The 57,671-nt window shown below is 41.1% G+C and carries 54 protein-coding genes, 1 tRNA gene and 2 pseudogenes (2 of these 57 running past the window's edge); 35 read left to right on the top strand and 22 right to left on the bottom strand.

The genetic code is table 11. The features are described from left to right. The 12 genes from I8751_RS23295 to mgtE form a co-directional block, all read left to right on the top strand. Positions 1 to 378: the 3' end of a glycosyltransferase gene (locus I8751_RS23295; RefSeq protein WP_214441461.1), read on the top strand. 906 nt of this gene lie to the left of the window's left edge; only the last 378 of its 1,284 coding nucleotides appear in the window; its start codon lies off the left edge, out of view; it ends in the stop codon at positions 376 to 378. A 162-nt stretch (positions 379 to 540) separates the two neighbouring features. Then, positions 541 to 1,611, top strand: coding sequence for a glycosyltransferase family 2 protein (locus I8751_RS23290; protein ID WP_214441460.1), 1,071 nt, complete (start codon positions 541 to 543; stop codon positions 1,609 to 1,611). Positions 1,612 to 1,737: 126 nt separating this feature from the next. Beyond that, the gene (locus I8751_RS23285) at positions 1,738 to 3,282 is read left to right on the top strand and encodes a hypothetical protein (RefSeq protein ID WP_225894344.1); all 1,545 of its coding nucleotides are present in this window, start codon (positions 1,738 to 1,740) and stop codon (positions 3,280 to 3,282) included. A 58-nt stretch (positions 3,283 to 3,340) separates the two neighbouring features. Next, complete coding sequence (locus I8751_RS23280) at positions 3,341 to 4,186, top strand: ABC transporter permease (RefSeq protein ID WP_214441459.1); 846 nt, start codon at positions 3,341 to 3,343, stop codon at positions 4,184 to 4,186. 2 nt (positions 4,187 to 4,188) lie between these two features. Continuing rightward, the gene (locus I8751_RS23275) at positions 4,189 to 5,466 is read left to right on the top strand and encodes an ABC transporter ATP-binding protein (RefSeq protein WP_214441494.1); all 1,278 of its coding nucleotides are present in this window, start codon (positions 4,189 to 4,191) and stop codon (positions 5,464 to 5,466) included. 42 nt (positions 5,467 to 5,508) lie between these two features. Then, entirely contained in the window at positions 5,509 to 6,408 is a 900-nt protein-coding gene (locus I8751_RS23270) for a glycosyltransferase family 2 protein (RefSeq protein WP_214441458.1), read from the top strand. Positions 6,409 to 6,531: 123 nt separating this feature from the next. Then, on the top strand, positions 6,532 to 7,524 hold the full coding sequence (locus tag I8751_RS23265) for a glycosyltransferase family 2 protein (protein ID WP_214441457.1): 993 nt from the start codon (positions 6,532 to 6,534) through the stop codon (positions 7,522 to 7,524). A gap of 172 nt (positions 7,525 to 7,696) precedes the next feature. Then, entirely contained in the window at positions 7,697 to 8,470 is a 774-nt protein-coding gene (locus tag I8751_RS23260) for a TVP38/TMEM64 family protein (protein ID WP_214441456.1), read from the top strand. A 53-nt stretch (positions 8,471 to 8,523) separates the two neighbouring features. Further along, positions 8,524 to 10,071, top strand: a complete 1,548-nt coding sequence (locus I8751_RS23255) for a mercuric reductase (RefSeq protein WP_214441455.1) — start codon at positions 8,524 to 8,526, stop codon at positions 10,069 to 10,071. A 39-nt stretch (positions 10,072 to 10,110) separates the two neighbouring features. Continuing rightward, complete coding sequence (locus I8751_RS23250; RefSeq protein WP_214441454.1) at positions 10,111 to 10,377, top strand: ribbon-helix-helix domain-containing protein; 267 nt, start codon at positions 10,111 to 10,113, stop codon at positions 10,375 to 10,377. Beyond that, on the top strand, positions 10,374 to 10,679 hold the full coding sequence (locus I8751_RS23245) for a type II toxin-antitoxin system RelE/ParE family toxin (RefSeq protein WP_214441453.1): 306 nt from the start codon (positions 10,374 to 10,376) through the stop codon (positions 10,677 to 10,679). Before I8751_RS23250 ends, I8751_RS23245 begins: the two co-directional genes overlap by 4 nt. Before the next feature lie 193 nt (positions 10,680 to 10,872). Next, on the top strand, positions 10,873 to 12,273 hold the full coding sequence (gene mgtE / locus I8751_RS23240; RefSeq protein WP_214441452.1) for a magnesium transporter: 1,401 nt from the start codon (positions 10,873 to 10,875) through the stop codon (positions 12,271 to 12,273). A gap of 75 nt (positions 12,274 to 12,348) precedes the next feature. Here mgtE and I8751_RS23235 read toward each other — a convergent pair whose 3' ends face one another. Together I8751_RS23235 and I8751_RS23230 are read right to left on the bottom strand one after the other, a co-directional pair. After that, positions 12,349 to 12,606, bottom strand: coding sequence for a hypothetical protein (locus tag I8751_RS23235; protein WP_214441451.1), 258 nt, complete (start codon positions 12,604 to 12,606; stop codon positions 12,349 to 12,351). Positions 12,607 to 12,770: 164 nt separating this feature from the next. Next, positions 12,771 to 13,634 carry an SDR family oxidoreductase gene (locus I8751_RS23230; protein WP_214441450.1) on the bottom strand — a complete coding sequence of 288 codons (864 nt, stop codon included), beginning with the start codon at positions 13,632 to 13,634 and terminating at the stop codon, positions 12,771 to 12,773. A 591-nt stretch (positions 13,635 to 14,225) separates the two neighbouring features. On the opposite strand from I8751_RS23230, the gene I8751_RS23225 reads away from it, so the two are divergent. After that, entirely contained in the window at positions 14,226 to 14,903 is a 678-nt protein-coding gene (locus I8751_RS23225; RefSeq protein ID WP_214441449.1) for a class I SAM-dependent methyltransferase, read from the top strand. Here the strand turns inward: I8751_RS23225 and trhO are convergent. Next, the gene (gene trhO, locus I8751_RS23220; protein WP_214441493.1) at positions 14,851 to 15,786 is read right to left on the bottom strand and encodes an oxygen-dependent tRNA uridine(34) hydroxylase TrhO; all 936 of its coding nucleotides are present in this window, start codon (positions 15,784 to 15,786) and stop codon (positions 14,851 to 14,853) included. The two genes, I8751_RS23225 and trhO, sit on opposite strands and share 53 nt — an antisense overlap. A gap of 72 nt (positions 15,787 to 15,858) precedes the next feature. Here trhO and I8751_RS23215 point away from each other — a divergent pair. After that, positions 15,859 to 15,931 (top strand) — tRNA-Ala (locus tag I8751_RS23215). Here I8751_RS23215 and I8751_RS23210 read toward each other — a convergent pair. Beyond that, positions 15,922 to 16,569, bottom strand: a complete 648-nt coding sequence (locus I8751_RS23210; protein WP_214441448.1) for a DUF938 domain-containing protein — start codon at positions 16,567 to 16,569, stop codon at positions 15,922 to 15,924. The genes I8751_RS23215 and I8751_RS23210 overlap by 10 nt on opposite strands. A 193-nt stretch (positions 16,570 to 16,762) precedes the next feature. On the opposite strand from I8751_RS23210, the gene I8751_RS23205 reads away from it, so the two are divergent. The 3 genes from I8751_RS23205 (at position 16,763) to I8751_RS23195 (ending at position 19,873) form a co-directional block, all read left to right on the top strand. Beyond that, positions 16,763 to 18,178: a 1-acyl-sn-glycerol-3-phosphate acyltransferase gene (locus I8751_RS23205; RefSeq protein WP_214441447.1), complete on the top strand. Its 1,416-nt coding sequence runs from the start codon at positions 16,763 to 16,765 to the stop codon at positions 18,176 to 18,178. After that, positions 18,175 to 19,083 carry an Rpn family recombination-promoting nuclease/putative transposase gene (locus I8751_RS23200; protein ID WP_214441446.1) on the top strand — a complete coding sequence of 303 codons (909 nt, stop codon included), beginning with the start codon at positions 18,175 to 18,177 and terminating at the stop codon, positions 19,081 to 19,083. Before I8751_RS23205 ends, I8751_RS23200 begins: the two co-directional genes overlap by 4 nt. 91 nt (positions 19,084 to 19,174) lie before the next feature. Continuing rightward, on the top strand, positions 19,175 to 19,873 hold the full coding sequence (locus I8751_RS23195; protein WP_214441445.1) for a Crp/Fnr family transcriptional regulator: 699 nt from the start codon (positions 19,175 to 19,177) through the stop codon (positions 19,871 to 19,873). A gap of 19 nt (positions 19,874 to 19,892) precedes the next feature. Here the strand turns inward: I8751_RS23195 and I8751_RS23190 are convergent, their stop codons facing one another. The 7 genes from I8751_RS23190 to I8751_RS23160 all read right to left on the bottom strand — a co-directional run bounded on the left by I8751_RS23190 (position 19,893) and on the right by I8751_RS23160 (position 24,645). Further along, entirely contained in the window at positions 19,893 to 20,213 is a 321-nt protein-coding gene (locus I8751_RS23190; RefSeq protein WP_214441444.1) for a hypothetical protein, read from the bottom strand. Positions 20,214 to 20,333: 120 nt separating this feature from the next. Continuing rightward, the gene (locus I8751_RS23185) at positions 20,334 to 20,825 is read right to left on the bottom strand and encodes a hypothetical protein (protein WP_214441443.1); all 492 of its coding nucleotides are present in this window, start codon (positions 20,823 to 20,825) and stop codon (positions 20,334 to 20,336) included. A 29-nt stretch (positions 20,826 to 20,854) separates the two neighbouring features. Then, a complete protein-coding gene (locus I8751_RS23180; RefSeq protein ID WP_214441442.1) occupies positions 20,855 to 21,199 on the bottom strand; it encodes a cupin domain-containing protein in 345 nt (114 codons plus the stop codon). Positions 21,200 to 21,324: 125 nt separating this feature from the next. Next, positions 21,325 to 22,098 carry an SAM-dependent methyltransferase gene (locus I8751_RS23175; RefSeq protein WP_214441441.1) on the bottom strand — a complete coding sequence of 258 codons (774 nt, stop codon included), beginning with the start codon at positions 22,096 to 22,098 and terminating at the stop codon, positions 21,325 to 21,327. Between the two features lie 90 nt (positions 22,099 to 22,188). Beyond that, positions 22,189 to 22,797: a 3-isopropylmalate dehydratase small subunit gene (gene leuD, locus I8751_RS23170; protein WP_214441440.1), complete on the bottom strand. Its 609-nt coding sequence runs from the start codon at positions 22,795 to 22,797 to the stop codon at positions 22,189 to 22,191. 192 nt (positions 22,798 to 22,989) lie between these two features. Then, on the bottom strand, positions 22,990 to 24,393 hold the full coding sequence (gene leuC, locus I8751_RS23165; RefSeq protein ID WP_214441439.1) for a 3-isopropylmalate dehydratase large subunit: 1,404 nt from the start codon (positions 24,391 to 24,393) through the stop codon (positions 22,990 to 22,992). A 75-nt stretch (positions 24,394 to 24,468) separates the two neighbouring features. Beyond that, positions 24,469 to 24,645 (bottom strand): hypothetical protein, encoded by a 177-nt coding sequence (locus tag I8751_RS23160; RefSeq protein WP_404800450.1) that lies wholly within the window; start codon positions 24,643 to 24,645, stop codon positions 24,469 to 24,471. 10 nt (positions 24,646 to 24,655) lie between these two features. Between I8751_RS23160 and I8751_RS23155 the strand changes: the two are divergent. The 9 genes and pseudogenes from I8751_RS23155 (at position 24,656) to I8751_RS23115 (ending at position 34,264) form a co-directional block, all read left to right on the top strand. Then, a pseudogene (locus tag I8751_RS23155) lies at positions 24,656 to 26,872 on the top strand (type I restriction-modification system subunit M). 38 nt (positions 26,873 to 26,910) lie between these two features. Further along, positions 26,911 to 27,198 (top strand): UPF0175 family protein, encoded by a 288-nt coding sequence (locus I8751_RS23150; protein WP_214441438.1) that lies wholly within the window; start codon positions 26,911 to 26,913, stop codon positions 27,196 to 27,198. A 152-nt stretch (positions 27,199 to 27,350) separates the two neighbouring features. Then, positions 27,351 to 27,599 carry a UPF0175 family protein gene (locus I8751_RS23145; protein WP_214441437.1) on the top strand — a complete coding sequence of 83 codons (249 nt, stop codon included), beginning with the start codon at positions 27,351 to 27,353 and terminating at the stop codon, positions 27,597 to 27,599. After that, the gene (locus I8751_RS23140; RefSeq protein WP_318780359.1) at positions 27,596 to 28,096 is read left to right on the top strand and encodes a DUF3368 domain-containing protein; all 501 of its coding nucleotides are present in this window, start codon (positions 27,596 to 27,598) and stop codon (positions 28,094 to 28,096) included. Before I8751_RS23145 ends, I8751_RS23140 begins: the two co-directional genes overlap by 4 nt. Continuing rightward, positions 28,096 to 29,328, top strand: a complete 1,233-nt coding sequence (locus I8751_RS23135) for a restriction endonuclease subunit S (RefSeq protein WP_214441436.1) — start codon at positions 28,096 to 28,098, stop codon at positions 29,326 to 29,328. Before I8751_RS23140 ends, I8751_RS23135 begins: the two co-directional genes overlap by 1 nt. A 14-nt stretch (positions 29,329 to 29,342) precedes the next feature. Beyond that, complete coding sequence (locus tag I8751_RS29830; protein WP_225894341.1) at positions 29,343 to 29,561, top strand: type II toxin-antitoxin system Phd/YefM family antitoxin; 219 nt, start codon at positions 29,343 to 29,345, stop codon at positions 29,559 to 29,561. A gap of 215 nt (positions 29,562 to 29,776) precedes the next feature. Beyond that, positions 29,777 to 30,688, top strand: coding sequence for a DUF4351 domain-containing protein (locus I8751_RS23125; RefSeq protein ID WP_214441435.1), 912 nt, complete (start codon positions 29,777 to 29,779; stop codon positions 30,686 to 30,688). 86 nt (positions 30,689 to 30,774) lie between these two features. Continuing rightward, a pseudogene (locus tag I8751_RS30295) lies at positions 30,775 to 30,990 on the top strand (DUF4351 domain-containing protein). 250 nt (positions 30,991 to 31,240) lie between these two features. Further along, positions 31,241 to 34,264, top strand: coding sequence for a type I restriction endonuclease subunit R (locus I8751_RS23115; RefSeq protein WP_214441434.1), 3,024 nt, complete (start codon positions 31,241 to 31,243; stop codon positions 34,262 to 34,264). 241 nt (positions 34,265 to 34,505) lie between these two features. Here the strand turns inward: I8751_RS23115 and I8751_RS23110 are convergent, their stop codons facing one another. Then, on the bottom strand, positions 34,506 to 35,345 hold the full coding sequence (locus tag I8751_RS23110) for a prephenate/arogenate dehydrogenase (RefSeq protein ID WP_214441433.1): 840 nt from the start codon (positions 35,343 to 35,345) through the stop codon (positions 34,506 to 34,508). Between the two features lie 81 nt (positions 35,346 to 35,426). Here I8751_RS23110 and I8751_RS23105 point away from each other — a divergent pair, with 81 nt between their 5' ends. The 3 genes from I8751_RS23105 to I8751_RS23095 all read left to right on the top strand — a co-directional run bounded on the left by I8751_RS23105 (position 35,427) and on the right by I8751_RS23095 (position 38,595). Next, a complete protein-coding gene (locus I8751_RS23105; protein ID WP_214441432.1) occupies positions 35,427 to 36,992 on the top strand; it encodes a pentapeptide repeat-containing protein in 1,566 nt (521 codons plus the stop codon). 84 nt (positions 36,993 to 37,076) lie between these two features. Continuing rightward, positions 37,077 to 37,667 carry a DUF1517 domain-containing protein gene (locus I8751_RS23100; protein ID WP_214441431.1) on the top strand — a complete coding sequence of 197 codons (591 nt, stop codon included), beginning with the start codon at positions 37,077 to 37,079 and terminating at the stop codon, positions 37,665 to 37,667. 70 nt (positions 37,668 to 37,737) lie between these two features. Beyond that, complete coding sequence (locus I8751_RS23095) at positions 37,738 to 38,595, top strand: hypothetical protein (RefSeq protein WP_214441430.1); 858 nt, start codon at positions 37,738 to 37,740, stop codon at positions 38,593 to 38,595. A gap of 66 nt (positions 38,596 to 38,661) precedes the next feature. Here the strand turns inward: I8751_RS23095 and I8751_RS23090 are convergent, their stop codons facing one another. Together I8751_RS23090 and I8751_RS23085 are read right to left on the bottom strand one after the other, a co-directional pair. After that, complete coding sequence (locus tag I8751_RS23090; protein ID WP_214441429.1) at positions 38,662 to 39,933, bottom strand: glycosyltransferase; 1,272 nt, start codon at positions 39,931 to 39,933, stop codon at positions 38,662 to 38,664. Positions 39,934 to 39,954: 21 nt separating this feature from the next. Continuing rightward, positions 39,955 to 40,443: a hypothetical protein gene (locus I8751_RS23085; RefSeq protein ID WP_214441428.1), complete on the bottom strand. Its 489-nt coding sequence runs from the start codon at positions 40,441 to 40,443 to the stop codon at positions 39,955 to 39,957. A 379-nt stretch (positions 40,444 to 40,822) separates the two neighbouring features. On the opposite strand from I8751_RS23085, the gene fdhD reads away from it, so the two are divergent. From fdhD to ylqF, 3 genes are all read left to right on the top strand, one after another. Then, on the top strand, positions 40,823 to 41,656 hold the full coding sequence (gene fdhD, locus I8751_RS23080) for a formate dehydrogenase accessory sulfurtransferase FdhD (protein WP_214441427.1): 834 nt from the start codon (positions 40,823 to 40,825) through the stop codon (positions 41,654 to 41,656). A gap of 99 nt (positions 41,657 to 41,755) precedes the next feature. Next, entirely contained in the window at positions 41,756 to 42,139 is a 384-nt protein-coding gene (locus I8751_RS23075; RefSeq protein ID WP_225894339.1) for a VOC family protein, read from the top strand. A gap of 6 nt (positions 42,140 to 42,145) precedes the next feature. Then, positions 42,146 to 43,030 carry a ribosome biogenesis GTPase YlqF gene (gene ylqF / locus I8751_RS23070; RefSeq protein ID WP_214441426.1) on the top strand — a complete coding sequence of 295 codons (885 nt, stop codon included), beginning with the start codon at positions 42,146 to 42,148 and terminating at the stop codon, positions 43,028 to 43,030. Between the two features lie 166 nt (positions 43,031 to 43,196). Here the strand turns inward: ylqF and I8751_RS23065 are convergent, their stop codons facing one another. Both I8751_RS23065 and I8751_RS23060 read right to left on the bottom strand, forming a co-directional pair. Continuing rightward, positions 43,197 to 43,619 carry a hypothetical protein gene (locus I8751_RS23065; protein WP_214441425.1) on the bottom strand — a complete coding sequence of 141 codons (423 nt, stop codon included), beginning with the start codon at positions 43,617 to 43,619 and terminating at the stop codon, positions 43,197 to 43,199. Between the two features lie 67 nt (positions 43,620 to 43,686). Further along, the gene (locus I8751_RS23060; protein WP_214441424.1) at positions 43,687 to 43,905 is read right to left on the bottom strand and encodes a hypothetical protein; all 219 of its coding nucleotides are present in this window, start codon (positions 43,903 to 43,905) and stop codon (positions 43,687 to 43,689) included. Between the two features lie 253 nt (positions 43,906 to 44,158). On the opposite strand from I8751_RS23060, the gene metH reads away from it, so the two are divergent. Then, positions 44,159 to 47,698 (top strand): methionine synthase, encoded by a 3,540-nt coding sequence (gene metH / locus I8751_RS23055; protein WP_214441423.1) that lies wholly within the window; start codon positions 44,159 to 44,161, stop codon positions 47,696 to 47,698. 74 nt (positions 47,699 to 47,772) lie between these two features. On the opposite strand, the gene I8751_RS23050 is transcribed toward metH, so the two are convergent. From I8751_RS23050 to I8751_RS23030, 5 genes are all read right to left on the bottom strand, one after another. Beyond that, positions 47,773 to 48,570 carry a CAP domain-containing protein gene (locus I8751_RS23050; protein ID WP_214441422.1) on the bottom strand — a complete coding sequence of 266 codons (798 nt, stop codon included), beginning with the start codon at positions 48,568 to 48,570 and terminating at the stop codon, positions 47,773 to 47,775. Between the two features lie 970 nt (positions 48,571 to 49,540). Further along, positions 49,541 to 50,407: a class D beta-lactamase gene (gene blaOXA / locus I8751_RS23045; protein ID WP_214441421.1), complete on the bottom strand. Its 867-nt coding sequence runs from the start codon at positions 50,405 to 50,407 to the stop codon at positions 49,541 to 49,543. Positions 50,408 to 50,553: 146 nt separating this feature from the next. Then, positions 50,554 to 51,519 (bottom strand): alpha/beta fold hydrolase, encoded by a 966-nt coding sequence (locus tag I8751_RS23040; protein WP_214441420.1) that lies wholly within the window; start codon positions 51,517 to 51,519, stop codon positions 50,554 to 50,556. 242 nt (positions 51,520 to 51,761) lie between these two features. Next, complete coding sequence (locus I8751_RS23035) at positions 51,762 to 52,595, bottom strand: DUF3598 family protein (RefSeq protein WP_214441419.1); 834 nt, start codon at positions 52,593 to 52,595, stop codon at positions 51,762 to 51,764. A gap of 100 nt (positions 52,596 to 52,695) precedes the next feature. Beyond that, the gene (locus I8751_RS23030) at positions 52,696 to 53,598 is read right to left on the bottom strand and encodes a cell division protein FtsX (RefSeq protein ID WP_214441418.1); all 903 of its coding nucleotides are present in this window, start codon (positions 53,596 to 53,598) and stop codon (positions 52,696 to 52,698) included. Positions 53,599 to 53,841: 243 nt separating this feature from the next. Between I8751_RS23030 and def the strand changes: the two genes are divergently transcribed. Continuing rightward, a complete protein-coding gene (gene def, locus I8751_RS23025) occupies positions 53,842 to 54,405 on the top strand; it encodes a peptide deformylase (protein WP_214441417.1) in 564 nt (187 codons plus the stop codon). A gap of 10 nt (positions 54,406 to 54,415) precedes the next feature. Beyond that, positions 54,416 to 54,619 (top strand): hypothetical protein, encoded by a 204-nt coding sequence (locus tag I8751_RS23020; RefSeq protein ID WP_214441416.1) that lies wholly within the window; start codon positions 54,416 to 54,418, stop codon positions 54,617 to 54,619. 63 nt (positions 54,620 to 54,682) lie between these two features. On the opposite strand, the gene I8751_RS23015 is transcribed toward I8751_RS23020, so the two are convergent. Further along, positions 54,683 to 57,671, bottom strand: the 3' portion of a protein-coding gene (locus I8751_RS23015) for a WD40 domain-containing protein (RefSeq protein ID WP_225894338.1). 647 nt of this gene lie beyond the right edge of the window; only the last 2,989 of its 3,636 coding nucleotides appear in the window; its start codon lies off the right edge, out of view; it ends in the stop codon at positions 54,683 to 54,685.

Raw genomic sequence — 57,671 nt, 5'->3', positions numbered from 1 at the left:
ATTTTTATGGCACCCAGCGTCACGGCTATAAGCGGAAACCAAGATGCCCCAGTTAATACTTTAAAAGAAGCAATGGTTATGGGTTTACCAGTTATAGCTACTATTCATGGTGGTATCCCTGAACTTGTTAAGGATGGCATATCTGGTTTTTTAGTTCCGGAGCGAGATAGCGATGCTATAGCTGAAAAATTAGTTTATCTCATAGAACATCCAGAAATTTGGCCATTAATGGGTCAAGCAGGTCGAGCTTATGTAGAATCCAACTATGATATTAACAAGCTAAACGATGAATTAGTGCAAATTTATCGCCGAGTCATGATGAATGATTTATATCAGCAAGAAGCAACAATAGCTCCAATAGAAAGTATGACATTATAAAATAAACCTTACAAATCAATTTGGAGTATGTAAATGAAAATGTAATGTTAACTTTTAGGTATCGATTAAGAAGTGAAAAATATAAAATTTCAGTCTTCATTCTTTAGTCTATTCACGCACAATTGCATCCACAGAAATTATAACAAGGAGATTGATTGAGATATGAACTCATCAGCGATCGCAGCCCCAGAAGTAACAATTATCGTCTCCCCACGGGAGCGCTTCAGTTACACTCGTGAATCCTTAGAAAGTATTTATGAGCATACCAAGTATCCTTTTAAATTAATATACATGGATGGAGGCTCTCCACGTCACATCAGGGATTATTTAATAGAGCAAGCAGAGCAAAAGCAATTTCAACTGATTCGTACTGATTACTACCTTTCTCCAAACCGCGCTAGAAACATTGGTCTGGGTCAGGTTAAAAGCAAATATGTTGTTTTTATTGATAACGACGTGGTAGTGACTCCTAACTGGCTCAAGCCTTTAGTAGAGTGCGCGGAAGAAACAGGAGCAACTATAGTTAGCCCCCTCGTTTGTCAGGGTACACCGCTACATGAAGAAGTGCATTGTGCAGGTGGAGAATCTGGGGTTTTATTGGAAACTAAAGGCGAAACCACAAGACGGCGGATAATCGAAAAAATTTATAAACAGGGTCGGAAAGTAGCAGATGTACGTCCTCAACTGCAACGGCAAAAAACTGGGCTAGCTGAATTTCACTGCATGATAGTACGTACAGAAATATTTCAGCAAATTGGTCTATTAGATGAAGGACTGCTGAACACAAAAGAACACGTCGATTTATGCATTCGAGTGGCTGAAGTTGGTGGTACTGTCTACCTTGAACCCGAATCCTTGATGACTTATGTGCCAGGAAAGCAACTTGAGTTGACAGACATGCATTATTACATGTTGCGTTGGAGCGATGCCTGGGAACTAGCAAGCCTCAAGCGGTTGCGTGAAAAGTGGAACCTCACAGAAGATGAGTACTTCAAAAATAAGTACAAACGTTTGGGATGGCGGCGACAACTGACAATTGTCACTCCTCTTACCCGTAAACTGCCTATGGGCAAGTTTGGCTCGCGGGTAACTGGAAAAGTTTTAATTTTCATAGATAAGGTGGTAAACCGTTTTGTAACTGCTCGCTATGCTCAAAAATACTTACCAAGCATCCAAAACCAAGATTCACCACAGCTAGCGAAATCTGCAATTACAGCATCATCACGTAGTTGATGATATGCTAACCCACGAAAAATAATAGTTTACCTTTGCTACGACTTTTATTAAAAGTTGTAGCAAAGGTAAAATTTACTTCCATAAACAACAACTCCTTGAATAAGCCAAGAAGACAAATTTTTCATGAGCGTGATCAACAGTGAAAGTTGGGCAAAGGATGAAAAATTTCAGCCTGCTCAAGACTCTAAATTTAGGATACGGCCTCATCGTCGACAGTTCGTCGTTGGGTCAAAACCCTTTCGCGCCTATGATGATTGGCAGTCTCATCAACTTGATGCGTCAACGTGGGTTTCCTACTGTGCTGATCTCCGCGCTGCTTGGACGAGTGACGCTGATGGCATCCAGTGGATGCTTTTGGGACTCGCTGTAGAGACCCTTGAATCTCAAGCAGACCCCATGATAGAAATTGCACGTACGGCAAGCGCTGACGTACCAAATCTTTATGCTAGCTGGGCAGGCCGCTGGGTGTTAGTTGGTTGTAGTGAGATACACATGGACGCTACTGGGCTTCTAGGTTGCTTTTACGGCATAACATCTGAGAAACAAACCTGGGTATCAAGCAGTTCAGTTTTACTTGCTCAAATACTTTCGCCCAATGCTTCGCCTGTAGTGTTTCCTGAGGTATTACGCTATACTGTTGGGATATCGTGGTTTCCACCACCTTATTCCAGATTTGTGGGAGTCTATCGTCTTTTACCAAGCCAAGTTATTGAACTCAAAGAAGGCAGTATCCGATCGCGAGCGATAATACCGCCTATTGATCCTTCCCTTGGCTATGACAAAACTGTAGAGCTTCTCAATAACAGTTTGGTTACAGCACTGAAGCGTCTCCCCATAGGGAAAGGCAAATTGTGGGTAGGATTATCAGCGGGTATAGACTCGCGACTCGTGTTTGCTTTAGCCCACTGTGCTGGCATCGATATCATACCCTTTACCCGTCTTAGTGCTAGAATGCCGATTGCTGATCGTTTGCTACCACCCAAACTGGCACAAGAACTGGGGTATAACCACATCTTTTTGCAAGGACATAAGAGTAATTCCGACGACCGCAAGCGTCTCGTAGCCGAACATACAGGAGGTCATGTATCTATAGGTGATGCTGAACCCTTTATGCAAAGTGTACGGGATTCCCTGGAAGGAATTTCTGTTGGCGGTTGGTGCTTTGAAGTTGGTAAAGCATTTTGGCGTAATGAATTACCTGATACTCTAGATGATTTAGGAATTTGCGCTCAACAAATTGCCCAACTACTGAGAGAGCCATTGAATTCAATAATGATGGTAAGGATGGGTGATTGGCTGGAATGGGTTAAAAAAAATCCCCAGGAAAACTTGGATTGGCGGGATCAGTTTTTTATTGAGCAACGTTTAGCAGGCTGGCAAAGTTCCAAAGAACAGTTGTATGACCTTACTAAAACCGAGAGAATTCCTATCATCAATGCTGCTCGTAATTATGCACTGATGTTTGGTCTAGAAGAGTCTTGTCGTGTTGATTCCCTCCATCAAGTTGATCTGATTTCTAGAGCCGTCCCAGAGTTGGGTAAGTATCCCTACAACCCGCCTAATCATTATTTTGGTACTCTGGTTGCAATTAAGGCGATCGCAATCAAGTTTTTCAAAAATCCATTGTCTTTTTACAAAAAAGTTGTAAATAAGCTGCAACGGAAATGATCGTAAGCTTGGTTAAAAAAGATGAACAATTTCTTTTAAAGCAAAACGAGGATTTAAAATGCCGCCTGAGGTAGTTTATACACCTGAAAGTATGCTTAGGCATCCTAAGCAATTGTTCCGGCAAATGTGGCGAGACTTGCTAGCTTCTCGCGAACTTGCTTGGCGACTGATGGTAAGGGATATCAGCGCCCAGTATCGCCAATCTTTTTTAGGAATAGCCTGGGCTTTTTTACCACCCATGATTATGGCTGCTGGTTTTACCCTTGCCAATGAAGCCAAGGTGATTAACGTTGGTGCAACAGATTTGCCTTATCCGGCTTATGTCATGTTCAGCACAGCATTGTGGCAAACATTTGTAGAAGCTTTAAATGGCCCAGTGCAAGCCGTAACAGTGGCAAAACCCATGTTAGCCAGAGTTAACTTCCCACGAGAGGCACTAATTTTAGCAAAAGTGGGCGAAGTGTTTTTTAACTTCGCTGTCAAGCTAATTTTAATAGTGGCATTGTTTATCTGGTTTCGTATTCCCATCACTTGGACAGTGATTTTAACTCCAGTACCGTTAATTAATTTAGTTTTGTTAGGAACTTTTCTTGGTGTTTTATTAGCTCCGCTGGGGGTATTGTATCAAGATATATCTAAAGGATTAACTCTGATTACAGGTTTTTGGTTATTCTTGACTCCTGTGGTTTATCCAGTTCCCAGAAATGGAATCTTTGGCTTTTTAGTACAAATGAATCCTGTTACTCCTCTACTAGTAACAGTACGAGATTTAGCTACAACAGGAGTGGTATCAGAGCCTAATAGTTTCTGGATAGTAAGTGTTATTACTTTAGTAGGGTTATTATTAACCTGGATTGCATTTCGTCTTGCTATGCCTTTTGTGGTTGAGAGAGTTAGTTCTTAATGATGACTAAATTGATAGATCAAAAAATTTCTGTTCAGCCTAAAGATACTGAAGTGCTTGTTTCAGTCGATAACGTTTCTAAAAAATTTTGTAGAGACCTAAAGAGTTCTTTATTCTATGGTGTCCAAGACATTGCCACAGAGTTAGTAGGAAGTAATAGAAAAAGTGATACTTTGCGTCCAAAGGAGTTTTGGGCACTTAAAGATGTTAGTTTCCAATTGCGGCGTGGAGAAGCTATAGGGTTAGTAGGGTCAAACGGTGCTGGTAAAAGTACCTTACTACGTATCATTAGTGGCTTAATTAAACCTGACACTGGCTCTGTAAAAGTTAAGGGTAAGCTAGCTCCATTAATTGCCCTAGGAGCAGGGTTTAATCCCATCTTGACAGGGCGAGAAAATATATACGCAAATATGTCAATTTTGGGTCTACCCACCAAGGAGATAAAAAAAAGATTTCAAGATGTAATAGATTTTTCTGGAATTGGAGATGCGATTGATGCACCAGTACAAACTTATAGCTCTGGGATGGCAGCTAGACTGGGATTTGCTTGTGCAGTGTATATAGAACCAGATGTTTTACTAATTGATGAAGTATTGGCTGTAGGCGATATAAAATTCAAAATGAAGTGTCATAAGAAGTTGGCTCAACTTCGAGAGAATGGCACGGCTTTTGTATTGGTTTCTCATAATGCTCATAGCATCCTCAATGTATGTAAATCCTCAATTTATTTATCAAAAGGTCAATTAATTACTTATGGTGAAACCGAATCAGTAATTCGGAAATATGAAGAAGACCTTTGTCTAAGTGGCACAGAAAGCGCTTTAGGAAAAATGGTCTTGCCCGAAAAGTCTGAAGCCGAAAGTATGGGTTTAGACATTACTTCTGTATTTTTTAGAGATGAGCAAGGAAATTCCCTAGAAGCACTACTTTCAGGCGAACCTGCTTCTTTATGCGTCGAATGCAAAGCTTATAAAAAAATTGATCAAGCTAATTTAGGTGTTTTAATAACAGCTTTATCAGGGGAAAATGATCGAGTTTTGTATCTAACTACTGCTAGTGATAATGAAGAACTAACAGTATTACCCGGTAAATCCGAAATTCAAATGTATATGCCGTACTGTTCTTTAATACCTGGTGTATATAGCGCCAGAATTTACGTCCGTAGGGGTGTACAGTCGTTTGATATCATTGAATCTTTTAGATTTACTGTCAAAACAAATAAGACTGTAAGTAGGTGTTTATTCTATCAGCCACGTATATGGAAAGTTATTAGTAACTGATTATTTGGTACTTTATAACCTCGATAAACAAAGGTTTTGAAGATGAGCAAACCTCTACTCAGCATTATTATTCCCACCCACAACCGACCTCATCTAGTAACTTACGCTGTCAAAAGTGCCCTCGACCAAACTATGGATGATTTGGAAGTCATAGTTGTTGACGACGCTTCAATAGAGCCGATAGATTTACCAAGTCATCCCCGACTAAGGACGATTCGTCTATTAGAGTCTCATGGTGGTGCAGGAACTCGTAATGTCGGACTTGAAGCAGCCCTCGGTCGATGGGTGACATTCCTTGATGATGACGACCGACTTCTTCCCCAGATGGCGGCAGTGTCGCTAGAGGCGCTATCTCAGACAACGCTACCAGCACCAGTGGCAGTAATATCAGGTTTGGAAAAAGTCAACTCCCAAGGTCAAGTCCTGGATACGCGTATACCTCCACCGGAGCGTCTGCGTGGCGCTCACTTTTCTTTAGAAGAACTGGAACCAGGCAAATCTTACAGCACTAAACAAACCCTGGTCGTAGAACGTGAAGTGCTTAACAAAATTGGTGGGTGGGATAACTCATTTCGCTCTCGCGTCCACTCCGAACTCTTTTTAAGACTCAACCTGGTCTGTTCGATTATCGGTCTACCCATTGTTACTTACCAACTCTACAGTCACGATGGAGAAAGAGTTTCACGCAATCCAATACTTCGTCAAGAGAGCTTTTTACACCTTGTGCGTAAGCATGAGTCACTTTTCAAAGCGCATCCAAAAATGTTCGCGCAGTTCGTCTACGACCACGCTTCCATCTCTTACGAAATTGGTCAAAAACGTGCAGCTTTCTTCAATTTATGCTGGGCAATGCAAATAGATCCATTGCGTATATTTCCCCGCATCACTTCTAGGTTTTATCGGTCAGGATTGAAAAAGTTATCAGGTGCATACAAGATATAAGCGCTTTGTTTGTCAATTTTAGTTGCTGTACAAATTAAGTTTATAATTTGCCAGTAAATCTAACTTTCATACAGGCGTTAATGTACAGCTCTTGTTTATATCCTATTTAGGATTCCTGAATATATGCTTAAGCTAGTTTCAATAATTATACCCTGTTTTAATGCAGAAAAATGGTTAGCACAAGCAATTGATAGTTGCTTGAAACAGACTTATTCCAATATCGAAATAATTGTAATTGATGATGGTTCTACAGACAATTCTTTAGAAATTATCAAGAGTTACGGCAATCAAGTTATCTGGCAAAGCTTACTTCATAAAGGAGGAAATTTTGCCAGAAATAGAGGCTTAGATTTATCAAAAGGAGAGTATATCCAGTATTTGGATGCAGATGATTATATCTTACCAGAAAAAATAGAGCGACAAGTCCATTTTTTAGAAGCAACAGGTGCAGATGTTGTTTATGGTGACTGGAGACATCAGCGTCATTTACCTGACGGTTCAAGTTTCTTGGATAAGATAGAAATTTCTGAGATGCAATCAGATATATTAGCTTCTCTACTAGCAAATTGGTGGGTTGCGCTTGCTGCTTTACTTTATAAAAGAACCGCAGTAGAAAATAGTAATGGATGGGATGAAACCTTATCTGCGGCACAAGATAGGGATTTTCTTTTGTCAGTAGTAATGAACAATAACAAGGTTGTATACCAATCTGGCTGTTATGCAATCTATAGAAGATATGGTTCTGTAACAGTTTCAACATCATCTAAAAGCCGTTGGTTAAAAAGTCATTATTTAGTATTAGAGAAGGTAGAAAGGCAACTACTGCAAAATAATCAACTTTCAATGCAGTATCGCCATGCTTTAGCTAAATCATATTTTGAACTTGCAAGGGAGTCTTTATCTATTGACTATTCACAATATGTCAGCTTTTTAGAAGAGACTTTAGCTTTGTTTCCAGATTTTAAAGCCAATAGTAAAAGACCAGTATATAAAATTGTCCAAGATCTTTTAGGTTTTCGACAAACTGAAAGAATCGCCTGTCAAATATTACTGATGAAGCAATTTATCTATTCAAATTGGATTCATTCAAGAGGGCAACTTAGTATTACATCTTAATATAGTTATTCATAGGCTATAAAATCACCTAGTAACTAATATTTGCTGCTATTTTGCTCCATTCAGTTAGAATAGGCGATCGCTGGCTCGAATTCCCCATCTATCAGCAACTTCAAAGAGATGTTAGGATGCGAACAATTAAATTTTCTAATTGATATCATCCTTGCAAGTCATGAAAAAGCAACTCGCTATATATCAATTTAACACCACAAATTTGTGGAGTTTTTTGAAACCGGGTGTATTAATATTACTAATATTGAGTATACCTTTGTTGCTGTACACAGATCCTGCATGGGCACAAGAATCTGTAAACACCAGTGCTTTTAATCCCCAAATGCTTTTACGGAACGCTTTGCAGCGAATTGATAGCCTGGGTACGGCTGGAGCTTTAGCCTTTATTGGTCTTTACATTATTGCTACCGTCGCTTTTTTACCAGGCTCAATTCTGACTTTGGGTGCTGGTGTTGTTTTTGGTGTAGTTTTGGGTTCTGTTTACGTCTTTATTGGTGCAACTCTAGGAGCTACTGCTGCTTTTCTTGTAGGACGTTATTTAGCTAGGGGTTGGGTTGCTAATAAAATTGCAAGTAATACAAAATTTGCTGCGATTGACCAAGCAGTTGGTAAGGAAGGATTAAAAATTGTTTTATTAACGCGACTTTCCCCAATATTTCCTTTCAATTTATTAAATTACGCCTTTGGCATCACGGGAGTTTCACTCAAAGACTACTTTATCGGCTCTGTAGGAATGATTCCTGGAACTATAATGTACGTCTATATTGGTTCACTGGCTGGTAATCTGGCCATGATTGGTACTGAAGCTCAACCAAGTAACCCCACTGTGCAATGGACAATTCGGATTGTAGGTTTAATTGCAACGATCGCAGTTACAGTTTATGTAACCCGTATTGCTCGGAAAGCTTTGGAAGATGAAGTAATTAAAAACTAAGTACCTAATCAGCTAACTGTGGTAATTTCAATTCTCCCAAGAGGTATAGTCGGATGTCCAATTTAGAATCAGAGCGAGTCATAGTGCGCCCAGTAGATGAATATAATCAAAAACTGGTTTCTTATGTTCATCCGCCCAATTGGGTGAATCCCCAACCTGCTGATTGTTACGACTTGGTGGTAATTGGTGCTGGGACGGCAGGATTAGTAGTAGCTGCGGGTGCAGCGGGACTGGACTTAGGCTTAAAAATAGCTTTGATTGAAAAGCATCTCATGGGTGGGGATTGCTTAAATGTTGGTTGTGTACCATCTAAAACTATCATTCGCTCTGCTCGTGTTGTTGGTGAAATCGAGGATGCCAAAAATTTGGGAATTAATATTACCCAACAAATTGATGTTGATTTTCCCGCAGTAATGGCGCGGATGCGGCGAGTCAGAGCTGGTATTAGCCATCATGACTCCGCTGAACGCTTTCAATCCCTGGGAGTAGATGTATTTTTAGGTAGCGGTCGGTTTGCTAGTCAAAATACTGTAGAAGTTGACGGCAAAATCCTCAAGTTTAAAAAAGCAGTAGTTGCTACGGGAGCCAGAGCCGCCCGGCTTTCAATTCCAGGAATCGAAGAGGCCGGATATCTGACCAACGAAACAGTATTTTCCCTCATCCAACGACCGGAACGACTCGCGGTAATTGGTGGCGGCCCTATTGGTTGCGAATTGGCTCAAGCTTTCCGGCGGTTGGGTTGTGAGGTGGTACTTTTCCATAACGGTTCTCATCTCCTGAATAAAGAAGATGCTGATGCTGCTGAAATTGTCCAAAATGTCTTGGTTCGTGAAGGAATACGCTTGGTACTAAATTGCCGCCTGGAAGAGGTAGCAACTGTCACCGAGGGTAAGCGACTTTACTTTTGCGTGAATGGTCATCGAGATTCTGTCACCGTAGATGAGATTTTAGTGGGTGCGGGACGTGCGCCAAATGTGCAAGGGCTAAATTTAGAAGCAGTAGGAGTAGAGTACGACCAGCGCCAAGGTGTGAAGGTGAACGATTACCTGCAAACCACGAATCCCAAAATTTATGCTGCTGGTGATATCTGCATGAATTGGAAGTTTACTCATGCAGCCGATGCAGCGGCGCGAATTGTGATTAAGAATACACTGTTTTCTCCTTTTGGTTTGGGACGCTCTCAATTAAGTAGTTTAGTGATGCCTTGGGTAACATATACTGACCCAGAAATTGCCCATGTCGGAATGTACGAACACCAAGCCCAGAAAATGGGCATTGATGTAACCACAATTAAAATTCCTTTTAGTAGTGTAGATCGAGCGATCGCTGATGGTGAAGAGTCAGGATTTGTCAAAATTCACCATAAAAAGGGATCTGATGAAATTATCGGTGCAACTATAGTCGCTAGTCATGCAGGTGAGATGATTTCAGAAGTGACTACAGCAATTGTCAATAAAATCGGTTTGAGTAAATTAAGCAGTGTAATTCATCCTTATCCAACTCAAGCTGAAGCAATTAAAAAGGCGGCAGATGCTTATCGTCGTACACTACTGACACCACGAACCAAAAAGTTGTTAGGATTTTTAACAAAGCTTTCTTAATGAAAAGGTAAAATAGCAAATCCACAATCGATCAAAATTATGAACATTCAACTCCAGCCCGAAGATGAGCAATTTATTCAAACACAAATTGCCAAAGGTAAATATGAAAATCCAGAAGAAGTTATTAGTAAAGCATTGAAACTGTTAGACAAGTGGGAAAAAGGTTATCAAAATTGGGTTGAAGAAACCCGTCATCAAGTGGAAGTCGCTGCCCAGTCACTAGATAGAGGCGAAGGTATTGATGGAGAAGTTGTAGTTGAGCGACTGCGGGAGAAACTGCGTCAAGCCAAAGAAAATCAATTGTGAAACAACATATTATCTCCCCAGAAGCAAATCAGGATTTAGAAGCAATTATTGATTATTTTACTACTCATAATATTGACGCTGGAGAGCGTTTTGTTGATGAATTTAATAAAAAATGTAGATATCTTGCTAATTTCCCTAATATGGGGCGTAGTTATACAGATATTAAAGATTATTTGCGGGGTGTACCCTTGGATGGTTATATCATTCTTTACCGAGTTGCAGATAGCGGAATCGAAGTTTTACGTGTAGTTAGCGGTTATAGAGATTTAGAGTCTTTGTTTACAGAGTCGGGTGACGATTAAGCAGAGATTGTCTACCCAAATCGTTCTGAGTAACATCACGTGATCTTGACGGGTTGAAGAAGAGACAAAAAAAGGCGAAGACTAGAATTACTAAGAAAAAGTCAGGAAAATTACAAGTTTGATGTTTCACATTCCCACTTTCCCCTAGACTAATGGCAGCAAACTTGTTCAAACTGGCTAAGGAAAGTGGACTTTGACTGAGACAAACAATTTAAACTCTATCCTCCAGAATGTCACCCGTAGAGAATTGCGGGATTTGGTGCGGACTCAGCTGCAAATGCTGCTTGAGGTGGGTGACTTGCAGGGAGCAAAAGCTATTCTTGTACCTGTGCAGCCTGCGGATATTGCCGAGGCCATAGAAGGATTACCAGAAGCAATGCACGCTTTGGCGTTTCGCTTGCTTTCTAAAGCTGAGGCCATTGAGGTTTATGAATATCTTGATTACAGCGTTCAAGAACATTTAATTGAAGAACTCAGAAGTCAAGATGTTCGAGACATTGTAGATAAAATGTCTCCAGATGACCGAGCTAGGTTATTTGACGAATTACCGGCAAAAGTTGTCAATCGTTTGTTAGAGCAGCTGAGTCCAGGAGAGCGCGAAGCTACAGCCCAGCTTTTGGGCTATGAAGCTGATACTGCTGGGCGAATCATGACACCAGAGGTAATCTCTTTAAAGGAAAACTTTACAGTTGGTGTTGCTTTAGAACGGATTCGCACCCTAGCTAATGCTAGCGAGATGATTTATTACCTTTACGTCACTGATAGTGCTAGACACTTGACTGGGATGTTATCACTACGAGATTTGGTGACATCTCAGCCAGATGAACCGATTGGTGATATTATGACCCGCGATGTAGTGTTTGTGCATACAGATACAGATCAAGAAGAAGTTGCTAGATTAATCCAAAGATATGACTTTTTGGCTGTACCTGTTGTAGATCGAGAACACCGTCTAGTGGGTATTGTCACCGTTGATGATGTGATTGATATTTTGCAACAAGAAACTACTGAAGATATTTACGCTCTCGGTGGTGGTGTGCAATCTGATGGCGATAACTATTTTCAGATGAATTTATTAGAAGTTGCCCGCAAGCGCGTTGTTTGGTTATTTGTTTTACTGATTACTAATACAATTACTGGAACAATTATTAAGTCACAAGAGGATATCTTAGCCAAAGTGGTAACACTGACAGCATTTATTCCTTTGCTGACAGGTACAGGCGGTAATGTGGGCGCTCAGTCTTCTACCGTGGTAATTCGCGGGATGAACACCGATGAAATTCGATCGCTTGGTGCATTGCAGGTGGTGGGGCGCGAAGCGATCGCTGGTGCTTTGTTAGGAGTAATGTTAGGCACAATTGCCACTGTCTGGGCTTTCTTCTTGCAAGGGCGAATAGAAGTGGCGATCGCTGTAGGTGTTAGTTTGGTTGCTATTTCTGTTTTAGCTTCTATATCTGGTTCAGCACTACCGTTTTTGTTTCGCTTCCTACGTTTAGACCCAGCTTTAATGTCAGCACCATTCATTACTACAGCAGTTGACGTACTTGGCGTTTTAATTTACTTCAACTTGGCGCGGGTAATTTTAAAGTTATGAGTTATAAGTTGTGAGTGGTGAGTTGTGAGTTCAATATTTTTTAATTTAAAATTCCTCACTCCTCACTTCTCATTTTTACAATTCCGAAGCAGTATCGGGAGCAACTATTTCACCAGTCCCCAATTCTAATAACATATCTTGGTAAGTAATCAATTCACTAAGTTCTTTAACTTGTAAATTCATCTCCTCACAAGCTTGCCGTAATTCTTGTGCAAACTTATTAAGATCATCACCATAGCCACATTGATAAGCAGCAGTTTCAATTCCCTGCTTGGCATTTGCTCTAGCACAATCCACTAGTTCTGTGCCATGCAATGGTTTTGCAGATGCCATAATTAGTAATTATTTGTTAGATGTTCGTCGCTAGCTAGACTATCAATTGTTCGGTATTGACGCATCCCTCTCATGGATGAATAAAAAGATAGAGTGAGAAATTAAAAGTAAAAATTCCTCACTTCTAATTTCCAACTCCTACATTCCTAACTATTAACTTTTAATCAGCCGTTGACCACTTCTCCACCATTGGGATGTAAAACTTGACCAGACATATAAGAAGCATCATCAGAAGCTAAAAATACATAACTAGGCGCAACTTCTTCTGGTTGTCCGGCTCGTTTCATCGGTACTTGTTGACCGAAAGTTTCCACTTTTTCTTCAGGAAAAGTTGAAGGAATTAAAGGTGTCCAAATTGGCCCTGGCGCTACAGCATTTACCCGAATCCCCTTGCTTACCAAATTTTGTGACAAGGAGCGAGTAAAAGCTACGATCGCACCTTTTGTAGCAGAATAATCAAGTAATTGTTGATTACCTTTATAAGCTGTAACTGATGTGGTATTTACGATGGCACTGCCTTCTTGCAAGTGTTTCAATGCCGCTTTAGTCATAAAAAACATAGAGAAAATATTAGTACTGAACGTGCGTTCTAATTGTTCTTTACTAATATCTTCAATACTTTTTTGAGGATGCTGTTCGGCAGCATTATTAATCAGAATATCTAGTTTACCAAATTCATCTACAGTTTGTTGTACAGCTTGTTGACAAAAAGCTTCTTCGGTAATGTCACCTGCTATAGCTAACGCCCGACGACCTTGTTTTTCTACTAAATTTTTTGTTTCTTTAGCATCGTCATGTTCGTTAAGGTATACAATCGCTACGTTTGCACCTTCTTTAGCATAAGCGATCGCCACAGCCCGACCAATACCACTATCTCCACCCGTAATTAATGCTACTTTATCTTGCAACTTGCCACTACCACGATATTGGGCATCATCTGCTTTCGGCTTTGGATTCATTTCTGATTCCACACCTGGTGGCTTTTGTTGCTGTGGTGGCTGTAATGTTTCTTTGTCTGATGCTGGCATAAAATTTTTCCTGAAAATTCGCTAAAAACTTGAAAATTAAGATGGATCAAAGCAAAAATCTTGATTTTTAATTTTGCTTTTTCCCCAAAAATAAACCTTGGATCGATAATTCAACCCAAGGTTGGCTTGTTACTTTAGTTTTTACTTGCTATTGCCGCAAGTTTAGGCATTTTTTACCCCGGATATTAGCCAAACATACAGTTGTTCGCAACTGATTTTGACTTATATTGTTTCTCCCCACACTTGACACACGCTCTTAATCTGACCACGAAAAACAAGTACACAACTCTCTTTTTTTGATGTAAGGACTTCTCCTGTTCATCTGCTTTCAAGTTAACTATGTTAACTTACTAGTTTAATCACTCTGGGGATGGAAACAAATTACAAATTTTCTCAGTCTTAAGGAATAAAATTAATTAATAATATTTCTAACTTATTGCAGTAGTTCAATTATTATTAAATACTAGGATTCCAAAGGAAAATCTTCATTTAAATATATTCCTTTACCTTTATTGTTAATATACCGTTACCTCGTGTCTATAGTTCTGAGCAGATATGCCAAAATTATCATTTACCTAAGTTACATATTCAATGACAACTCATACATCGAGTATTGAACCGCAACTGTATAATTATTTACTGTCTGTTTATTTGCGCGAACTAGATATTTTAAGGCAATTGAGGCAAGAAACAGCCAATCATCCAATGGGGAGGATGCAGATTGCTCCTGAACAGGGACAATTTATGGCATTACTAGTGCAATTAATGAGGGCAAAAAAAACCTTAGAAGTAGGTGTATTTACAGGCTACAGTTCCTTGATAGTAGCATTGGCATTACCAACTGACGGCAAAGTAGTAGCCTGTGATGTTAGTGAAGAGTTTACAGCGATCGCCCGTCGTTATTGGCAGCAAGCAGGGGTAGCAAATAAAATTGACCTGCACATTGCCCCAGCAATGGAAACATTAGATAATTTACTGACAGCAGGAGAAGCAAACAGTTTTGATTTTGCCTTCATCGATGCAGATAAAAGCAACTACGATAGTTATTATGAGCGCTCGCTGCGACTAGTACGTCCGGGAGGATTAATTGCGATCGATAATGTCCTGTGGTCAGGTAGAGTTGCAGATCCCCAGGTACAAGACAATCGCACCACCAAGATTCGCGCCTTCAATGAAAAACTGCATCAAGACCAGCGAATTAGTCTGAGTTTGGTACCTATTGCTGATGGTTTGACTCTGGCTTGGAAACGTCCTGAATCCGCTGATTAGCTAACTGCATTTGTCGCCATTTTTCTTGCTGACGCGCTCTTTTTTCTTCTGTAAGACTATCAAAACAGTAGGTACAAGAAATACCTTCCTCATACTTAGGAGATATTTTATCTTCCTCAGAAATGGGACGGCCACAACAAAAACACAACTCATAACTTCCTTGTGTCAATCCATGACCGACGGCGACTCGCTCATCAAAAACAAAACATTCACCTTGCCATAAACTTTCTGCGGCTGGTACTGATTCTAAATACTTGAGAATGCCACCTTTGAGATGATAAACTTCTGCAAAGCCTTGAGCAAGCATAAAAGATGAGGCTTTTTCACAGCGAATGCCGCCAGTACAAAACAAAGCAACTTTTTTGTGTTGATTTGGGTCGAGGTGTTTGCTGACATATTCAGGGAACTCTCGAAATGATTCAGTTTGAGGATTTTGTGCCTTTTTAAAAGTACCGATACTCACCTCATAATCATTGCGAGTATCAATCACAGTTACTTCTGGATCAGAAATTAAATCATTCCATTCTTTGGGATTGACATAAATCCCAACTTGCTGATTTGGGTCAACTTTAGGCAAACCTAGGGTGACAATTTCGGACTTTAAACGCACCTTCATCCGTTCAAATGGTGGCGTGTGAGTGTATGATTCTTTGTGTTCTAGGTCTGCCAAGCGAGGGTCAGAACGCAGAAAGTCAAGAACAGAGTTAATTGCCTGTCGCGAGCCTGCAATTGTACCGTTAATGCCTTCTGCTGCTAGCAAAATTGTCCCCTTGACACCTTGTTCTAGGCAGTAAGATAGCAAATCATCTTGCTTTTGGGCAAAATCTGGCAGTTTCACAAATTTATATAGTGCTGCGACAACTTGAGTATTTTCTGACATGATTCTTTTGGTGATCGCACAATATTCAGTTACAATAACGAAGGCAGCTAAAAATACGCGCCTTTTTCATTTTATGGGGGTTTAGCTCAGTTGGTAGAGCGCCTGCTTTGCAAGCAGGATGTCAGCGGTTCGAGTCCGCTAATCTCCACTTGTAGAACGTTGAAAAATTACAGAAAGATTATTTGCAGGCATTTGATGAGTTGCTTGCAAAACTAGGTTTTGAGCATTAGCTGCGGCCACAACATCTTCTAAGTTACGCACACCCCACTCTGGATTTTGTATTTGTAAAGACTGGTCAAAAGCTGCATTGCTTGGTGCGGTATGTTCTTGGTTTTTTTTGAACGGCCCATACAAATAAAGAATGCCACCTGGTGGGAGAATCCGACCAGCACCCGCCATTAGTCCCAAACAAGCTGACCAAGGCGAAATGTGAATCATATTGATGTTGACTATGGCAACAATTGGCGACTCTGGTAAATTTTCACTTTTTTCCACTGGCCAGACTGGCATACTAGCATCAAGTTCCAGCGGTGGATACAAATTATCACAGGGAAATTGTTCAGCCCAGGCTACAATACTAGCTCGTAATTGGGGATTTTGGTCAGAAGGTAGCCATTTACGAGGGCTAAGACGTGGAGCAAAAAATATTGCGTGTTCGCCAGTCCCACTTGCTATTTCTAAAATAGTGCCACTCGCAGGTAGTACTTGTAAAAGCACCTCTATAATGGGTTCACGATTGCGCTGTGTTGCTGGTGCATATTGTCGTGCGTCTTGTGGTGTCTTCATATAGCAGGGAACAGGGAATAGAGAACAGGGAACAGGGAAAATTGTATGGGGTGGCGCAGGTATTCCCTTGATTAATTGAATCTAGCAACTAGCCTCTACTTATCTACGCTAACTTTTAAAAATGTCAGAATTAATGGGGCGATCGCAACCGTGGTCAATTTTAACCTTTTAGCAAAATAATCTGGAGAACAACTTGCCTAGATCGATTCAATCTACTCAACCGCCACTAAAATTTATTCCCCAACGATTTAACCCGTTTGTACTCCAGATTGTTCGGTGGTTGCTACCTTTCGTCCTGAGATTTCGGACTCGACCTTGGCTACCCACTGGTATTGTTCATATTGAAAGCAAAAATGCTGAGATATTAGCCAAACTCTATCAACAATTTCAGGCTGGGAAAATTCGCTTTTTGATTGCGTTTCGTCATCCAGAGGTGGAAGATCCTCTTTGTATGCTGTATCTACTCTCCCGGATTGTACCACGAGTAGCTCGTCAGCAAGGCATACTGCTGCAACACCCAGTTCACAGCTATTTTCTCTATGACCGAGGTATGACTGTATGGGCTGGTAACTGGTTGGGTTGGTTGTTTTCTCGCGTTGGTGGTGTGCCGATTCGTCGTGGTAGACGATTAGATAGGCAAGCTATTCAAACAGCACGGGAGTTATTTGCTAATGGGAAATTACCAATCGCAGTTGCACCGGAAGGCGGTAACAATGGTCACAGTGGCATTGTTAGCCCTTTAGAGCCTGGTGTTGCCCAAATGGGGTTTTGGTGTGTTGAAGACTTACAAAAAGCCAACCGTTCTGAGACTGTTTTCATTGTGCCAGTCGGCATCCAGTACCGCTACGTTGAAAAACCTTGGTCAAAAATAGATTGGCTGTTGAGCAAATTAGAAGCTGATAGCGGTTTGCCAGTCAATGAAATCGATCCGTCTGCAAGTCTCAATCAACAAGAAATTTACTATCAACGCATTTATCGCCTTGGTGAATATCTAATTACCGAGATGGAAGAATTTTATCGCCGCTTTTATCATCAAGACATCCCAAAAACCATCTCAACTGAAGAATTTGCCAGTCCAAATGAGATACTGATTGCGAGACTGCACCGCTTAATGGATAAAGCTTTAAAAGTTGCTGAAGAATATTTCGGAATCCAGCCACAGGGAAATTTTATTGATCGCTGTCGCCGTTTGGAAGAAGCAGGTTGGAATTATATTTATCGGGAAGACATACCAGATATCAATGCTTTACCACCTTTCAAACGTGGATTGGCAGACTGGATTGCTGAAGAAGCAGACTTGCGAATGCGACACATGCGCTTAGTAGAAAGTTTCGTAGCAGTCAATTCCACACATATTCAAGAACAGCCTACTGCTGAAAAATTTGCCGAAACAACCCTGTTGATGTTCGATATGCTTTCTCGAATTCAGGATACAACATTTCCGGGACGACCCCGTTTAGGTTGGAAAGAAGCGCAGATTACAGTTGGCGAGCCAATTTCAGTTACTGAACGCTGGGAAAATCTTCAAGGCGATCGCCATGCAATCAGACAGGCGGTAAGTGATTTAACAAAAGATTTGCAAGTTGCGTTAGAGAAGTTGCTAGAATGATTGACCACGACCGTTTATTTAAAGAATTAATTTCAACGTTTTTTGTCGAATTTTTAGATTTATTTCTGCCACAAATTGCCAAAGATATCGATAGAGATGAAATTCAGTTTTTACCCCAGGAAGTATTTAATGATGTCACCTCTGGGGAAAAGAAAGAAATTGATTTGCTGGCACAGGTACTTTATCAGCAGCAGGAAACTTATTTTTTAATTCACATTGAAAATCAATCTTATAGTCAGTCAGAATTTGCCAAGCGGATGTTTAAATATTTTTCTAGGCTGTATGAAAAATATGATTTACCAATTTATCCTGTGGTAATTTTCTCTTTTGATGAACCAAAACGTCTCGAACCGAGAAATCATCGCGTTACCTTTCCAGATTTAAATGTGCTTGATTTTAATTTTGCTGCAATTCAATTAAATCAGCTCAGTTGGCGGAATTATTTAACACAGTCAAATCCTGTAGCGGCGGCTTTGATGTCTAAGATGAATATTCCTAAGGAGGAACGTCCGCAGGTGAAGGCAGAATGTTTGCGGTTGTTGACAACCTTAAAACTAGACCCAGCGAGGATGCAATTAATTTCGGGATTTGTAGATGTGTATTTAAATTTGAATATGACAGAAGAGGAAGTGTTTAAAGCCACTGTCGATAGAATGGGATTAACCAACGAGGAAGTATATATGGAAATTGTTACAAGTTGGAAACGAGAAGGTCTTCGAGAAGGTCGTCAGGAAGAACGACGGGCTAGTATTACTAAATTTCTTCAGTTGCGGTTTGGGGAAATAGATGCTCAATTGGAGGCAATTATTCCCCAATTAATGGAGTTATCTACTGATGAATACATGAGTTTGATTTATCAAGCTAGCCGTGAGGACTTATTATCGCGGTTTCACGGTGAATCTTAAATAGTACACTCTTTTGGTGTAGAGACACGACATGTCGCGTCTTATATGTATCGTAATTAACATGAAATGATATTACTATATCAGGTTAATTATGCAGGCATCTCTGGAACAACTCTCAAAAATTACCGTGTTTGCAGGTTTAGAACCCGCAGACAAAATAAGTATGCAAACTCACACCCAGGTGCAACGCTACAGTAAAGGAGAGATTGTTCTACATGAAGGCGATCGCCTACCAGCAAAGTTATATGCTGTAGTCAGTGGCTCAATTCAAGTTACCAAAACAGCAAGTACAGGTAAAGAAACTATTTTGCGTGGACTATCTGCTGGGGAAATTTTTGCTGCACCTGCGCTACTAGGTGACGGTATTTCACCTGCAACTGTGACCGCTGAATCTGATTGTGAAATTCTCACTGTTCAGCGTGATGCTTTATTAAAAGCCATCCAAAATAATCCTGAGATTGCTTTACAGATGCTAATGGTTTTTAATACTCGGATTCAGCAATTACATGAAACAGTTCATGGGTTAGTTTCGCAAAGAGCAATTGTTCGTCTTGCCAGATTCATTCAATACTTTGCTACCGAATCTGGAACGGAATCAAGCCCACAAGGTGAGTGTTTAAAACTCAACTTATCTTACTATCGCATGGCTCGGAGTATTGGCATTACTTACGAAGAATGTGTGCGTTTAATTAAAAATCTCAAGTCTATAGTTGCTTATAGTCGAGGCGGTAAAATTACCATACTTGATACTGAAAAATTAGATGCGATCGCATCGGGAGAAATAGATTAAATTTTATAGCAGGATACAGCTACCAACTAATCACACCACAAACAACAATGTTATCTGAGAAAATTTTCTGGTTGTTAAATTCTTGTATTAAACTATCAGGTAGAGTTCTAACCATCTCTACCATAACCGCTACCAATTCATTCTCAGAAAATTGTTGCGGTAATTTTTCTTTTAGTTCCTCAGACCGAATGCAATTCAAGAAACCATGAATCAAAATAGGCACACTACCAATAGGAGTAGTGTAAATTAACGCTTCATTCTCAGCTAGAGGCATTTGACGGAAATGGTGAAAGTCACCCCAACCTAAATACCGACATTCCAGGCTGTTACTAATAGTCATAACTATTCACCTTAAAATCAGTTTATTTTTGATGCTCCGGAACATCAAAAATAACTGGTATTTTACTTCAGCGAAAAGTTCTGCGGGAGGGTTTCCCTTCGCAGGAAACTTTTCAAGACATCAAGCTGCTAAGTTTAATCTATCTTGTTGACGAGCCGCAACAACCAAAACTAAACAAAGTGCTGCAACGGCTTTTTGCCATTCTTGCCTTATTTGCTTGTCTTCAACATCTGCAAACACTCCTACCAAGCGAGGAATAGAAGCTTCTAAAGCAGGACGAGGAACTGGACAGTGTAACTCAACCAAACGAGTTAGACTTTCTTGACTATTCACAAAACCAACCACCCATTTTGTTGTATGGTCTGGACTATTAGGAACCCGCTTGACTCCTAACTCATTTTTCAGCCAGTTGTAAAAAGGCGGTAGTTCCTTAGCCAAAACTGCTCCCGCTGTAGTTAATGTTGTCTTGAGCAAATTAGTATCTAAACTATCTAATTGTTGTTGCAATTCAGGTGAGTTGATAAACTCAGTTAGCGGCATTGAGAAGATAGCTTTTAATTGAGTCGGAGAAAGATCTAAGTGTTGGGTAAAAGTCGAAACTAATGATTGCATTTTGCCAAACTCCAAAAATGATGATTGATTTATTTCTCTATTGCTTTTTCGGAAAGTGTGAGGATAAAAGCTAAATTTTCTTCAGCCTTCAAATAATGGGGAGCATTAGCAGGCATAAAGACAAAAACACCAGGATTGAGATTGATGTCTTTGCCTGATAAAGTTAATAAACCTCTACCTTCAAGAACGTTAATAGTAGCGTTACGAGTAGAAGTATGCTCGGAAATCTCAGTGTTAGCTGCCAGACAAAAGAGAGTATATTGACAAGCTTGATCTTTAATCATGACTTTGCTGAGAACTCCAGCGTGGGGATATTCAATCTGTTCTTGTAGTTGAATTACAAGAGATGGGTTAGTTATTATTGGAGTAGCCATATTTTTCTAAAAAGGTAAAGTTTTTACGAAATAGATGATGTTAACCAATTCGTAATTACGCAATTCGGACAGAATTTAGATTTATAGGTTTAAATCTGTTGCCGAATTTTAGAGAAGTGGTATTACTAAGCAACAGCGCACACAATGATATACCCTAATTCCTGACTATATTTATTGAAAACTTGGCGCATTTCTAAAACTCGTTGACGGATAGATTTATGCGTCAATATATTCCATAAAATCTGGATCGTATTGAAAATGCCTTCATCTTGAAACATCCGCCCTAAATTCAATAAGTTTATTGGGCTGGTTTGATGTTTTTGTACTTGTAAACCTGCTGTTGTAAAAGCTGCAATCCAGTTAGCTTCTGAAAGCGGTGTAGAATTAACTCGGATTGTTCTTGCTAAATCAACATGAATTTGTTCTTCTTTGTCACTAGCTAATAATTCATGAGAGAGAAACTTACCTCCCGGTTTGAGTCGATTATGAATTGCAGTTAACAATTTAGCTTTCCCAGGTGGAGATTGCATTGTGAGAATAGCTTCTGCCAAAACATAATCAAACTTTCCTGGAATATGATCTAGGTGAAAAATATCGCCTTCAATGATTTCAATTTGGTTTTCTAAGCCAGCCGCGCGGATATTTTCACGGGCACGAGCCACACTATCAGGATTTTTTTCTATACCGACTACCTTGACATCATAGCGTTGTGCAAGGGATATGGCGCTGTATCCAAAGCTGGAAGCTAGCTCTAAAACTGTCTCACCAGGCTGAAAATTCGCCCATTGAAATAATTTTTCTGTAGCGATTCGTCCACCGGGACGCAAATATTTTTTGCCTGCTGCTGCTAGCACTTCATGTCCAGAAGCATTTTGGAAATTGAGGGTTGCGTTGGTCATCTGTGTGACTCTCTGAACTCGTCATACCCCCAATTTGCCAGAAGTTAATGATGCCGTCTTTGAGGTAGCTCAAAGAAGGAAAATTATTATTTAACTTGCGGCTAACTTGCCCCAACTAACATAAGGTAGTTTTGCAGCAGTAGCTCTAACTTGATCAGCTTGAGCTACTAACTGACCGCAAGCATCCCAAGTTCCAGCAATGAACGTGCTTCTTGTTCCTTCACCGATCGCAACTGGGGCTATGTAATCACCAACTTGCACTTGCAAAGTTTCCAGATTCACTGTGACGATCGCCTGGGGATTGCTAGCTACTAATTCTTGGAGTTGTTTGACAGTAGCAGCATCGGCTGTTAAACAAGGTATACCCATAGCGACGCAGTTACCAAAAAAGATTTCTGCAAAGCTTTCACCTATTAAAGCTTGAATTCCCCATTTAGCGATCGCTTGTGGTGCATGTTCCCGCGAGGAACCACAACCAAAGTTGCGATTAACTATTAAAACCTTCGCGCCTTGGTATTGGGGTTGATCAAAGGGATGCTCACCTTTTAGTGCTGTGCGGTCATCGATAAACACACCTTCACCTAATCCATCAAAGGTGATAGCTTTCAAATAACGGGCAGGAATGATGCGATCGGTATCTATATCATTGCCTATTAAGGGTATACCGCGTCCTGAAACTGCTTTAACTTCACTCACCATAAATTTTATTTATCACCTAAATAACTGCGTGTTAGTTTTTACAAATGCCCCATGCTTCGCTCAATTAAAAATTAAATTGATTCGATTTCATTTTGCGGAAAGTAGGCGGTGTCGGTTTCCGTCCCGCCCAACTTTCCAAGACGAATTTTTAATTTTTAATTTTTAATTACCAAAGGGATGCCCCTTGATAAATTACAGCAACTCGCGCACATCAGACACTTCGCCTTTAATCGCAGCGGTAGCAACCATCGCCGGACTCATCAGCAATGTGCGGCCGGAGGATGAACCTTGCCGTCCTTTGAAGTTGCGGTTAGAGGAAGAAGCGCTAATTTGTCTACCTTGGAGTTTGTCGGGGTTCATCGCTAGGCACATAGAACACCCAGGTTCGCGCCACTCAAATCCTGCTTCTTGAAAGATTTTGTGCAATCCTTCAGCTTCCGCCTCTTGTTTGACGCGTTCCGAACCAGGAACAACAAAGGCTTTGACTCCCTCGGCTACGTGGCGACCTTGGGCAATTTTTGCAGCTTCTCGCAGGTCGCTAATTCTACCATTGGTGCAGCTACCAATAAAGCAGACATCAATTTTTGTGCCTTTAATCGGCTGACCAGGAAACAAATCCATGTAGCTATAGGCTTCTTCGGCAATGAAGCGATCTTCTTCTAGTAATTCTTCCGGTTTGGGGACGAACTGATTAATGCCAATTCCTTGACCAGGAGTGATTCCCCAAGTGACTGTGGGGGGAATTTCGGCTGCGTCGAAAACGACTACATCATCGTACTCAGCATTAGCATCGCTCTTGATGGATTCCCACCAAGCTACAGCTTTGCCCCAATCTGCATCTTTAGGGGCAAAGTCTCTACCTTTTAAGTAATCGTAAGTAACTTGATCGGGATTGACGTAACCGCACCTAGCACCACCCTCAATCGCCATGTTGCAAACGGTCATCCGTTCTTCCATGTTCATTTGCTCAAAGGTAGTGCCTGCATATTCATAAGCGTAGCCTACACCACCTTTCACGCCAAGGGTACGAATGATATGCAGAATGACATCTTTAGCGTAGACACCAGGATTGAGAGTGCCATTAACTTCAATTTTGCGGACTTTCAGTTTAGCAAGGGCCAGGGTTTGGGAGGCGAGAACATCCCGCACTTGACTAGTACCGATACCAAAAGCGATCGCCCCAAATGCTCCATGACTAGAAGTATGGCTATCTCCACAGGCGATCGTCATTCCAGGTTGAGTCAATCCCTGTTCGGGAGCAATCACATGAACTATTCCCTGACTCCCAGAACCAATGTTATAAAAGGTAATATTATTTTCTTGACAGTTTTGTTCTAGTGCTTGGATCATATCCTCCGCCAAGCGATCGCTAAAGGGACGCGCCTGATTTTCTGTCGGTACAATATGATCGACTGTAGCCACAGTCCGTTCTGGAAACAGTACTTTTAATCCCCTCTCGCGTAACATAGCAAAGGCTTGGGGACTGGTAACTTCATGAATTAAATGCAGCCCGATAAACAGTTGCGTTAGCCCTGAAGGAAGTGTACCAACGGTGTGTAAGTCCCAAACTTTATCAAACAGGGTACCTTTGCTCATACGTCAATGCTTATTTAACGAGTCAGAGTTTTTATAGTATCAAAAAACAGTCGGGCTTTGACTATATGAAAAATTCTACCCACAAGGGGATAGAGTTTGGTTAGTGCATCGCTGACCACTGACAACTGACAACTGACCACTGACCACTAACAACTGACAACTGACCACTGACCACTGACCACTGACCACTGACCACTGACCACTGACAACTGACCACTGACCACTAACAACTGACAACTGACAACTGACCACTGACAACTGAATGGTGACAAATATAGAAAATTCTCATAATCAAGAGTTAGTCGGTTTTATCTGGAGCATTGCTGACAAACTCCGAGGCCCTTACCGTCCACCCCAGTACCGCCGGGTGATGTTACCTCTAATTGTGTTGCGTCGTTTGGATGCTGTCTTAGAACCGACTAAGAAAGCTGTTCTTGAAGCGAAGGCGAAATATGAGGCGATGGGCTTAGAGGGAGATGCTTTTGAGAAAGCGATCGCTAAAGTTGCAATAGGAGGCGAACGCCAACAGCCGTTGTATAACCTCAGTGAATTTACATTTCAAAAATTACTAGAAGATTCAGAGGGGCTGGCGGATAATCTCAGAGCTTATATCAATGGTTTTTCGCCTTTAGCACGGGATATTTTTGAGAAATTTGAGTTTGATAATGAAATCCAGAAATTAGATGAAGCTAACCAATTATTTGAAGTGATGAAGGCGATCGCTAGTCCTGAAGTTGATTTATCTCCTGGTAAACTTTCTAATCTGCAAATGGGCTATCTGTTCGAGGAACTGGTGAGGAAGTTTAACGAACAGGCGAACGAAGAGGCGGGAGATCACTTTACACCCCGTGAAGTAATTCGACTCATGGTGAATCTGGTTTTCTGTGATGAGCAGGATATCTTTAAACAAGGAATTTACCGGACAGTGTACGACCCCACAGCCGGAACGGGGGGAATGCTATCGGTAGCGGAGGAATACATTAAAAAGCAAAATCCTAAAGCAAATTTAGGGTTATTTGGGCAAGAGTATAATCCTGAATCTTATGCAATTTGCTGTTCTGATTTACTGATTAAAGATGAACCAATTAACAATCTTGTTTATGGTGACACCTTGGGAGTAAAAAACGCCAAAAGCAAAAGTAATAATTTTTTACCCCGTGATGGTCATCCTGATAAACAGTTTCACTATATGTTTGCTAATCCACCTTTTGGTGTGGAATAGAAACCAGAAGAGGATTTTATTAAAGATGAGTATGACAATTTAGGATTTAAGGGACGTTTTGGGGCTGGTGTACCTCGAATTAATGATGGTTCGCTGTTGTTTTTGCAACACATGATCTCAAAAATGCACTCATCCCCAGAGTCAGGGGGTGATGGTTCTCGAATTGCGATCGTGTTTAATGGTTCCCCCTTATTTACCGGGGATGCAGGGAGTGGTGAAAGTAATATCCGCCGTTGGATTATTGAAAATGACTGGCTGGATGCAGTGATTGCGCTACCTGACCAGATGTTTTATAACACGGGAATTTTTACTTATATTTGGCTGGTGACGAATAAAAAAGCAGCGCATCGTCAGGGAAAAGTGCAGCTTATTGATGGTACTCACCATTTTCAGAAAATGAAAAAGAGTCTTGGTAATAAGCGTAATGAGTTATCCCCTGAGCATATTGCGGAACTGGTGCGATTGTATGGAGATTTTGAGCAGAATGGTTTAAGTGAGGTGAAATCAGACGGACAGATAGAAAAGCAGATTTGCTCAAAGATTTTTGATAATCGGGAGTTTGGATTTCTTAAAATTACAGTGGAGCGTCCCTTAAGGTTAAATTTTCAGACAAGTGAGGAGCGTTTGGCGCGGTTGTCACAGCAGAAAGCGTTTCAGGATTTAGCAACGAGTAAGAAGCGTAAAGATGCTAAGGTGCAACAGTTAGAAATTGAAATGGGTGAAAGTCTGCAAAAGCAAATTTTAGATGCTTTGCAGAAATTGGATGCAAATCAACTTTATCTGTCGCGGAATGAGTTTGAGAAAGACTTAAATAGGGTGTTAAAAAATGCCGGGTTAAGTTTAAAAGCTCCTGTCAAAAAGGCGATTTTATCAGCATTGGGAGAAGCTGATTCAGAAGCGGAAATCTGTCTAGATAGTAAAGGTAATCCTGAACCGGATAGTAATTTGCGGGATACGGAAATTGTACCTTTACCGGATGATATTACGTTGCCGTTACCGTTGGGGTATGACAAGGATGCAAGTGTAAATGAGTTGGTTAAGTTAGTAAAAGAGCATTGTGAGGAGTATTTAAAAGCGGAAGTATTGCCCCATGTACCGGATGCTTGGATTGATTTTGATAAAACTAAGGTAGGGTATGAAATTCCGTTAAATCGTCATTTTTATGTGTATCAGCCACCCCGACCTTTAGATGAAATTGAGAATGATATTAAGTCTTTAGAAGCAGATATTATGGCGATGTTGGGGGAAGTGGTTTAAGGATTACAATAAAAATGTAGAGTTGGAATATTTTAGCAATGGCTTTAGTAATTTCAGATGAAGACTTGGAAAGTATTCAGCTTTCGGCAGAGATTCGAGAAAAGGCTTTGCACAAAGCTAAAGAAGGATATGTAATGGCTTTATTAGAGGTAGGAGAAATTAGGAGTGGTAGGGCAGCGAAAATCCTTGGTGTTTCTCGGCTAGAAGTTATAGAAATGATGAGTAAATGGGGTATTCCGCTTTTTGATGACTCTCAGAGTTTAGAGGAATTACAGCAAGAAGTAGAACAAGCGGAATTAATGTTAAATCAGCAAATTATTAAATGATAATTGTCTCTGATACCACCCCAATTAGTGAGGATGTAGGTTGGGTTAAGCGCAGCGCAACCCAACAATATCGGGGTGTTGGGTTTTCTTACGTCAACCCAACCTACTACTACTGAATTAAAATAAAAATGTAGAGTTGAGAGACTTTAGTAATGGCCGTAATAATTTCCGATGAATTTTTAGACGCTTCTCAGTTAACACCCACAGAATTTTTGCAGGAAATTGCATTACATTTGTTTCAGTCGGGGCGATTAACTTTGGGTTATGCAGCTAAAATGGCGGAGATGGACTGTGATGCTTTTCAAGATTTACTGAAAGCTCGTAAAATTGCTTTATATCATTATGATGTGGATGATTTTGAGGTTGATTTAAAAAGTTTGCGGGAGTTAGGGAGATTGTGATTATTAGTGATACTTCTGTTATTACTAATCTGATTAGTATTGAACATATTTTCTTGCTGAAATCACTTTATCAAAGGGTGATTATTCCTCAAGGAGTTTATCAAGAATTATCAAGGTGTCATCCCATAATACTAAGTGAATTACTCACAGAAATATCTCCTTTGTTGGAGATTAGAACTGTGATAGATAAGAATAAAGTTGATGAGTTAAAACAACAAACTAAGTTGGATCAAGGAGAGTCAGAGGCTATTATTTTGGCACTGGATTTAAAAACTGATTTATTATTAATTGATGAGCGCAGGGGGAGGGCTGAGGCACAACGTTTAGGAATCAGAATTACGGGATTATTAGGGGTTTTGTTGGAAGGGAAAACCAAAGGCTTCATTATTTCTGTTAAGCCTTTGATGGATCAACTAATTGAAAGTTCTACTTTTTGGATTTCTCCTCGTTTATATGACAAAATTTTAGTTTTGGCAGGGGAAATAGAGGCGGAATAATGGGTAAGTATCAGGGTTATGAAAAGTATCAAGATTCTGGTGTTGAGTGGTTGGGGGCTATTCCTAAGCATTGGGGAGTTAAGCGGTTTAAATTTTCTGTTGATTTAATTAATAACAAAATTGAGGCAGAAAATAGTAAATTGCCTTATATGGGGCTAGAACATATTGAGTCGTGGACTGGTAAAAGGATTGAAGATGATAATGCTTTAAGCGAGGGTCTTGCTTCTCATTTCCGTCCAAATGATGTTTTATTTGGAAAACTTAGACCCTATTTAGCAAAAGTATATTTATCTGAAATTGAAGGTTTGGTATCAACTGAAGCTTTAGTATTACGCTCTAAAAAATACATTTATCCTAAATATTTAAAATATTATATCCTTTCTCGTGATTTTATAAATATTGTTGATTCTTCAACTTTTGGGGCAAAAATGCCTAGAGCAAGTTGGGATTTTATTGGTAATCTTTTTTTGGCTATTCCACCACTCGATGAACAGGAGACAATCGCCCGCTTTCTCGACTATAAAACCAAACAAATAGATGACCTCATCGCCAAGAAAGAAACCCTCATTGAAAAACTCGACGAAAAACGCACCGCCCTCATCAGTCACGCCGTCACCAAAGGACTAGATCCAAACGTCCCGATGAAAGATTCTGGTATAGAGTGGCTGGGTGAAATTCCAGAACATTGGAAAATTAAAAAGATCCAATATATTGGATTGTTAAAAAGTGGTGAAAATATAACATCACAACAAATAGATAAAGAAGGTCTATATCCTGTTTTTGGAGGAAATGGGTTAAGAGGATACTTTGATTTGTATACACATGATGGTCATTATATTTTAATTGGTAGGCAAGGTGCTTTATGTGGAAATATTAATTATGCTAATGGTAAATTTTGGGCATCAGAACACGCCGTAGTTGTTACTCCTTCAACTACTTTTGAGGTGTATTGGCTTGGAGAATTATTAAAAACGATAAATTTAAATCAATATTCAACTTCTGCAGCGCAACCCGGTTTATCTGTTGAACAAATAGGTAGACTTAAAATCCCTTTTCCTTTTATAGATGAACAAAAACAAATTGCCAAATATTTAGACCAAAAAATAACCCAAATTGACCAACAAAAAGCCAAAGTTAAAGAAGCCATAGAACTATTAAAAGAATATCGCACCGCCCTGATTACCAATGCCGTCACAGGTAAAATAGACGTGCGCCAAGTCCCCATCCTCTAACCCCAGAAACCAGCATGGCACAAATCACCTTTGCAGAACTTCCTGAAACTGTCCAAAACCTAATTAACCAAGCGCAAAAAACAGGCGAACCCTTCACCATCATACAAAATGGTATTGCGATCGCCATTATTTCCCACATTAAGAAAAGCAAAAGAGCCACCTTCGGAGGGATGAAAGATAGCGGTAAAATTACAAGGGATATTGTCGAGCCTACTTCAAATCTAGTTACTTAGGATGTCCTATTATGAAACTTTTACTAGATACCCATATCTGGATTTGGTATCTTTAGGACTTACGCAAAAAACCTCTCAAACTCTCATTCCTCCGTGTCCTCTGTGTCTCTGTGGTAGCCTACGGCAAGCCGCTTGAGCGTCTACGTTTTTCCATGACCCTTGCGTAAGTCCTGATCTTCTCGGCAATCTCCAACTTTCTTTTATCATATCAACCAATGATAGATCACGATAGACTCTTTAAAGAATTAATTCAAACCTTCTTTTGGGAATTTATAGAACTCTTTTTACCAGAAGTATTAGACTATGTAACAAAAGACAGCCTCATCTTTTTACCAGAAGAAATATTTACAGATGTCACATCTGGAGACAAAAGAAAAATCGACTTACTAGCCCAAGTCAAATTTAGAGAACAAGACACTTACTTTCTCATACACCTAGAAAATCAGGCATATAATCAAAAAGAATTTGAACGGCGGATGTTTCATTACTTCGCTCGTTTAGATTCTAAATATTTATTGCCTATCTTTCCTATAGTTATCTTCTCTTACGACGAACCAAAAAGACCTGAAAAAAGCCAATATAAAGTTAACTTTCTTAACAGAAAAATATTAGAATTTAACTACGTAGCTATTCAATTAAATAACCTCAACTGGCGCATTTTTTTAAATCAACCAAATCCCGTAGCTGCCGCATTAATGGCAAAAATGGAGTTTAAACTAGAAGAAAGAGTCCGAGTGAAACTAGAATGCTTAAGAATGCTAGTCACCCTAAAATTAAATCCTGCTAAAATAGAATTAATTTCCGGTTTCATTGACATCTATCTCAGATTAAACGCCACAGAAGAACAAGAACTGGAAACTGAACTAAAACAAGCTAACTTAGTTGAAGAGGAACAAATCATGGAAATTGTCACCAGTTGGATGGAAAAAGGAATTGAACAAGGGATTGAACAAGGAGAACAAAAAATTATTAAAAGACAACTAAAACGGCGTTTCAATAATATTGATTCTGCCTTGGAAAATCGTGTTAATGGTTTATCTTCAGAACAATTAGAAAACCTAGCGGATGCGATTTTTGATTTTCAATCTTTAGAAGACCTAATCAAGTGGCTAGACCAACAAAATTGATGTAGCTTTTAATATTTTTCATAGTTAAAATCTCTGTCCTCGATACCAAACTCAAACAAGCCAACTTAGTTGAAGAGGAACAAATCATGGAAATTGTTACCAGTTGGATGGAAAAAGGCATTGAACAAGGAGAACAAAAGATTGTTAAAAAACTACTAAAACGGCGATTTAATCAGATTACTCCTACCATAGAAAGCCGAATTAATGGTTTATCTTCATAACAAATAGAAAACCTAGCGGATGCAATTTTTGACCTCCAATCTTTAGAAGACTTAATCAAGTGGTTAGATCAACAAAATTGATGTATTTTTTAGAGAATGGTTTAAAAATGTAGGGTGTGTTGTCGCGCAGCGCAACGCACCTTAATTGTTTACTGAAAAGGGCTTGTAAAGTTACTGTTAAACGCAGAGTCTCGCGGAGGTAAACGCAGAGGTACGCAGAGTTTTTGTTCAGGTTTTCGCTCTGAGTTTATGCAATAATGCAAATTCCAGAGATTAGCTGTTTGGAGTATAATTCACCTTTATATTTAATTATGTTTATACTTCACATCTCATGCACACGGAAGATAAATTTGAGGACATAATTGAACGGGAACTTCTGCAACTCAGTGGCTATCACCAAGGGAACGCAGACACCTACGACCCAGATACAGCCCTTTTCCCCACAGAAATCATCAAATTTATCCAAACCACCCAGCCCACACAATGGCAACGCCTAGCTAACACCAGCGATGCCCAGAAAATCATTATAGATAGCCTCACCAAAGAACTCAAAAGCCGAGGAATGCTCGATGTCCTCCGCAATGGCTTCAAATGTTACGGTAAAACCCTGCGAGTGGCCTACTTCCAGCCGAATACAGGCATGAACCCTGAAACCTTGGCACTCTACGAAAAAAATCGCCTCACCATCACCCGCCAAGTCAAAATTAAAACCGCAGGTATTCCCGATATTCTTCTCAGCATCAACGGTTTACCCATCGCTACTATCGAACTGAAAAACCCCTTCACCGGGCAAACCTACCAAAACGCCATTCACCAATATAAACACGATCGCAATCCCAAAGACCCACTATTTGCTTTTAAACAACGGTGCTTAGTCCATTTCGCCGTAGACACCGAAGAAGTATGGATGACTACCAAACTCGCTGGAGAAAGTACCTATTTCCTACCCTTCAATAAAGGTAATAATCACGGTGCAGGCAACCCAGTCGGAGACAATGAAGAATATCGCACCAGTTATTTTTGGCTAGAAGTCTTACAAAAAGATAGCCTTTTGGATATCTTGGCCCGTTTCCTCCACATCGAAATTAAAGAAACCAAAATTCCCACCACAACTGGCGTTAATTACCAGAAAAAAGAAACCCTGATTTTCCCCCGCTACCATCAACTTGATGTAATTCGCAGACTTATAGCCCACACCAAACAACACAAAGCCGGACATAATTATTTAATTCAGCATTCAGCAGGTTCGGGAAAATCAAACTCAATTGCCTGGTTAGCCCATCGCCTGGCCAACCTCCACGACAATCAAGACGAAAAAATCTTTCATACCGTTGTCGTCATTACCGATCGCACCGTACTAGATCAACAACTGCAAAACACTATCTACCAGTTCGATCATAAGGCCGGAGTTGTCCAGAAAATTGACGAAAACACCCAACAACTCGCCACAGCCCTCAGCGAAGGTGTACCTATTATCATTTCTACAGTTCAGAAATTCCCCTTCATTACTAAAGCCATTGAGACTTTAGCGAAAAAAGGTAAAACCATAGACATTACCACCAAAGATAAACGCTTTGCCGTCATTGTTGATGAAGCCCACGCCTCCCAAACCGGAGAAACCGCCACAGAACTCCGCAAGATTCTCAATAAAGATGGTATCGAATCTGCGATCGCAGCTCAACTCCTTGAAGATGAACTTGAAGAAGATGATCTTAGCGATGAGGCCAAACAACAACTACTAAAAGAACAAATTAGCCGCACCAAACAACCAAACCTCAGCTACTTCGCCTTTACCGCCACCCCTAAACACAAAACCCAACTCGTATTCGATGAACCCGGAGAGAACGGCGAAGCCCCCTTTCATCTCTACACGATGCGCCAAGCCATTGAAGAAGGCTACATTAAAGACGTTTTGGCCAATTACACCTGCTACGATCGCTATTACGAACTTGTCCGCATTTCTGAAAATAACCCCGACTTACCCCGTCGTCAAGCAGCCAAAGCGATCGCCAATTTTCTTGAACTTCATCCGTACAATATCGCCCAAAAAGTAGAAATTATCATTGAACATTTCCGCAACCATACCTGCCACAAAATTGGGGGTAGAGCTAAAGCAATGGTTGTCACCCGTTCCCGTGAACACGCCATTAAATACAAACTTGCTTTTGATAAATGCATCAAAGAAAAAAACTATAGCGATATTAAATCCCTTGTTGCTTTTTCTGGCTCTATTACCCTGGATGAGTTCCCTGGAGAAACATTTACTGAAGTCAACATGAATGGCGGTATCAAAACTTCAGAAATTCCCGATAAATTTGCCAGCGATGCCTATCAAGTGCTGCTGGTCGCCAACAAATTCCAAACCGGATTTGATCAACCATTGCTTCATACTATGTTTGTTGATAAACGGTTAGATGGAGTTCAAGCCGTCCAGACCCTATCCCGTCTCAACCGTACCGCCACAGGCAAAGAAGATACCTTCGTTTTAGATTTTGTCAATAAACCCGAAGACATCTACAAAGCCTTTAAACCCTACTACGAAGAAACTCCCATTGGAGAAACCGCAGATCCACAACAATTAAATGACCTGTCCTACCAGCTTTATGAATGGCAACTTTTTAGCCAAGATGATGTAAACCAGTGGTGTGAAATTTGGTTTCGCCCGAAAACTTCCCTTACCGGAGGCGAACACAAAAAATTAAATATATTACTAGACCTCATTATTGAAAATTATAGAGCCTTGCAAGACCCAGATAAAGAACAATTTAGAAGCCAACTTACCAGCTTCCGCAATCTCTACCTATTCCTTGCCCAGATTATTCCTTATCAAGATTCTGAACTCGAAAAACTTTATGCTTATGGACGTTTCTTACTCAAGAAATTACCCCATAGTACCCAAGCTCCAAAAATTGATTTATCTGGGGATATAGAACTAAAATTTTATCGCCTGGAAAAAATTAGTGAAGGGAAAATTGATTTAACCGCAGGTAAAGCAGAACCATTAAAAGGTGCGATCGCAGTTGGGACTCGACAGCCAGATAAAGAAGTCCCCTTATCCCAGCTGATTGACTCCCTTAACGAACGTTTTGGTACTAACTTCACTCCAGCCGACCAACTCTTTTTTGAGCAGATTACCGAAACTGCGATCGCTAATGACTCCATCAAACAAGCGGCTCAAGTCAATACAAAAGAAAACTTTGCCCCAGTTCTAGAAAAGCATCTGGAAAATCTATTTATCGAACGCATAGACGGTAACGAAAAAATCTTCATGCAAGTGATGAATAGTGAAGAGTTTAAAGCAGTTGTATTTGAAAAATTACTATCCAGTATTTATGAGAGTATCAAGAGTGAATAATCATGATTAGCACTTAACACATTGGCAGCGATCGCTGGAGATAATCGGCAGATATGTAGCTCTACACTTACTCCATCAACCAGTGGCATTGGTTTCTGGATGATCAACCCATCAATGTACTCGCTGGCGGGTTCTATCTCCGGCAACTAGTTAACACACTCTACAGATATTTAGATTTTTTCATAAATCAAATCGGATTCCTATAGTTGGTGCGTTAACCATAGAGTAACGCACCTTAAGATTATTCAACAAATTCAGGTCGCACTTTTTGATTTGACTGCAACTTTTGCTCTAAATCTGCCCAATTTTCTTGCTCAATTAAGTTAATAAATTCATCAAGATTGTGGCGATATTGTTGTAACGATCGCAACAGTGCTTGTCGATTATATTGGGCCATCATCACCCCTAATTCTGGATTTCCACCACCTACACGGCTGGTATCTCGAAAACCGGTACTAGCGAGATTTTTAGCTAGTTGCAAAACTTTAGGGTCAGTTTCACCCATACAAGCAGCAATCAATGAACCGCTGACCATCACGGGTAAGTGAGAAATCCAACTCACAGCGCGGTCATGTTGCTCTGGTTGACAATAATAGATATTAGCCCCAAGCGATCGCACAATTTCTTCTAAAACCGCGATCGCAGTAGTTGGTGTTGTCGCATCTGGTGTAAGCACGTAAGGTCTACCAACAAACAAATTGCGTTGTGCCGCTTCAATACCACTATCTGTTGTACCTGCCATTGGATGTCCGCCAACAAAATTTTCCCACAGGGGAGCTAACGCCTTCACTATCGGAGCTTTCACCGAACCAACATCAGTCACAATCGTCGCAGCAGACAGATGGTTAATCAGCTGCTCAAATTGGGGAACAATAAGCCCGATAGGCGTACAGATAAATACAACTTCTGCGGCTGCTAAAAGGCTCAGATCACAAGATGCCTCATCCATACTACCCAAAGCGATCGCTCTTTGGCAGGTAGAATCACGGCGGCTGACTCCCAAGACATAATGACCTTGCGATCGCAAGTCATAGCCAAGAGAACCGCCGATCAGTCCCAATCCTAAAATACCAATTTTCATTTTTAATTTTGACCGTTATCTTTTAATTATTTTCTGCATACTTTACCAACTATTAAAGTTGGCATCCTAGGGGTAGCATCCATGACTGTAGAGGAATTGCTGGAACAATACGCGACAGGAGTCATAAACTTTATTGGTGTTGACCTCTGTGAAGCTAACTTGAGTGGTGTCAAACTCAGTGGTATAAATCTCAGTACAGCCAACTTAAATGTCAGCAATCTCAGTGGGGCGAATCTCAGCGCATCTAATTTGAGTTGTGCCAACCTCAATGTGGCTCGATTAAGTGGTGCGAATCTTGACAGCGCCAATCTCAATAATTCCAGCCTCAATGTCGCTAATTTAATTCGCGCCGATCTCAGTCGCGCTCAACTGCGGGGAGCCTCATTAGTTCGCGCGGAGTTAATTCGAGCTGATCTCAGTCGTGCTGATTTGTTTAAGGCCAATCTTAGCAACGCTGACTTGCGAGAAGCAACGCTACGGCAAGCAAATCTCCGCTGTGCCAACTTGAACGAGGCTAGTTTAAAAGGCTGTTCCCTGGCGGGAGCAAACTTAGAAATGGCTAATTTAAACGCCACTGATTTGAGTCGTGCTGACCTCAATAGTGCAAATTTGCGAGAAGCTGAACTTAAACAGGCAAATCTCAGCCATGCTAATCTCAGCGGTGCAGACTTAAGCGGAGCAAATCTCCGCTGGGCAGATTTAAGCGGAGCAAATCTTCGTTGGGCAGATTTAAGCGGAGCCAAATTAAGCGGAACTAACTTAATGGGCGCAGATTTGAGCAACGCAAATTTAACCAATGCCAGCTTAGTATATGCCGATTTAACCCAGGTAACTTTAATTAAGGCAGAGTGGGTAGGTGCGGACTTAACAGGCGCAATTTTAACCGGAGCTAAACTTTATTCTACTTCCCGGTTTGGTTTAAAAACCGAAGGCTTGACTTGTGAGTGGGTTGATCTTAGCCCATCAGGCGATCGCTCGATCATTCAAAAATTCGACTTGGAAGATCCCAAAGACTTTTTTAATGAAACTCCACCAACAATTCGGATTATCGTTGATACTGCTTTAGAACAAGAAGCCAACTTTGCCCTAGCTGGTGCTTATTACCACATTGCTCAGGAATATCGGGTACTAAAACAACCACCTAGTATGGAAATTAGTCGCCGCCGGACTGTTTTCACCTTTCGCGTAGATAGCGACGAAGCCTTATTTCCCACAGCTTGTATGGCGATTTTGCCCTTTAGAGATGCAGTTAGTACGCAAAAAAATATTTACACAATAGTAGAAATGCTGGGTAAACAAGATCTACCCCACTTGGAAGAAAAAACATCCCATCGGCTGAAGCAATTAACTACTCTGACCCAGCAAGCTATTAGTCAGGCAAAGACTATTAGGCAAATGAAAAAAAATCTGGAATTGGCAGCAAAATTAAATTTCTTTAGAGTGCCTACCCAAACAATATTAACGAATTCCAGCGCTCAAACTTTGGCGGTGCATTACAACCCGAACTTTGGTAAACGATTTATTAATCCTGCGGATCTCGATGTCGGATTTTTAGCGGATACATCCACTGAATCTGCTACATCTATATTACCTTCGTTAAATATGATTGTGGATTTTGTTAAAAGTTTCCACTATATCAGTCAATAATTAATGACAACTGACCACTGACCACTAACAACTGACAACTGACAACTGACAACTAACAACTAATCAAACTTCAGGAGGAAGCAAATGCGTGCCTTTAATAAAATGATTGGTCGGACTCGCTACGTAGTCTTTCGCTTATTTTTGCATTTAGCTGGGTCTGACGTAGCACCAATTTTAGGAGTATTAAATCGTAACGCAAGAGAAGCGATCGATTCTGATGGTGAAATGGAAGTTTTGGAAAAAGGATTAGTAGATCTTTGCGAAACTCTGTTGCGATATGATGAATACTGGCTTTCTTCTGCCAATGAAGGTGATGTATTTTGGGACGAAGGCGAGGCGGCAAATTATGTGGATGATTTATTTACCGACTCCGGCGAACGATATGGTGCTGAACTTGATTTGAACTCTGACTCGGACTTAGATCAGCCCTTGTCTATACCTGTTACTCGCAATGTAGTTGCAATGATTACAGTGGCCTATGAGGGAGAAGTCCCAGAATTAGAAACTAATCTGTCTAATATTCAAGCATTGAAGGAAGCTTTAAAAGCCTTAATCAGTTTGCATTATAAAAACAAACTGCGGGAAATTTATGTGCATTTTGCACCAGCACAGTTAGGTGATGAACTGACTAATGATCAGCTATTGCAATATTACCCAGAATTGATACCTTTGTAATTTGTGGGGTAGACCGTACCTACTACCCACATTCAGAACTTGTTAAGCTCAGAGATAATAGAATAGTGCAATGATCATGAATATAATGCGGAAACTTACAGTTGTTTTTTTAGCCCTGACTTTGTGCTTGACAACTGTTTCTTGCGGGGGAGGAAATCAAACAACCTCTTCAGCTAGGAATGTTAGCCAAACTTCTACTGCCACAAAATTAAGTGATGGTCAGTATCCAGTGCAACAAGCAACTTATGACGATGCCAATGGTGAATATACGTTGTTTTTACTCAACAGTACACCGCCAACTTTGGCAACCGAAAAGTTGCAAATGGCACGGCTAACCGATGAAGAAATCAAGGAAGGTAAGAAAACTTATTTAAAAGTTGAGAACGGACAGCCAATTTTATACTTGACTGAAGACTTTAAAATTGAGTACGTTCACAACGTCACCGAAACAAAAACTAATCCCCAAACAGGTCAACAAGAAACAGTCGTAGTCCGCCGAGAAAATAGCTTTTGGACACCCTTTGCTGGAGCCTTAGCGGGTCAGGCGATTGGTAGTTTGCTGTTTAGACCACAATACTATGTGCCTCCAATGTATCAACCAGGAGGTGGATTAACTGGCTTTGGTGGATATGGTAGAAGCTATGACCAAGCAGTGTCAAACTACCAGACTCGCTATAACGCCCCGCCCGCAGCTGTGCGAAATCGTAATACTTTACGCACCACGGGATCAATTAGAAGACCAAGTAGTTCCACTGTACGCACTACAACGCCACGTACAAGCACTGGAAGCCGTTCCACTGGTTCCGGTTATGGTAGTGGCACTTTAAGACGCGATACCGGTTCTAGGACTAGACGCGCTCCTAGTGGTAGTAGTTTTGGTAGTAGGAGTCGTGCTCCCAGCCGTTCAGGTGGTTTTAGACGACGTTAAAAAAGGGAAGTAGACGCGATAAATCGCGTCTCTACATGAGGCTTTTTGGTTAACTCAACGGTATAACTAAATACGGGACTTAATTAATCCCATTTCGTGTAACCCCTGTCGGAGTCTTTTGGCTTCTGCGGGGTTTTGTTGTTCGTGAAGGGCGATCGCATTTCTAAATGCGATAATACTAGCTTGCTGATTGCCAACTTTTAGCTGCACCACCCCTAAATTCTGATATGCTTCTGCATAGTAGGGGTTTAACTTAATGGCTTTTTGGTAAGAGGCGATCGCCTCTGTAAACAAACCCAAAGCTTTTGACATCATCCCCAAATTGTAATGTCCAGCCGCAAAACTAGGATCTATTTTCAAAGCTGTTTCGTAAGCTTTTTTTGCACCGTTGAAATCTCCACTTGCTTTAAGTAAGTTGCCCAGATTGTTATATGCTCCTAATTTGAGCATGGGGTAAATCGGTAACTTAATAGCAGCTTGATAGTGATTAATAGCTTGTTGAGTATTTTGCAAATGGCTATAAGCAATGCCTAAATGGTAATGCAGCTCGTACAAAATCTCATAATTTTCCTCTGGTGGTATAATCTCGCGTCTGACAGCATATCCCTGTTGGCGGATTTTATCTGTGTAGCTGTTACCTCCACTTGCTTGGTTTAATCCTCGTTTCAGCAATTCCAAACCGGGATTAATTTTACCAATTTCTACATACAATGCCCCCAATTTACTGCAAACATAGGGATCATCAGGATGGGTGGCAAGAAACTCTGTCATCGCCGCTTGGGCTTTGGCGTATTTATTATTTTGAGCGATCGCAGTTTTTTGATATCCTTTATGTAGAATTGCTACCCCTTGTAAATAGCCAATTTGCCAATGGGGTTCCTGCTTTAAAATTACAGATACACTATCATCCACCAAGGCATGGTAAGGACGTTCAAAGCGGATATTTGGATGCTTGCGAAATAATCGAGAAACCAAAGAATAGGGTGATTGGGCTGCGCCGACTTCTTGACGGATGAGGTTAATTAAAAGATATTCTTCGCTTTGGATTGCTGACTTGAGTTGCGGCACAATATTTGGTGTAAGAGTTTCATCGGCATCTAATACCAAAATCCAGTCACCAGTTGCATATTTGAGAGATGCATTGCGAGCAGCACTAAAGTCATTGCACCATTGAAAATTATAAACTTTAGCACCAAATTCTTGGGCAATATCAACAGTGTGATCGCTTGAGCCTGTATCCAGTACTACTATTTCATCTACAACATCTTTAACACTGCTAAGACACTTAGGCAATGCAACTTCTTCATTTTTTACAATCATGCATAAACTAAGACTCATAATCTAATCGTCATTTAATTTTTAATCTGATATACGACGGTTGCAAAACAAGTCTATAACCTTACCTGTCAATCCTCCAATGATAATCCCAGCTAACATAGAGACTAAGATACTTATCCAAACACTATTCCAGACTAAATCACTGTTTAAGCTTAAAAGCAAAAAGTATGTAATTGAACCAAGTACTACATTAACTACAGCCCATAAGGCTGGTGCAGGGACTCGCCGCCTTAAAACACTCCACTGAAACAAACTGACAATTATTGTAAAGATGATAGCTGCAATTATTAAAACTGCGATCGCGTCGCCGGAGTTTTGCAGCACATCAAAATTAAATACAGATATTAAAAGCCAAGTAACGCCAGCTGCACCAAAACCACCAACAATTAATCCAACGGTATTCACAACAATCCACAGCCAGCCAGCAGAGCGAAGCCGATACCGCATAATCCAAGCTTGCATACTAGCCATTGTGATCCAGAAAATAATTGCCGAGGCATAATAAAGCATTGATTATCGTTTATGGCGCTTCTAGTTGAAATCAGGGGCTAGGAATAGAGTGTACCTTATGTAATAGGAAACTTCAGATGGACGTAGATAAATTGGCGTTGCTGAATGAGAATATGAATTTTTTTCACCCAGAGTCGCAGTGAACCAGCGCTGCGGGAGGGTTAGCCCGACCCAGGCGACTGGTGTTAGCGCAGCGGTAGCGAGCTTGGGAGCGTCACCCGAAGGGAGTCGCAGAGAGTAAGAGTTGAGAATACTTGATTTTTTGAAAAAACTCAGTAACTCTCATTTCTCTGTGTTCCCTGCGTCCTCTGCGGTTTTTCCATTATTCATACATAAGTCCTGTCTCTACAAGTAACTCAGTAATCAATCGGATTGCTATATGCCAAGTGGAAGCAAAACTAAAGCCCAAATTTGGGTAGTCGAGAATAGCAAAAAGCGTCTTCGACAAGACCATATCACCACCGAGGAACCCTTAGAAATTCGCTTAACATCTCCACGTCGCACAGTAGCTGTAACCATGCGAACACCTGGAGCAGATTTTGAGCTAGCTGCTGGTTTTCTTTATTGTGAGGGAGCGATTAGCTGTAAACAAGATATTCAACGCATCAGCTATTGCGTAGATAAATTAGTAGATGGTAAACAGCACTACAACATTGTGAATGTGGAACTACGACAGGATTTGATTCCAGATTTACAACCCTTAGAACGTCACTTTTACACTAATAGCGCCTGTGGGGTTTGTGGTAAAGCTAGTTTGGAAGCTTTGCGGCTGCGGGGTTGTCCAGTTATTTTTTCAAGTTTGATGGTAACTCCTGAAATTATTTATAGTCTCTCAGATCAGCTGCGGGCGGCTCAAGGTATTTTCGCTGCGACAGGAGGGTTACATGCAGCTGGCTTGTTTGATGCTCAAGGACAACTTTTGCACCTGCGAGAAGATATTGGCCGTCATAATGCTTTAGATAAACTAATCGGTACAGCTTTGCTTAGTGACGAGTTACCTTTAAATAATCATCTGGTGATGGTAAGTGGACGCTCTAGTTTTGAGATTTTGCAAAAATCTGCTGCGGCTGGGGTTCCCATTGTTTGTTCTGTTTCTGCTCCTAGCAGTTTAGCGGTATCTGTAGCTGAAGAATTTGGGATTACCTTAATTGGTTTTCTGCGGGGGGAACGGTTCAATATTTATACTGGTTCACAAAGAATCAACATTACTTAAAGATGGTTTGGCAATATAAAATTCATCATTTCTGAAAAAATTTAATGCGCCTTCTTCTCTATTCCCTGTTCCCTGTTCCCTCGCTACGCAAGTAATTTCATGAATCAAATCGGGTTTCTATATACAGACGCATTCGTCACCATTGCGTCGATGAATTTGGCGAATTTGGTGAATTTCTATACCCAATTTTTAGGACAAAAACCAATCTCTCTAATTCCTAATGTCTATGCTGAGTTTCAGCTGTCTGGTGTGCGGTTAGGCATTTTTCAACCCAAGACGACACACGAATCTGAATTTACAACCTCAGCTAAAAGTACAATGAGTTTATGTTTAGAGGTGAGTAACTTGGAAGATGCGATCGCTCACCTGAAAACTTTAGGCTATCCCCCACCCGGAAACATCTCCATTGCTAGCCACGGTAGAGAAATTTATGCCTACGATCCCAATGGTAATCGTTTAATTTTGCATCAAAATAATTCGTAATTAATTATGGGTCTAACTGAAAATTATAAATTAAATATAATCCAATGGTATCCAGGTCATATTGCCAAAGCTGAAAGGAAGCTCAAAGAACAGCTGACGCGAGTTGATGTGGTATTAGAAGTACGAGACGCGCGGATTCCCTTAGCGACACACCATCCCCAAATCGATGAGTGGGTGGGAAGTAAGGGGCGAGTTTTAGTATTGAATAGGTTAGATATGGTTTCTCCCCAAGTGCGATCGCTCTGGGTAGATTGGTTTAAAAGTCAAGGAGAATTTCCTTACTTTACCAACGCTAAACAAGGTCAAGGCGTGATCGCAATTTCCAAAGCCGCCCAAGCAGCAGGGATAGAACTCAATCAAAGAAGACGCGATCGCGGCATGTTACCTAGGCCAGTCCGGGCTGTAGTCATTGGTTTTCCGAACGTTGGTAAATCAGCTTTAATTAACCGCCTCTTAGGAAAGCGAGTGGTTGAAAGTGCCGCCCGTCCAGGGGTAACTCGTTCTTTACGCTGGGTGCGAATATCTGACGAGTTAGAATTGCTAGATGCTCCTGGTGTCATCCCCGTGAAGTTGGGAAATCAAGAATCCGCATTGAAATTAGCGATTTGTGATGATATTGGTCAAGCATCTTACGATAATCAACTAGTAGCATCCGCTTTAGTTGATTTACTCAATTCTCTCCAAGCTACAGCCCCTAAATTATTACCAAAACTACCATTGCAGTCACGTTACGAACTTGATTCTACACCCCACACAGGAGAAGCATATTTACACGCTTTAGCAGAGCATCGCTACAAAGGAGATGTAGAACGAGCAGCCAGACAACTTCTAACAGATTTTCGTAAGGGATTATTAGGTACAATCCCCTTAGAAATACCCCCTACTTACTAAGCAGGGGAGGAGAGTAAGAAAATTTCACTTTTTACTCTCAGCGTTCTCTGTGCCTCTGCGGTTTAAAAGTATTTCTCTAACCACAGAGACGCAGAAAACACAGAGGCCAAAGATATTTTTCGAGTCAAGGACTAGTCCTAAGAATATTGCAGGGTGTACAGAGATTTTATTGCGCTGCTGTTACTGCTTTGCCTTCTTTTAGTACTTGATCTAATAGCTCTCTAGCAGGTTGTGCTTTAGCCAGTGCTGCTTGATGGTCACTATAAGCACGAACCAAGCGAGAAAGACCGCTAACGCCTACCTTAAGTTGTTCGAGTTCTTCACCAGCAAGCAATTCTCCATCAAGCATCCGTCCAATTAAAGGTTTGATGTCGCCTACATCTTGCCGGACTTTTTGTAGCTTGTCTACAGTACTCAGTAAGGCTTTGAGGGAATTTAAGATTTCGTCAATATCTTGAACATCCTCCACTGATTCAGAGGAGTCCTCAATTTTTACAGACTCTTCAATTGTTACCGAGTCATCAACGTCTGAAACTGTAGGCAATTCCTGTGCAGACGTTCCAGCTTTTACCCCATTTTTTTGTGCCATCAACGCTTCCTCAAGGAATTTTTCTCAGTTTATCGTGCTTCGTGTGTCAGTTGTCAGTTGTCAGTTGTCAGTTGTCAGTTGTTAGTTGTTTTTTATCGACAGAGGTTTGAGTTGGCGGATGTTTAATTTCGCCCTCGCAGTAACCCAGATCGTACATACTAGCAGCTTGAGAATCTTGTTCTGGCGGTACTTTGGGTTTTCCAGCCCAGGCATCAGATTTACCTAAACTAAACCAATCTTCATCAGTCATGTCTGAACCTAATGTATTCTCCGTTATTTTTTTCATAAGCGCTTACTTTACAGATAGGTTTCAGCATCTATAATTTGTTCATCCTTGCACTACTGCTTGGCAAAAGTCTTGTACCGTTAGTTAGAAAGAATAAGCGAGGCATAATAGCATTGCTACCTCTTACCAATTGCTCACAAGGGGTATGGTTTTTTATATCAATCCCTGTCGAAACTCCCGCAATTTTAGAAAATAATAAAGTAAGTCGAGTATCACAAAACTCACTTAATTTGCTCATTTCCTCTAGGAAAATATGACTCATCCTTTCCTTGAACGCCTGCATAGCCCAGAACGTCCAGTTATTGTCTTTGACGGGGCAATGGGAACTAATCTGCAAACACAAAACCTGACCGCTGAAGACTTTGGCGGCGCGCAGTATGAAGGTTGTAACGAATATTTAGTCCATACTAAACCCGAAGCGATCGCCAAGGTTCACCGGGACTTTCTCGCTGTGGGTGCAGATGTGATTGAAACGGATACTTTTGGCGCTACGTCAATTGTATTGGCAGAATATGACTTGGCAGATCAAGCATACTATCTCAGCAAAACAGCCGCCGAGTTGGCAAAGCGCGTGGCTGCGGAGTTTTCTACTCCAGAAAAACCCCGGTTTGTCGCTGGTTCGATGGGGCCGACTACTAAACTTCCTACCCTAGGACATATTGACTTTGACACAATGAAAGCATCTTTTGCTGAACAAGCAGAAGCGCTGTGGGATGGTGGTGTCGATTTATTTATTGTTGAGACTTGCCAAGATGTGCTGCAAATTAAAGCGGCGCTAAATGGCATTGAAGAAGTCTTTGCCAAAAAAGGCGATCGCCTGCCGTTGATGGTGTCTGTGACAATGGAAAGTATGGGCACAATGCTGGTAGGTTCAGAAATCAGCGCCGTACTCACAATTTTGGAGCCTTACCCAATTGATATTCTCGGTCTGAACTGCGCCACCGGGCCAGATTTGATGAAACCGCATATCAAGTATTTATCGAAACATTCGCCTTTTATCGTTTCTTGTGTTCCCAATGCGGGTTTACCTGAAAACGTTGGTGGTCAAGCTCACTACCGCCTGACACCGATGGAATTACGGATGTCGCTGATGCATTTTGTTGAAGATTTGGGTGTCCAAGTGATTGGGGGTTGCTGTGGGACACGTCCAGAACACATTCAACAATTGGCAGAAATTGCTAAAGAACTCAAACCAAAAGTCAGACAGCCTAGTTTAGAACCTGCGGCAGCATCAATTTACACCACTCAACCTTACGACCAGGATAATTCTTTCTTGATTGTCGGGGAACGTCTCAACGCCAGTGGTTCCAAGAAGTGCCGCGATTTGCTGAATGCGGAAGATTGGGATGGACTTGTCTCTATGGCTAGAGCGCAAGTCAAGGAAGGCGCACATATTCTTGATGTGAATGTGGACTATGTGGGGCGTGATGGCGTGCGTGATATGCACGAGTTGGTTTCCCGGATTGTTAATAATGTGACATTGCCTTTGATGCTCGACTCCACCGAATGGGAAAAGATGGAGGCGGGTTTAAAGGTAGCTGGTGGTAAGTGTTTGCTAAATTCTACCAACTACGAAGACGGGGAACCGCGCTTTTTGAAGGTGCTGGATTTGGCGAAAAAGTATGGTGCTGGTGTAGTTATTGGTACAATTGATGAAGAAGGCATGGCGCGGACAGCCGAAAGAAAGTTTGCGATCGCCCAACGCGCTTATCGTCAAGCGGTAGCTTATGGTATTCCAGCCACAGAAATATTTTTTGATACTCTAGCTTTACCAATTTCTACAGGGATTGAAGAGGACAGGGAAAACGGTAAAGCCACCATTGAAGCGATTCGGCGCATTCGTCAAGAATTGCCAGGATGTCATGTAATTTTGGGTGTATCCAATATTTCCTTTGGTTTGAACCCAGCAGCGCGAGTTGTGCTGAACTCGGTATTTTTGCACGAAGCGATGACGGCGGGAATGGATGCAGCCATTGTCAGTGCTAACAAGATTTTACCGCTATCGAAGATTGAGGCACAACACCAAGATATTTGTCGCCATTTAATTTATGATCAGCGAAGATTTGAAGGTGATGTCTGCGTTTATGATCCCTTGGGAGAGCTTACCACTTTATTTGAAGGGGTAACAACAAAACGCGATCGCTCTTTAGATGAAAGTTTACCCATCGAAGAACGTCTCAAGCGCCATATCATCGACGGCGAACGCATTGGTTTAGAAGAACATCTGACCAAAGCTTTAGAACAATATCCCCCGTTGCAAATTATCAACACCTTTCTGCTGGATGGGATGAAAGTTGTCGGGGAATTATTCGGTTCTGGACAAATGCAACTACCTTTTGTATTGCAATCTGCGGAAACTATGAAGGCGGCGGTTGCATATCTAGAACCGTTCATGGAAAAGTCTGAATCTGGCAATAATGCCAAAGGAACCTTTATCATTGCCACAGTGAAAGGTGATGTTCACGATATTGGTAAAAACTTAGTGGATATTATCTTGTCCAATAATGGCTACAAGGTAATTAACCTGGGAATTAAGCAGCCGGTGGAAAACATCATTCAAGCTTACGAACAGCACAAGGCTGATTGTATTGCCATGAGTGGTTTGCTGGTGAAATCCACTGCTTTCATGAAAGAAAATTTGGAAGCATTTAACGAAAAAGGAATTACCGTCCCGGTGATTTTAGGTGGTGCAGCACTAACTCCCAAGTTTGTGAATCAAGATTGTCAAAACACTTACAAGGGTAAAGTTATTTATGGCAGAGATGCTTTTTCTGACTTGCATTTCATGGATAAATTAATGCCAGCCAAGGCTGCGAGTAATTGGGATGATTTCCAAGGATTTTTGGATGAAGTCACCGAAACAGCAGAGTCAACAAATGGTCATAAAGAATTAGTTAAAACTGCTGAAGAAAAAGCGCCTGCTGAATCAAGAGAAATAGATACAAGGCGTTCTGAGGCTGTGGCTTTAGATATTAAACGTCCTACGCCGCCTTTTTGGGGAACACAGTTGTTACAGCCTAGTGATATTCCTATTGAGGAAGTATTCTGGTATTTGGATTTGCAAGCTTTGATTGCTGGACAGTGGCAATTCCGCAAGCCGAAGGAGCAATCAAAGGAAGAATATCAGGCTTTTTTGGATGAGAAGGTGTATCCTGTTTTAGAAACTTGGAAGCAGCGGGTGATTGAGGAGAATTTGTTGCATCCGCAGGTGATTTATGGATATTTTCCTTGTCAGTCTGAGGGTAATACGTTGTATGTTTATGATGCGAACCGCCAAGATGCCAAGAACGCCAAGGAAATAGCGAAGTTTGAGTTTCCTCGGCAAAGGTCGTCAAAGAGGCTGTGTATTGCTGACTTTTTTGCAACTAAGGAGTCGGGGGTAATTGATGTCTTCCCGATGCAGGCGGTGACTGTGGGGGATATCGCTACGGAGTTTGCCCAAAAGCTGTTTGCTGATAATCAATACACTGATTACTTGTATTTCCACGGTCTGGCGGTGCAGGTAGCGGAAGCACTAGCTGAGTGGACACACGCTAGGATTCGTCGGGAGTTGGGTTTTGGAAGTGATGAACCAGATAATATTCGGGATGTTTTGGCACAGCGATATAATGGCTCGCGGTATAGTTTTGGCTATCCGGCTTGTCCAAATATCCAGGATCAGTACAAGCAACTGGAATTATTGGGGAGCGATCGCATTAACCTATATATGGATGAAAGTGAGCAACTTTATCCAGAACAATCAACAACGGCGATTATTGCCTATCACCCAGTAGCGAAGTACTTCAGCGCCTAATCGAAAAAGCAGGGGAGCAGGGAGCAGGGGAGTAAGAATTTTCCTAGTCCCTAGCCCCTAGTCCCTAGCCCTGATTAAGCAAAGAAAAAATTGCTTTGGGTTAGTGTGGTAGTATCAAAGCCAGTTAAAACCCCTAGGGTTTGATTGCCTAAGTTAATCTCATTGCCAGAAAAGGTCAACTGATTAAACGATGTCACGCCAAGCAAGACGATTGTATCCCTTTGATCCAAGTTAAAGTCGCTAATGGTATCCGTACCTGCTCCTTTACCAAGAACAAAGAAATCTCTACCTGAACCACCAATGAGGCGATCGTTACCTTTACCTCCATTAAGTAAATCGTTACCTCTACGACCCCACAGTATGTCATCACCTGAACCACCAATTAGCATATCGTTACCATTTCCACCTCTAATTTCTTGACCAGGGTTAGAAGTAGGTGCTGGTGCTGGTGTTGGTGCTGGCTTAGATGCTGAATTTGGTATCTTAGTCGCAAGGTTCGTATCATCACTACCAAAGTTTTGAACCCAATAATTTTTCTCAAAACCAACACCAAGCTGAGTAAATCGGGGATTGAGAATATTAGCTCGGTGTCCTGGGCTATTCATCCAAGCCTTTACCACTTCTTCTGGTGTTTTTTGACCAGCAGCGATATTCTCTCCCATTGTTTGAGCTTCAAAACCAACAGCTTTGGCTCTATCCCACGGTTTTGAACCATCTGGGCCTGTATGACTAAAGTAGTTACGTTCTGCCATCAACTCTGCATATTTGTCAGCAGAATAGTTGAGTTCGCTATTGGCTTTGAGCGCTGAAAGACCGTTTTTAGCTCGTTCTTGATTAGTTAGTTGCAGGACTTGTTCTTCAAATGTTGCCATGAGTTTATTCTCGTAAAGATTTGTTTACATGCGCTCAAGCGGGATAAGAATAGGCCCTACAATTCTTAGTTATAAAGAGCAAAGTTGAGCTGAAATAAATAGGGAAAAGCAAAGCTGTATCAAAGTGGCTTAAAGCTCGCTATTCTTGGTGTTTTGACAAATTAGTCGTTCGAGAAAACCAAGGGCGTGTAGGCGTAGCCCGCGCTCTCTACGAGACGTTGCGCGTTAAGCGTAGCTATGCCGCAAGCTTGACGGCATACTTCGACTGCGCTCAGCACAAGAAGCTCAGTGACCATCGTAGACATTGCCAAGACTAATTTGCTGTCAGACCAAGGAAGTTAACACGCTTGCAACTATATTCTTAACCCTTACCTTGATGAGCTGACAGTAGAAAAAATGCCTGAATTAAGCTTTTTACTGCTTAGGTTTTTACCGCTTTATTGTTGGCCTGATTGGCTTTTGTAAATAGCTTTCTCAAAACTGAAGCCATCGTAAAGTATTTGATTTTCATAAGACAAAACCTCAAAAAAATTTAACTGCTAGACATTTTTTATCAACATGCCTAGCAAATTTGTAAGGGAACACTAGAAAAGACTCTAGGCGAAAAAAATTAAATCGGGGAATTTTAGCAAATATAATTCAACTTTCTACATGTTTGTTTACTAATTCAAGTCTTTTTATCAAGGAATATACTGCTAAATATAGTTGACAAAATAGAATATATATTAATATGTAATTTTCTCTGTACACTAATAAATATTTCAACTAAATCTGTAAGGATTCCTACACCGAAATCGGGAACTTCGGTATCGTGAGGAATTGCCGGGGAATTTGAGTGCGTCCCTCAACCAATCCAAAACGCAGTCTTGTGAGAGAGAGACAGCGCACTAATCCCCAATTCCTTAGTACACTACATATAGCTTTGTACTCCGTTGGATTAGTTGTACTTTTGTGGTCTAAGGTAGATTACTTACAGTACCGCCAGATCTTTGAAACAACGGCGAGTTAACTCTATTCGAGCAGATTGATCTTTCTGGTTACGAATGTCGATATTAGTACTGAAAAAGTAAACATTCTTGCCCTTCTCTAAGTAACCCACATACCATCCAATTTCAGGTTTTACGTTGTCCGTAAATCCAACCCAGCCTGTTTTACCTCTGATTGTGTAGTCTGGAGTCTGCTCCATCACCATAATGTCTTTGACAATAGAGAGCGATCGCTTGGAGAAAGGTAAGTCGTTATTGTAGAGACGACGGAGAAATTGAATTTGTTCTTGAGGTGTAATTCGCAGTTCTCCCTCTAACCAAAATTTATCAATATCATCTTTATTACCAATTTTTTGGTTGCCGTATCCAGCTTGAGCCACCCATTTTTGCATTCGCTCATGTCCCACTCGACGAGCTATAACTTGGTAAAACCAAACGGCAGAAAGCTTGAATGCCTCTCTCATATTCAAGTCTCGGTTCCACTCAGGAATGCTTCTTTGAATGCCGTCCCACGTTAGAACCGCAATTTCATCTGAAATTACCCCCGTTTCTAGAGCTATTAAGGAATTGAGAATCTTAAATGTCGATGCAGGTAAAAAAGCGGTTACATTACGTTGTGGATTGTGTTGAAAAAAGCGATCGCGGTTCAAATCATAGATCAAAATCGAACCTTCAACGCCTAGTTCTCGAAAATGCCGCCCAAAATCTGTGTTTTGAGCAGTATTTACGCGGTTTGGAAGCTCAATTGCTGATGTTGGCATTGATGCTGATTGCATTGTCTCAAAGACGATAGAGATAATACAACTCAACACAACGAGAACAATAATTTTAAAGCGAACTATTCGGTTCATAAGCTTCCGTTAAGGATGGAGGATTAAATAACATCCAGAATTTGTAGGTTGAGTGGAACGATCACTCCACCCAACAATTTAGAGGATGTTGGTTTACTCTGCGGGAAGGCTGCACCTACGTAGCCTCAAACACCACTTCACTTAATTTAGAGATTTCTTAAAAACTCGATAAGTAGCCTGTTGACTTCGATTGGGCGTTCTTGCTGAATCCAATGACCAGCACCTGGAAGCAATACCTTCTGCTTGAGATTGGGTACGTTCTGCTCTAGGGTGTCGAATGCTTCACGGTACATCGTAATTACCCCATCTGTCTCTCCCGCCACAAATAGCGCTGGTTGGTGCAGCTTTGCGCCACTGAGGAACGGTGTTAATTCCCACATTCTATCTATATTTCGATACCAGTTTAACCCTCCTCGGAAACCTGTCCGCTGAAACTCAGAGGTGAAAAAGTCGATATCTTGGTCTGTTAACCAAGCGGGAAGTTGATCCGGTACTGAACTCGTGTCTAGTGGCTTCTCTGACTTGTTGAACAAAAAGCGCCAACGCTTTGATGGTGGTGGATCTCCCGAAGCAACGTAGAGCATTGTACGTATAGTTGCGCGAACATCTGACTCTAAATCCGCTTCCGCTTTACCCGGTTCTTGAAAGTACAATTGATAAAACTCTTGCTCACCTGCCATTAGTTTCATCGCTTCTGTCGGTCTTATATCTTCCCAAGAACGAGGCCTATAAGGTACACTGAGCAGGGTAATAGCGCGGAATATATCTGGACGCAGCAAGGCGCAATGCCAAGCTACAGCTGCACCCCAATCGTGTCCAACAATGAAGGCTTGTTCTTCGCCCAAAGCATCAACCAGACCAACGATATCGCCGACTAGTTGAAAAATATTGTATGCCTCAATTGGTTCTGGTTGATCAGTCTGTCCATAGCCGCGTTGGTCTGGTGCAACTGCGTGGAATCCTGCTTCAGCCAGTGCCGATAACTGATATCGCCAAGAATACCAACATTCTGGAAAGCCGTGACACAAGACAACCAAGGGCCCCTGTCCCTGTTCGGCAATATGCATTTTGATGTTGTTGGTTTCGACGAAACGGTGAGTTACTGAAGTCATGTTTCCTCAATTCCTTTTCTAGGGTAGAAGCAACTGTAACAATTTTGACAGATATTGCTACCGCTGAAACTCAACTAATAAGGTTATACCATTTCACGCAAAATCTGATACAGATGTAAAGCCTGAAAGCTTTGCTGTATCTAAGTTCTTTAATTGCGAATTGCGATCTTCGCAGCGTAAAGCCTGCGGCATAGCTACGCTTAGAGCGACGAAGGAGCGTCATTGCGAATTGCGAATTGGTATTACACCTTTTTTTCAGTAACTAAAGTGAGACTAGTCCATTCGCCTTTATCGTTATAGTTGCGAACCATTCGTTGGCGCAGGTTAGGCTGGATTAACCATCCCACCTCTAAAAATAAGGGTTGACGTAACTGTACCTGCAATGGAGAAGTTACAGAAGCGCCGTCGGGTAGCAATAATACTTGTATCTGTTTTTGCGGATCTTGATCAAAGTGGATGATGGAGCCTTTAACAGTAGCGGTCGAAGTAATTTGATGTTCGCCAAAACTCAAACTTTGACTTAAGCGTCCAGTACCGTCCAATTGTAATTTGAGAATTGTAGAGTAAGTATCAGGCGAATCTCCCTTGGAGACGCTTCGCGATCGCAAATCTGGATATATTGTTATTGCTTCGCCTTGCCATTCTCCTAACAAGTCATCGATTTGTAAGGGTGGGGTTTCTGGCGTTGGGGTTCCAGCTAAGTGTTCGCGAATTAAGGTGAATTTGTCTAGTTGACCATTTTGATCAAACAATTGCACTAGACGTAAGCGGCGATTTTCATAAATTAAACCAAATTCTGCTCCAAACTCAGTAAAGGGTGCTAGCTGAATTGAACCTTGAGAAAATGCCCCATTTTCAAAAAATAGGAGACTTCCTCCCACAGAGCTATATTCTAAAACCATGTCAGCTTGCCCTGAACGGCAGAGATTCAGGCGCACTGTCTGGTTGTTGTTCAACCCTTCTAAGGTCAGACGGCTAGGAATATCTTTGAGAAACGTACCTTGAGGTGAAAAACTGGTAAATGAACCTTCCCATACACCGAGATTTTGCAAAAAACATTCCCACTGCGATTTCATAACTTTTGTCCTTTATCCATACCCAATACTTCGCTCAATTAAAAATGAAATTGATTCGATTTCATTTTTAATTTTTAATTCCTGAAAGGATGCCCTATACCTAACCTTTAGCAAAACGCCGAACAGCAAATAAGCTTCCCATTAATCCTACCGCTGCACCGAAACTTAAGAGAATAAACGGCAACAATAAGATTTGTGTGGTGCTAAGTTGAATACCATTACTAATAAATTGGATAAATTCTGGCTGATTGGCTAACAATTTACCGATAAACTGTTGAATTACCGAAATAAAACTCCAAGCGATCGCACCGCCAACTAAGCCAAAGGCAATGCCTTGTAAAATGAATGGCAGGTAAATCCACGCTGAAGTTGCTCCTACCAGTTGCATAATTTCAATTTCTCGACGACGCGCCATGACAATCAAGCGAATTGTGGTAGTTGTTACCGCGATCGCAGTTAAAGTCAAAATAATTGTAATTGTTAAAGTAATCCAGTTTAAACCTTGGTGCAGTTGCGCGATGCGTTTTACTGCTTCATCTACATACTGCACCGTCTCCACTCCTCGTAACTTAGCTAGTTGCGTCGCTAAAGTTGGCACAACTTGAGAATTTCTGGCTTTTACCTTCATTTCATCAACTAAAGGATTTTCCCCTAACTGCTGGGTAGCACCATCAATATCTGCAATTCCCAATTCCTTAACTAACTTAGTCCAAGCTTGCTCTTTGGTAATTGTTTGTATCGCCACTACTTCTGGCATTTGCGCCACAAAAGGCTCAATACTTTGGGCTGATGTACCTGGATCGAAATAAACAGAAACTTCTAGCTGGCTACCGAACTGATTGAGGAGTTTTTCTACTTGCCAGGAAGTTTGCAAACTCAAGCCGAATAAAAATAGTAATACCGTAACAGTACTCACAGCTGCCCAATTCATCCAACCTCCGCGCAGTAAACCGAGGAAAGTTTCTTTGAGCAAGTAGTCAAGTTTTGTGAGAAATTTAAACACACATCACCCCAATATCTAAAATTGGCTTTGCATCCAAGTGCAAGATCACCTCAACCTTTATACTCGACAGCGCAAAACTTGGAGAATAAAAACTCCACGCCCCTTGCGCTTTAGCGGTGTTAAACCAGATAAAAAACAACTGACCACACTTCGACAAGCTCAGTGCATCGCTGACCACTGACTACTGACGAGATTGATAGAATGAGATTAGTAGGAATTTTCACAATCTAGCCATCAAGAACCATGCCCCCTGAAATTGCTGTAGAGAAGAAAAAATTAAAAAATCCCCCGTTAGAACTGCACTATCTAGGCGATCGCGTGCTACGTCAAGCAGCAAAACGCGTTAACAAAGTTGATGATGAACTTCGTCAACTGATACGCGAAATGCTACAAACAATGTACAGCAAGGATGGCATTGGTTTGGCTGCTCCTCAAGTGGCAATTCAAAAACAACTAATTGTCATCGACTGCGAACCCGATAACGCCGCTAATCCGCCACTGGTATTAATCAACCCCACAATTAAACAAGTGAGCAAGGAAGTTTGCGTTGCTCAAGAAGGCTGTTTGAGCATTCCCAATGTTTATATTGATGTCAAGCGTCCCGAAGTCGTAGAAATTGCCTATAAAGATGAATATGGTCGTCCCCGGACATTAAAGGCTAATGACTTGCTAAGCCGCTGTATTCAGCACGAGATGGATCACCTCAATGGGGTGGTTTTTGTAGACCGCGTGGAAAACTCCTTGACTTTGGCGCAGGAGTTATCTAAAAATGGCTTCTCGTACCAGGCAGTGAAACCAGTAGCATAGGGGACTAGTAGTGTATTTAACTCCAAAAAGCGGTTTGTTTTTAGGTGGTGCTTGTATAACTGCGATCGCAGCTGTCGGTTCGATTTTTGAACTGAGTTACGGACAACCAGATTTAGGCGTTCTTACAACTGCAATTATCTTAGGATTGAGCATTCCACTCACAGGATTATTTTTCTTTGCCGCAGTTAGTGACGCACGGGCTAACATGAAGTAAGCATCAGGTACATAAAAAAGGTAAAAGGATGAAGTAAAAAGGCAAAATTCATTCTTTTACCTTTTATTTTTTCTGTGCTTTTTCTACAGCCCCTAAAGCTTTCAAGGTAGCTTTTTGCGCTTTTGTTAAACCGATAGAGCCTGTAATGTCCATGTCCTTATATGGTTTGTAGATGTTGAAGATTTTCCAACACTTACCAGTGTCTACGTTCCATAACCTCACCGTTTCATCTTCACCGCCACTAGCAATAATTCGACCATCAGGACTGAAGACAACTGACCATATCCTCTTGGTGTGTCCTTGCAGTGTTTTTAAGCATTTACCAGTGCTTACATCCCAGATTTTTACAGCATTATCATCACCAGCACTGGCTAAAATGTCACTGGCTTGATCTTGCTCATTGGTAATTGTACAACCTTGAGGACTAAAAGCTACTGTTCGGACTTTATCGGTGTGTTCCTTCAAAGCAGGTTCCACAGGTTCTAGGCGTTCCTCGGTACTAGCCTTCCATAATCTCACTGTATGATCTTCACTAGCACTGGCTAAAATTTGACCATTTGGACTAAAAGCTACTGACCTTACCCAATTACTGTGTCCTTCTAAAGATTCCAAGGGTTCATCTGTGTTAACCCGCCACAATTTAACTGTACGATCTTCACTGGCACCAGCTAAAATTTGACCATCTGGACTAAAGGCCACAAACCATATTCGATTGGTGTCTCCTGACAAAGTTTTGAAGCATTTGCCAGTATTCACATGCCATAACTTGACTGTTTGATCGTCACTAGCACTGGCTAAAATTTGACCATCTGGACTGAAAGCTATTGACCATACCCAGTTACTGTGTTTCTTCAAAATTTTGAAACAGATACCAGTATTGGTATTCCATAACCTAATAGTTTGGTCATCACTAGCACTGGCTAAAATTTGACCATCGGGACTGAAAGCTACTGAGCGCACCCCATTTGTATGACCCTTTAAAGTTTTGAGGCACTTACCACTTTCTACGTCCCACAACCTAACTATGTGGTCATCACTAGCGCTGGCTAAAATTTTACCATCAGGATGAAAAGCTACTGACCATACCCAATTGGTATAACCTTTTAAAGTTCGCAAGCATCTACCAGTATCGCTATCCCATAACTTTACTGTTTGGTCATCGCTGGTACTGGCAATTGTGTGACCATGAGGACTGAAAGCGACTGACCAGATTCTGTCTGTATGACCTTGCAGAGTTTTCAAACACTTACCAGTGTTTACATTCCATAGTCTAACTGTTTGGTCATCACTGCCACTAACTAGGATATCCCCTTCGAGATTATAATCTACTGACCATACCCAATTAGTATGACCTGTCAAAGTTTTGAGGCACTTACCAGTTTCCGCATCCCATAACTTCACTGTTTTATCATCACTGGCACTGGCGATCGCCTGACCTTGAGGACTGAAAGCTACTGACCAGATTCTATCTGTGTGCCCTAAGAGAGTTTTGAGGCATTCACCGCTATGAACATCCCAGATTTTTGCAGTTTTATCTTTACTGCCACTGACTAAAGTTATCCCATTAGGACTGAAAGCTACTGACCGTACCCCATTAATGTGACCCGCCAAAGTTTTGAGGCATTCACCGCTGTGGATATCCCAGATTTTCACGGTTTGGTCTTCACTAGCACTGGCAATTATGTTACCTTGAGAACTAAAATCGACTGACCAAATTCTATCTGTGTGCTCTAGTAGCGTTTTGAGACATTCACCACTGCGGACATCCCAAATTTTTATGGTTTGGTCTTCAGAGCCACTAACTAACGTTGTACCATCGGCACTAAAAGCAACTGACCATACTTTGTTAGTGTGTGCTTGATAGAGCAAAAGCTGTTGACCATTGACAACTCGCCACAAGCGAATCTCACCGTTAGCATCTCCTGTAGCTAAAAGTTTTCCATCTCGACTAAATGCTACTGATAAAACTGTGGCAAAGTTCTTGGCAAAGACAGACCGCGTCAGATCACTGTGAGCAAAACTGACTTGATGCAAATTTACATTCTGGAGATAAGCTTGCCTAACAGCTAAATTTGAGAAGTCATAACCTGTCAAATCAGTCTGTAATTGAGACAATAGACTAATAACATTACTGGCAGCATATCCTGGTTTGACAATTACTTTGCCTCGCAGGGGTTCAAGAATATGAGTTAGTTTGTCTTCAATATTAGTTTGAGTTCTCAAAAGATTTCGTAATCTTTCAATAATTGGCTGGAGAATGAGGCGAATTTGAATATCTCTGACATAATCTTTGACAGTGGCTCCCATCAGAGCATGACTCATGAATAGCGCAATTTTATCTGTAGTAATTTCTCGACAAATCTGTTCAATGATGGATTCTGTAATGTACTCCATAACTACAGGTTGCAAGGTAAACAAAGCATCACTTTTTTCAATGAGGCTTCGCCTACGTAGAGACTCCAGTGCTTCTAATAATTCCCTTTTAGTCAAGGGATTCATAAAATCCTCTAGCAATTCTTCTAGCGACACTGGCTCACGCTTAATTGCCAACCAATAAATGATTTCTTTTTCTAGCTCTGTGGTGCGCTCAAATTGCTGGTCTAATAAATTACGGGTGTCACCAAAAATTATCTCTCCAGCATCTAAAAAGGCAGCAATATCACCACTAAATAATTCTCGAATTGTCTCAGCAACTAACTTTAAGGCTAAAGGATTACCTGAATAATTCTTCACCAGTTTTGACCAGTTTTGCTGTGAACCAAATAAGCTTTTATCTTTAAGAATCTCTTGTCCTTCTGCTTCTCCCACACCAGTTAATGATATTGTTCTGACTGGTGATGTTTCGCCTTCTAAAGGTGCAAATTCTTTCGGTTTTTCACGACTAGTAATTACTAAGCAGCTTTGATGAGGTTCTTCTCCTATCCGTCTGAGTAGTTGACCATAATCTTCATATCCTTCTTTGTAATATCCGGCGCGAGTCTGCTGCGAAGAAGCTACACTAGCTCCTCCTTGCATAATTGTCTCTGCATTATCCAATACCAACAGACAACGA

The sequence above is a fragment of the Atlanticothrix silvestris CENA357 genome (genome assembly GCF_016056295.1).
Lineage (GTDB): Bacteria > Cyanobacteriota > Cyanobacteriia > Cyanobacteriales > Nostocaceae > Atlanticothrix > Atlanticothrix silvestris.
Note: the sequence above shows the minus strand (reverse complement) of the source record. Positions and strands in the feature narration are given on the sequence as shown.

What these genes read in the sequence shown, in the direction of transcription:
- I8751_RS23195 (WP_214441445.1), top strand. Translation starts at nt 19,175, where the DNA reads ATGCAGGCATCTCTGGAACAACTCTCAAAAATTACCGTGTTTGCAGGT.
- I8751_RS23285 (WP_225894344.1), top strand. Translation starts at nt 1,738, where the DNA reads ATGAGCGTGATCAACAGTGAAAGTTGGGCAAAGGATGAAAAATTTCAG.
- I8751_RS23290 (WP_214441460.1), top strand. Translation starts at nt 541, where the DNA reads ATGAACTCATCAGCGATCGCAGCCCCAGAAGTAACAATTATCGTCTCC.
- I8751_RS23175 (WP_214441441.1), bottom strand. Translation starts at nt 22,098, where the DNA reads ATGACCAACGCAACCCTCAATTTCCAAAATGCTTCTGGACATGAAGTG.
- I8751_RS23110 (WP_214441433.1), bottom strand. Translation starts at nt 35,345, where the DNA reads ATGAAAATTGGTATTTTAGGATTGGGACTGATCGGCGGTTCTCTTGGC.
- I8751_RS23075 (WP_225894339.1), top strand. Translation starts at nt 41,756, where the DNA reads ATGAATCAAATCGGGTTTCTATATACAGACGCATTCGTCACCATTGCG.
- I8751_RS23035 (WP_214441419.1), bottom strand. Translation starts at nt 52,595, where the DNA reads ATGAAATCGCAGTGGGAATGTTTTTTGCAAAATCTCGGTGTATGGGAA.
- I8751_RS23180 (WP_214441442.1), bottom strand. Translation starts at nt 21,199, where the DNA reads ATGGCTACTCCAATAATAACTAACCCATCTCTTGTAATTCAACTACAA.
- I8751_RS23200 (WP_214441446.1), top strand. Translation starts at nt 18,175, where the DNA reads ATGATTGACCACGACCGTTTATTTAAAGAATTAATTTCAACGTTTTTT.
- I8751_RS23235 (WP_214441451.1), bottom strand. Translation starts at nt 12,606, where the DNA reads ATGGCATCTGCAAAACCATTGCATGGCACAGAACTAGTGGATTGTGCT.
- I8751_RS23255 (WP_214441455.1), top strand. Translation starts at nt 8,524, where the DNA reads ATGTCCAATTTAGAATCAGAGCGAGTCATAGTGCGCCCAGTAGATGAA.
- I8751_RS23270 (WP_214441458.1), top strand. Translation starts at nt 5,509, where the DNA reads ATGAGCAAACCTCTACTCAGCATTATTATTCCCACCCACAACCGACCT.
- I8751_RS23210 (WP_214441448.1), bottom strand. Translation starts at nt 16,569, where the DNA reads ATGAAGACACCACAAGACGCACGACAATATGCACCAGCAACACAGCGC.
- fdhD (WP_214441427.1), top strand. Translation starts at nt 40,823, where the DNA reads ATGCCAAGTGGAAGCAAAACTAAAGCCCAAATTTGGGTAGTCGAGAAT.
- metH (WP_214441423.1), top strand. Translation starts at nt 44,159, where the DNA reads ATGACTCATCCTTTCCTTGAACGCCTGCATAGCCCAGAACGTCCAGTT.
- blaOXA (WP_214441421.1), bottom strand. Translation starts at nt 50,407, where the DNA reads ATGAACCGAATAGTTCGCTTTAAAATTATTGTTCTCGTTGTGTTGAGT.
- I8751_RS23190 (WP_214441444.1), bottom strand. Translation starts at nt 20,213, where the DNA reads ATGACTATTAGTAACAGCCTGGAATGTCGGTATTTAGGTTGGGGTGAC.
- I8751_RS23090 (WP_214441429.1), bottom strand. Translation starts at nt 39,933, where the DNA reads ATGAGTCTTAGTTTATGCATGATTGTAAAAAATGAAGAAGTTGCATTG.
- I8751_RS23095 (WP_214441430.1), top strand. Translation starts at nt 37,738, where the DNA reads ATGATCATGAATATAATGCGGAAACTTACAGTTGTTTTTTTAGCCCTG.
- I8751_RS23105 (WP_214441432.1), top strand. Translation starts at nt 35,427, where the DNA reads ATGACTGTAGAGGAATTGCTGGAACAATACGCGACAGGAGTCATAAAC.
- I8751_RS23100 (WP_214441431.1), top strand. Translation starts at nt 37,077, where the DNA reads ATGCGTGCCTTTAATAAAATGATTGGTCGGACTCGCTACGTAGTCTTT.
- I8751_RS23125 (WP_214441435.1), top strand. Translation starts at nt 29,777, where the DNA reads ATGATAGATCACGATAGACTCTTTAAAGAATTAATTCAAACCTTCTTT.
- I8751_RS23145 (WP_214441437.1), top strand. Translation starts at nt 27,351, where the DNA reads ATGGCCGTAATAATTTCCGATGAATTTTTAGACGCTTCTCAGTTAACA.
- I8751_RS23275 (WP_214441494.1), top strand. Translation starts at nt 4,189, where the DNA reads ATGACTAAATTGATAGATCAAAAAATTTCTGTTCAGCCTAAAGATACT.
- I8751_RS29830 (WP_225894341.1), top strand. Translation starts at nt 29,343, where the DNA reads ATGGCACAAATCACCTTTGCAGAACTTCCTGAAACTGTCCAAAACCTA.
- def (WP_214441417.1), top strand. Translation starts at nt 53,842, where the DNA reads ATGCCCCCTGAAATTGCTGTAGAGAAGAAAAAATTAAAAAATCCCCCG.
- I8751_RS23230 (WP_214441450.1), bottom strand. Translation starts at nt 13,634, where the DNA reads ATGCCAGCATCAGACAAAGAAACATTACAGCCACCACAGCAACAAAAG.
- I8751_RS23225 (WP_214441449.1), top strand. Translation starts at nt 14,226, where the DNA reads ATGACAACTCATACATCGAGTATTGAACCGCAACTGTATAATTATTTA.
- I8751_RS23260 (WP_214441456.1), top strand. Translation starts at nt 7,697, where the DNA reads ATGAAAAAGCAACTCGCTATATATCAATTTAACACCACAAATTTGTGG.
- I8751_RS23065 (WP_214441425.1), bottom strand. Translation starts at nt 43,619, where the DNA reads ATGGCACAAAAAAATGGGGTAAAAGCTGGAACGTCTGCACAGGAATTG.
- leuC (WP_214441439.1), bottom strand. Translation starts at nt 24,393, where the DNA reads ATGAGCAAAGGTACCCTGTTTGATAAAGTTTGGGACTTACACACCGTT.
- ylqF (WP_214441426.1), top strand. Translation starts at nt 42,146, where the DNA reads ATGGGTCTAACTGAAAATTATAAATTAAATATAATCCAATGGTATCCA.
- I8751_RS23050 (WP_214441422.1), bottom strand. Translation starts at nt 48,570, where the DNA reads ATGGCAACATTTGAAGAACAAGTCCTGCAACTAACTAATCAAGAACGA.
- I8751_RS23150 (WP_214441438.1), top strand. Translation starts at nt 26,911, where the DNA reads ATGGCTTTAGTAATTTCAGATGAAGACTTGGAAAGTATTCAGCTTTCG.
- leuD (WP_214441440.1), bottom strand. Translation starts at nt 22,797, where the DNA reads ATGGTGAGTGAAGTTAAAGCAGTTTCAGGACGCGGTATACCCTTAATA.
- I8751_RS23135 (WP_214441436.1), top strand. Translation starts at nt 28,096, where the DNA reads ATGGGTAAGTATCAGGGTTATGAAAAGTATCAAGATTCTGGTGTTGAG.
- I8751_RS23280 (WP_214441459.1), top strand. Translation starts at nt 3,341, where the DNA reads ATGCCGCCTGAGGTAGTTTATACACCTGAAAGTATGCTTAGGCATCCT.
- I8751_RS23115 (WP_214441434.1), top strand. Translation starts at nt 31,241, where the DNA reads ATGCACACGGAAGATAAATTTGAGGACATAATTGAACGGGAACTTCTG.
- I8751_RS23250 (WP_214441454.1), top strand. Translation starts at nt 10,111, where the DNA reads ATGAACATTCAACTCCAGCCCGAAGATGAGCAATTTATTCAAACACAA.
- I8751_RS23060 (WP_214441424.1), bottom strand. Translation starts at nt 43,905, where the DNA reads ATGAAAAAAATAACGGAGAATACATTAGGTTCAGACATGACTGATGAA.
- I8751_RS23185 (WP_214441443.1), bottom strand. Translation starts at nt 20,825, where the DNA reads ATGCAATCATTAGTTTCGACTTTTACCCAACACTTAGATCTTTCTCCG.
- I8751_RS23265 (WP_214441457.1), top strand. Translation starts at nt 6,532, where the DNA reads ATGCTTAAGCTAGTTTCAATAATTATACCCTGTTTTAATGCAGAAAAA.
- I8751_RS23040 (WP_214441420.1), bottom strand. Translation starts at nt 51,519, where the DNA reads ATGACTTCAGTAACTCACCGTTTCGTCGAAACCAACAACATCAAAATG.
- I8751_RS23085 (WP_214441428.1), bottom strand. Translation starts at nt 40,443, where the DNA reads ATGCTTTATTATGCCTCGGCAATTATTTTCTGGATCACAATGGCTAGT.